This is a genomic window from Corallococcus sp. CA049B, assembly GCF_003611685.1.
GTDB lineage: Bacteria > Myxococcota > Myxococcia > Myxococcales > Myxococcaceae > Corallococcus > Corallococcus coralloides.
This window is the reverse complement of record NZ_RAWC01000006.1, coordinates 1-57,671: the sequence shown is the minus strand read 5'-3', so window position 1 is coordinate 57,671 and position 57,671 is coordinate 1. Positions and strand designations below refer to the sequence as shown.

The window sequence follows — 57,671 nt, the reverse complement described above, 5'->3', positions numbered from 1 at the left end:
CCCGCGTCCAGGACCTCACCGAAGCGCCGGTCGCCCAGGAACTCGGGCCGCGCGTAGACGTCCGCGGCGGACCGGATGAGGCTGGCCCACGCATGGCTGCCGTGGTCGCGGTTGGAGGTCAGTCCGGTCAGGGCCTCCGCAATCACGTTCGTCCGCAGCAGGTACGCGGAGAACGTCTCGTGAAACGCCTTGAACGGCTTGCCGTCCAGCTGGCTCACCACCCACGCCAGTCCCGTGAGCGTGCCGCCGGACACCGTGGACAGGCCCACGACATCGGACAGAAGTCCAACGGTGTCGAGGAAGCGCAGCGTCCCCAGGTGGAACGCCGCCGCGCGGTAACCCCCACCGGACAGGGACAGCGCGAGCGGTCCAAGCGGACCGTGTTTCTCGGAGACAGGGGGCGTGACGTCTTGGCTCATGGGGGCTTTGAAACGCGGCGGGGAGGACGGTGGAAGCTTAGGCGAACGGCGCGTCCGGCGCCTTCCCACCCTCCGCGGCGTCCAGGTGCTCCTTCAGGAGCGCGTTGACGCGGTCCGGGAAGCGCAGGGGCACGCCGTGCGAGGCATGGGGAATCTCCACGAAGCGGGCGCCAGGGATTCCCGCCGCCAGGGCCTGCCCGGCGGTGGGGGGCGCGATGGGATCGTGCGTGGCGCTCACGACCAGGGTCGGCAGGCCCGCCAGCCCCTGGAGGAGCGGGGTCGCGTCCGCGCTCCGCATGGCCCGGAACTGGCGCATCGCCACGGGCGGCTGATCCGCGAGGTCATGGTCGAACAGCTCCGCGAGCTGCTCCGCCAGCGCGTCCTTGTCGGCGTGGGCCAGCTCCTCGGGCGCCAGCACCATGCGGAGGAAGGCGTGGCGCCGCATGCGCCGCGTACCGACCTGGGTCCGCAATCCCATGAGCAGCAGGCCCGGTGTGAGGCGGGTGGGCACCGCGCCCGTCGCGAACGTGCACAGCAGCGCGAGGCTGCGCACCCGCTCGCGTGCCTGGTGCGCGAGGTACAGCGCCACCAGCCCGCCCAGCGAGTGCCCCATGACGTGCGCGCTCTCCCAGCCCTGCGCGTCCATCAAGGCAAGCACGTCGTCGGCCATCATCTCCACCGTGAGCGCGTCGCCTGGCGGCTGGCTGGCGCCGAAGCCCCGGTTGTCCAGGCAGAGACACCGGAAGTGGGAGGCCAGGCCCTCCACCTGCGGACGCCACCCCGCGGCGCCAACGCCGACCCCCTGGATCATCACCACCGGAGGACCGTCTCCCTCCACGAACCAGCTCAGCGTGCAGCCCCGGTGCAGGGTGCTCTGTCGGCGGTAGGCGAGGCGCATGCGGGCTCCTGGAGCAGGGATGCGCGAAGGCTAGCTTGTCCCCGGGGTCACTGGTGCTTCGCGTGGGGGTTGGGTCAGGCTCCCATCCATGCCAATTCCTTCCTCGCATCGTCGCAAGGTCGCCTCGACGGCACTCTTCTGCGCGGGACTCGCGCTGGGCTGGCCCCTGTTCGCGGGCGCGAAGCTCCAGGGTGGGGTGTGTGATCCGCTAAATGATGAAGCCGAAGGCATCCGGGTGCGGCTCGTGTCAGCCACCGCGAACGGTGTTTCCATCATCCCCGCGCAGGGCACGGGCCCCATTGGTGCCGTCTACAACGTGTGGGCCGTGCGGCCGGAGGCGGGAGCGACCGGTGATTTCGCGAGGGCCACGCTCTTCGAGGCCGAGCCGACGGAAGGCACGGGAGAGCTCTACCGGAACCTCAGCCTCCAGAGGCAGCCATGAGGAAGCTGGGCATCGTGCTCGCGGGCATGCTGACGAGCGCCCTGGCCTCCTCGCTGCTCACGGCCTGTTGTCCGGACCGCCCCCCGCGCGTGGTCTTCCGGCTTCCCTTCGGAAGCTACGGAGTGACGACGCCCACGGCGGACACGAACTATCGCCTCGTCCTCTCCGAGGACGGCGTCACCGTGGTGGAGACCTTCGAGCGCGGGGGCAAGGCCTACCGGCAGGAGTATCGGGTGACGGAGCGGCAGGAGACCGACATCTGAGGCCGCGCCCGTCAGGGGACGCTGTCTTCACCCGCGCCGGTCGCGCAGCCGCGTGTATGTGTATGAGACGAGCAGCAGCATGACGCCCAAGAGGATGAACGTGAGTACGCGCTGATCCGGCGGCAGCTTCGCCACGTCCACCAGCACCAGCCGCCCCAGGGCGAGCCCCAGCACCGCCAACGCGGCCAGCCGGTACCAGCGCTCGCGCACCGCGAAGCCCACGCCGAAGAGGAGGAAGGCGGCGATGACCCAACCCAGCGTGACGAGCCCGTCTGGCATCCTCGCGCCCACCAGCGCCACCAGTGACAGCCCCGCGCCCGTCGCGCAGATGGCGGTGAAGAGCGTCCGGGCCTTGGGCTCGGGCAGGCCGGCGACGCGCACCGTCCCGCCGCGCTCCACCAGCACGAACGCCACCACCAGCCCGGTGAGCAACGTCAGGCGTCCCGGCGTCTCCCATTCACACGCGCCCAGCGCCACGTAGAGGATGAGCACGCCCACGCCCCGCAGCACCGGGGACTCCACCCCGCGCGCGGCCAGGCCCGCGACCAGCCCCGTCACCGTCCAGGCCGCCACCAGCGCGACGTCGTCGTAGCGGGCGGGCATGGCCAGCGCGAGCGTCACCGCCGTCAGCGCCAGGTACGCATGCGTCAGCGCCGCGGGGGCACGCTGGAGCCTCGACACGACCGCCCCCGCGCCGTGCGCCAGCGCGACGGCGAGGAGGAAACCGAAGAGGTGCGAGTCCTGCTCCTGGGAGACCTCGTACGCGCCCAGCGACGTCAGGCCCACCCAGTTGAGCAGGGTGAACGCGAGGCTCGCGCGCACGGGCAGGTCGCGCGGGCGCACGAGCAGCGCCACGGAGAACAGCAGGAAGTAGAGCGCGAGGAAGCCCAGGCTCAACAGGAGCCGGTCATCCTCGGGCGCACCCGGCGCCATGTGGCCCGTGCGCACCGCCCAGACGACGTGCGTGCTGTACACCGCCACCAGGCTGGACAGGGGCACGATGACCCAGCGGTTTCGCACCAGGAAGAACAGCGCGCCCGCCGCGAGCATCGTCGTGGACAGCAGCGTGAACGCGGTGATGTCGCTGAGCATCCCCGTGTGCAGCCCCAGGAACAGCGCGATGCCCGCCACCGTCTCCGACTGCATCCGGTGCGCGATGGTGACGATGGCCACCACGAACCCCGCCAGCAGCACCAGCGCGAGCACCTCGCTGTCGATGACCCGCACCGCCGGGATGAAGTGCAGCGCGTAGGTGACGAAGTACGCGAGCGCCAGACCGCCGCCGAAGACGATGCGCCCGAACAACGGGTGCCGCCGCGCCAGCCACAGCCCGAACGCGCCCAGTCCCGCGCTGAGCAGGTAGCCCGCGCCCACGCGCGCCAGCACCCCCAGCTCCCCGAAGTGGTACGTGATGAGGTACGCGATGCCGATGATGAGCGCCACGATGCCCAGGCGGCTCAACCAGTAGGTGCCGACATGCGCCTCCAGGTCCCGCTGCTCGGGCGCGGCCACCGGGGGCGTGACAGGGGCGGCCGAGGGCGCGGCCACGTGGCGCGGTGCCCCCCGGGCCTCCAGGCTCGCGAGCCGCGTCTCCAGGGCCGCGACCGTCGCCTCCAACCGCTTCACCGTGTCCCGCAGGTCCTGCCCGTCACCCTCGTCGGCCATGGATCTCCTCGGCGGAGCTTCAGCAGCTCTGACGCCGCGCGGGCGTGGCACCGGCCCCCGGCGAGTGCCGCACGGGGACCGGATGCCGTGGCTTCAGGCGAGGTTGTGGAACACGTGCTGCACGTCGTCGTCCTGCTCCAGCATGTCCACCAGCTTGAGCACCTCCGTGGCCTGCTCCTCGGGCAGCTCCTTCAGGGTGCCGGGCAGGGGGATGTACTCGGATTGCGTGGACACGGTCGCGATGCCCTTGGCCTCAATCGCTGACATGAGCTTGCCGAAGTCCGCGAACTTGCAGCGCAGGAGCAGCTGCTTCTCGCCCTTCTCGCCGGTCGTCTCGCCCATCTCCTCCAGGCCGTGGTCGATGAGCTCCAGCTCCAGCTCCTCCTGGTTCACGCCCTCGGCGTCCAGGCGGATGGCGCCCATGTGCTCGAAGAGGCGGGACACGCTGCCCGCCGTGCCCATGCTCCCGCCCAGCTTGGTGAAGGGGAAGCGGACGTTGGCCACGGTGCGCGTGACGTTGTCCGTGGCCGCCTCCACCAGGATGCCCACGCCGTGCGGCGCGAAGCCTTCGTACAGGAGGATCTGGTAGTCGGCCTGGTCCTGACCACTGGCGCGCTTGATGGCGGCGTCCACGTTGGTCTTCGGCATGTTCGCCGCGCGGGCGTTCTGCACGGCCCGGCGCAGCGCGGGGTTCGATTCGATGTTCGGCCCGCCCGCCTTCACCGCGATCACGATGTCCTTCGTGATGCGCGTGAAGACCTTCGCCATCTTGTTCCAGCGGGCGAACATCGTCGCCTTGCGTGTCTCGAAAATGCGTCCCATGGTGTCCTCAATATACCGTGAGCCGCTCCGGTGGAGAGGCTTTCGGAAAGTGTGTGTGTCACCCGCGCGGGAAGCGGCTCGCCAGCGCGTCGGCCAGGGGGCCCGCGCCCGTGCGCAGGGGGTCCACGCAGGGCAGGCCATGCGCCCGGCCGGTGGACTCCAGGAGCGAGTGCGCCTCGTCCTCGCCCAGGTGCTCCGTGTTGATGGCGATGCCCGTGCACTGGATGGCCGGGTTCGTCAGCCGGCCCTCCAGCACCGTGCGGTCGATGACGTCCTGGATGGAGGGCAGCGGGTGCTGCACGCCGCGCATGCGCGTGCGCGTGGGCTCGTGGCAGACGATGAACGCGTCCGGCTGCGCGCCGTGCAGCAGGCCCAGCGTGACGCCCGCGAAGGAGGGGTGGAACAGCGACCCCTGGCCCTCCACCACGTCCCAGTGGTCCGCGTCGTTCGCGGGCGTGAGCCACTCCGCCGCGCCGGAGACGAAGTCGGACACCACGGCGTCCAGCGCCACGCCCCGCCCGGCGATGAGGATGCCCGTCTGCCCGGTGGCCCGGAAGTCCGCCTTCCACCCGCGCTGACGCAGCTCCTTCTCCAGCGCCAGCGCCGTGTACTTCTTGCCCACCGCGCAGTCGGTGCCCACGGTCAGCACGCGCAGGCCGGGCCGCTTCGTGCCCTGGCCCGTGGCGAAGTCCCGGTCCGGGAAGCGCACGTCGTGCAGCTTGCGCCCGTGCTTCGCCGCCGCGGCGGCCACGGCGGGCAACGAGGACAGCCGCTTATGCAGCCCGGTGGCCACGTCCAGCCCGGCCTCCATCGCCCGCACCAGCGTGTCCACCCACGCGTCCGCCAGCACTCCGCCCGGATTCACCACGCCCACCACCAGCGTGCGCGCGCCCTTCGCCTTCGCCTGGGCGAGGTCCATGTCCGGCAGACCACAGTCCGCCCCGCAGCCCGGGAGGCGCAGCTGACCCACGCACCAGTCGGGCCGCCAGTCCACGATGCCGTGGGCCGTCTTGGCCGCGAGCTGATCCCTCACGTCTCCCAGGAACAGCAGGTAGGGCTTGTCGATGTCCACTCGCGGTGCCTTAGCACGGCCGAAAAACGGCGTGGAAATGGCGCGGGGGAATAAGCGCGACACCGGACGTAACAGGGAGGAGCCCGCGGGTGGGCTCACCCTTCCGGAGTCACCCATGCGCTTCATCCCTTCCGCCGCGCTCCTGTTCGCCGCCTCGCTCGCCACCGCCTGTGGTGGGCCTCTCGACGAGGAGGCCCCTGGCGCCGAGGTCGTGGACGAGTCCATCGCCAGCCAGGAGCAGGGCATCGACGAGTCCTGCGTGGGCTCGGGCGTGGTGCTGGCGCAGCCGGACGGCGCTTCGGTCTCCGCCGTCTTCCCCCACTGCTCGTACGCGGACATCTCGGCGGCCTCCAACGACAGCACCTATGATCAGCCGGCGTGCCCCCACCGCTTCGTGACGGAGATCACCGGCCTGAACGGCGGCTACGCCCAGCCGTTCGTGGAGGTCATCCCGGCGTCGAGCAACGTCACGGAGAGCGCCTGCAAGGGCGTGGCGATCGCCGGCGCCGCGTTCGGCTACGCGAACGGCGTCTGGTGGGGGCTGGGCTCGGTGAGCACCACCGGCACCTGGTACCCGGCGGGTCCCTTCTTCCCGGCGTTCTGCGGGCTGCGGGTCAACATCGGCTCGGGTGGGTCCGGCTACAGCAAGATCCGCGTCACGGGCCTGGGAGCGGCGCTGGGCGTCTTCAAGGCCCGGGTGCGCACGGGCGTTCGCATCGGCAACGGCCCCTGCTAGCCCTCCGGCCTGCCATCCCGGGCCTCCCACCCGTGGGGTGGGAAGCGCTTGGGCGGGTGTCGATGGACTTCGCGGGCGGGGCGGCTCCTGCTAGGAACGCCCCCGTGGTCTTCCGCCCGCGATCGCCCCGCGCCGTCCCGCCCGGGGAGTCCTCCGCATCCGAGCCGGAGGTGCCCTCGGCCTCCCGTGAGGACGCCGCGGAGTTCCAGGCGCTCATCGCGCGGTGCGCTCCGGCGTTGGAGGAGCGGGCCCGCATCCTCTGCCGGGGCCGCAACCCGTCGGACGCGAAGGACCTGTTGCAGGAGACCTACGAGCGGGCCTTCCGCGCGTTTCATACGTATGACCGGTCCGCGCCTCCCATGGCGTGGCTGGCGTCCATCCTCGTTCGACGCTTCCTCGACTGGTGCCGGCACGACCGGCGCCACCCCCAGGAGGAATTCACCGACGCGATGGGGGACACCCTGGCGGAGGCCGAAGCCGCCCCGGAGACATGGGCGCGCTACACGTTGGAAGACGTGTGGAAGGCGGTGGAACAGCTTCCCCCGGAGCTGCGCGAGGTGGTCCGCATGAAGGACATGGAGCGACAGAGCTACGCGGAGATCGGCCGGCGGCTCGGCATCCCGTCCATGACGGTGGGCACCCGGCTGTTCCGCGCGCGCAAGAAGCTCAAGGAGCTGCTCCTCGCCCGGGAAGGCACCGCGGGGGGGCCGGCGTGACCGTCCTGTGTGAACAGCTCGCCGCCTTCGTGGACGGGGAGCTTCCGCCAGAAGAGGCCGAGGCCTTCCAGGCCCACCTCGCGACCTGCGCGGAGTGCCAGGCCGGCCTGGAGGACCAGGTGCAGGCGAGCCTGCTCGTGCAGGCCGCCGCTGACGAGCGTGCCGCGCCCGGAGCACGGACGCGGCCCGTGGCGTCCCCCAACCCAGAAGAGGGCCCCGAGGCTCCGGCGGCGGGTCCGGGACTCCGTGCCGTCCCCGGGACAGGTGGCCGGTCCGGACCCATACCCGATGCCGGGACGCGGTCCCCGTCCGCTCGCCCGCGCGGCCGTGCGGCATGGGATCGCCGCCGCGTGGCGGGCTTCGCGGCGGCGGCCGCCGCGGTGGTGCTCGCGGTGCTGTGGGTGGGACGTCCATGGCGCTCCACGGAGACAGCACGCGCGCTTCCATTCGCGCTGGCCTCCGCGCGCCCGCTGGAGGGCCGGCTCAGTCACCCGGGCCTCGCGGACTACCGCGCCACGGGCACGATGCGCGGCGGCGCGGACGGGCGGCCGGAGCTGGACCTCAAGGTCCTGTCGGAGCTGGAGGCGAAGGGCGACCTGCACGGCGTCGCGACCGCGTGGCTCGCGGCCGGGGACTTCGAGCGCGCGGAGCGCATCCTGGAGCGGCTGCCCTCATCGCCCGCCGTCATGGGTGACCTGGCGCTGGCGGCCCTGGGCCGTGCCCAGCCGGAGCGCGCCCTGACGTTCGTGGAGAGCGGCCTGGAGACCGCGCCGGACGACGCGCGGCTGCACTGGAACCGGGGCCTCGCGCTCCAGGCGCTCTCGCTGGAGCTGGCCGCAGCGGCGGAGTTCTCCCGCGTGGCGCAGGCGAAGGAGCCCGGCTGGAGCACCGAAGCCACCGAGCGCGCGGACGGCCTGCGCAAGGGCGCGCTGGCGCGGCGGGACTCGTGGAAGGCCATGAACGCGGCCGGCATGGAGCTGGCCCTGGACGGCACTCCGTACCCGGGCGCGATGGCGCGGCGCAACCCGGACCTGGCGCGGCTGTACCTCTACCACGCGTTGCGCGCGGCCCCGTCCGTGGAGCGAGTGCGGACGCTGACCCCGCTGGCGGCGCTGCTGGACGACGTCACCCGCACCAGGACCGCGAGCGCCTACGTGGCGCGCGTGGCGGCGGCGGACTTCAGCAAGCGCGGCCCGCTGGCCAACACCTATCGCGAGCTGCTGGCCGGCACGCGTTCGCTGGAGGGCCCGGACGCGGACGCGTTCCTCGCGAGGCTGCGGCGCTCCGGCGAGCGCGACCTGCTGCTGGGCGCCATCCTGCTGCTCCACCAGGAGGACCGCTTCGTCGACGAGCTGGCGGCGCTGGTCCGTCAGTCCGGTGAGCCCGCCTGGTACGACGCTCCGCTGGCCCGGGGCAGGGCGCAGGCGGCGCAGGACCGGGGGGACATGGAGACGGCGGAGACGTCCCTCAAGAACGGGCTGGCGGCGTGCCGGAGCGCGGGCTTCGGGTATCGCTGCGTGGACCTCCAGCGGCACCTGGCCTCGCTCTACAACCGCATGGATCGCCGCAAGGAGGCCGAGTCGCTGGCGCGCTCCGCGCTGGAGGAGGCGTTCCGTAGCGACAGCTGGTACCAGGAAGAGCTGCTCCTGGCCGACCTGGTGACGAGCGCGCGGCTGAGCCACGCCCCGGCGCTGGCCCGCGCCTACCTGGACGAATACCTCCAGCACTCGCCGGAGGACTGTGTACGCCGGTCGGAGTACCACCACGCACGGGCGCTCCTCTTCGTGGAGGACCTGGACGCGAAGCGGGCCCGGCGAGAGGTGCAGGACGCGCTCACCTGTCCCGCCGCGCCCACGCTCATGGAGGTCGCCGTCGCGGGAGACCTGCTGCGGCTGGAGGGCGCCACGGTGCCGGGCCGCGAGCTGGACCGCGTGCGCGAGCGCATCCGCGCGCTGCGCGAGGACCCGTCGCTGACCCCCGGCGAGCGGTTGCTCGTGGACCACATCGAAGGGCGCATCCTCATCGAGCGCGACCGTGAGGAGGGCCAGAAGCTGCTGCGCGGGGTCATCACCGGCTCGGCGCTCCACCGCTCCACCGACATCGAGGCGCGCAAGGCCTGGGCCCACAGCCACCACGTGCTGATGATGGACGCGGGCCGCGCGAAGGAGTGGGGCCCCGCGGTGGACCTGCTCGCCCAGGAGGTGGACCGCGCCGCACCCACGTCGTGCCTGCTGGCGCTGGCCGGCCAGGACGAGCGGATGCTCTTCGTCGCCCGAGGCCCCACCGGCGCGAGCAGCGGGCTGTACCTCCACGCCCTCAAGCAGCCCCTGCGCGAAAACGTGCCCGCGGTGCCAGAGCCGCTCCTGCGGGTGCTCGCGGGGTGTGACGTCGTGAGGGTGCTCGCGGAGCCCATCCTCCTGGGGCGCCCGGGGCTCCTGCCCGCGGACCGGGCGTGGAGCTACCTGGCTCCGGGCGGCCACCGCGTGGAGGCCCCGGCCGTGGCGCCCGTCCCGAAGCGGCTGGTGGTGTCGGACGTGGAGCCGCCCGCGACGCTGGGGCTGCCGCGCCTGATGCCGTGGAAGGGCCTGACGGGGCAGGGCGACGTCCACCTGCGGGGCCGCGCGGCGACGCCGGAGGCGGTGCTCGCGGAGCTGGAGGACGCCACGGAGGTGGAGCTGCACACGCACGGCCTCGCCGGCACCGTGTCCGACGCGGCCTTCCTGGCGCTGTCCCCGGACGCGGCCGGCCGCTACGCGCTCACCGCGGAGGAGCTGGAGGGACACACGCTCCGGGGCTCGCCGGTGGTGATGCTGGCCGCTTGCGACGCGAACGTGGGCGCGTGGCGCTACCACGCGGTGTCGAGCCTTCCGTCCGCGCTCATCCAGGCCGGCGCGCGGGCCGTGGTCGCGCCCTCCACGGAGGTCCCGGACGTGGAGGCCGGGGCCTTCTTCCAGGCGCTGGTGGAGTCGCTGCGGCGCGGCACCCCTCCGGCCCAGGCGCTCCGGGACACACGTGCCAGGTGGCTGAAGCAGGGCAGCGCCCCGTGGGTCCAGGACCTGGTCGCCTTCGAATAGGTAGAGTCCCGGCGAATATCCGCGCCGCCGCGCGTATGGGATCCGGGAGGAATCATGATCACGCGTTGGAAGTCCGCAGTGGGAAGGATGGCCGTGGGGTTCGCCGCGCTGTCGGCGGCGCAGGCGGGGGCCCAGCCGGCGAAGACCCAGAACACCCCGGTGAAGCTCGCTCCGGCGAAGCCCGTCGCGAGCCCGGCGACGGCGAAGTCCACCGGCTCCGTGGACGTGGCCGTGGATGAAGGCGCCAAGGGCACCCGCATGTACCGGTACGACCGGAGCAGCGGGAAGCTCACGCTGGTGAAGCAGCTCACCCAGCGAGAGGCGGCCAGCTCCACCGCCGGCTTCAAGGCGCTGTCGGCCGTGGAGGCCGGTGGCGGCACCGCCTTCGTGGATCCGGACCGCGGCGGCGCCGTCGCCCCCGAAGGCCCGCGCCCCAAGGGCGGCGGCCCCCCGGGCGGACATGATCCGGGCCAGCATCTCACCCAGGCGGACCTGGCCAACATCCACCGCGAGCTGGGCAGCCTGAAGCTGAACAAGGCCCAGGTGAAGATCGCCACCCAGGCCCAGCGGTAATCCCAGCCTCTCAGCGGAAGAAAACGGACGGCCGTGGCGCCGGGGTGGGGACATGGCGCCTCACCCCGGAGGGCCACGGCCTTCACGTTCCTGGATGAACGCCAGCCCACGCGTTCAACCCCAGACGCCCGGAGTGTCTGCCCTGACTTCGCTCCCGCGTTTCCCGCACCTCTCGCGCCTTGCCACACGTACAACGTGCTCACACTTTTCGTGCGTGAGGGGGCGCTGCTCGCCCGTTTGTCTTTGACGCCCTCCTTGTCCAAACGTTCGTGGGTCCGGCCGGAGCGCCCGCGGCAGCAGGAGGTTGCACACATGGGGAACGTGGAGAACGGGCGTCGTCGTGGCGTGGGTGGGCTCTCCCATTGGGCGTGGGGACTGGCCCTGGCCGTCATGGGCGCGGGCTGTGACCCGGGAGCCCGGGAGCCTGAGCCAGCGGATCCGCTGGCCACACAGGAGCAGGCCGCCCTCAGCTACAACAGCCTTTCGTACAACGGGCTGTCGTTCAATGGCCTGTCCTTCAACGGGCTGTCCTTCAACGGGCTGTCGTTCAATGGCTTGTCATCCAGTGACTTCGCGTCGTGGTACGGCGCGGATCCAGCGCTCGCGGAGGAGGTCATGCGCTACATCGTGCGCTGCGCCGTCCCGCAGGGGCAGACGCGCACGTATACGGATGCGCAGACGAACACGGTGCACACCTGGACGGGCCTGCTGGGCCTGGCGCCGGGCTGGGCCGGTGGGGCGCCCGCGACGGAGGCCGAGCAGCAGATCGTCTCCGCCTGCCTCGCGGCGCACAGCAATCCCTTCGGCGTGAGCGTGCCCATCTCCGTGCTGGGACGGGATGGGCTGGGGACGGAGATCCCCGCCTCCGAGGGGGAGTTGGCGACCTTCTCCCGGCCGGAGTCGTGCTTCTTCGGCAATCTCTTCCAGGGACAGGGGCTCTACGCGGGCAGCCAGAACCCGCCGCTGGACGCGACCCAGAGCACCACGCGCGCGTGCGCGGTGGTGGATGGCTCCGGGATGCCCCGCCGGACGTGCGCGCCGCTCATCTACGTGGGGAGCTGCTCGGACGTGTGCACGCAGGCGGGGACGGCGTTCGCGAGCTGCACGGTGGGGGGCGTGAGCTTCCAGCCGCTCACCACGCGCGTGCGCGCCGCGGACCTGGCCGTGTGCGGCGACGGCACCTGCCAGGTGACGGAGTCCTGCGGGGCGTCCAACACCTACGACGCGTGCGCGGCGGACTGCGGCGCCTGTCCGTGAGGTGAAGGCGGGCGGCCTTCAGCCGGAGTGGGAGCCCAGGCCGGAGGCCGCGCCCGCGCGCAGCCGCTCATGCAGCGCGTCCGTGAGCAGGTACCAGAACTGGACGTTGCCGAAGCTGAGGATGTCGCCGCCCCGGAGCGGCACCTCGCGCTGCCCGATGGTGCTGGCATTGACGAAGGTGCCGTTGGTGGAGCCCAGGTCGCGCACGGTGCAGCGGCCCGCCGCGCGGCTCCACTTGAGCTCCGCGTGCTGCTTGGACACGGACGCGTCGTCCAGCACCAGCTCGCAATCCAGCCTCCGGCCAATGCGCAGCACCTCCGAATCCCCGAGGGTGGGGAGGGTGGCGACGAGCAGGTCGTCGAACTCGAAGAGCAGGGCGAGCATGCCCTGCTCCACGTCGCCGGGGTCCGCCATGCGGGTGGGCGCGAGCGCGGCGGCGGACAGCTCCGACGGCGGACGCTGCACCAGCGCGAAGGGGCCCAGCTGATGCTGGAAGGCGCCCACGGGGAGGGCGGAGGCGAGCGCGCGCAATTCCTGGACGGACAGCACGTGGAGCAGCCTAACGGGTTGGCCGTCGGGCGCCCAGCCACTACCGGACGATGGCTGTAAGGCTTTCGTTGACCGGCCAGTCACTCGTTCCCTACATTGATCCTTTCGAGTCGCGGGCCGGGTTCCAGGAGGGAACGCCGGACCCCCGATGCGCAGCCAGGTGATGGAAGGAGCGGTGGTTCGATGAGCGGGAGCGACAACATCCCGATGACCCCCCACGGTCTGCAGAAGCTCAAGGACGAGCTGAAGCACCTCCAGTCCGTGGAGCGGGGCAAGATTTCGCGTGAAATCGAGGTCGCCCGTGCGCACGGCGACCTGCGCGAGAACGCGGAGTACCACGCGGCCAAGGAGAAGCAGTCGCACATCGAGGGGCGCATCCTGACCCTCGGCGACTGGATCGCCCGCGCGGAGGTCATCGACCCGGCGAAGCTGGGCGGCGACAAGGTCGTCTTCGGCGCCACCGTGGAGCTGGTGGACACGGAGAACGACAAGACCATCAGCTACCGCCTGGTGGGGGAGACGGAAGCCGACCTGAAGAAGCGGTGGATCGCCGTCACCTCGCCGGTGGCGCGCGCGCTCATCGGCAAGAAGGTGGGCGACATCGCCACGGTGCAGAGCCCCGGCGGCGTGCGTGAGCTGGAGGTCGTCTCCATCAGCTTCGAGGATCCGCAGGAAGAGCCAGCCAGCTAGCGCTGAAGCCCGGCTGGCCGGGTGTCCTTCGGGGGGGCGGGCCCAAGGCTCGCTCCCCCGGTTTCGTTTTCCCCGCGGCGTCAGGAGCGCTTCGTAGGATGGAGGCTGGAAATCCCGCGTGAACCACCCGCTCGCCAGCCTCGTTGGACCTCTCAAGTACGCGTGTCAGCGTGACTTCGCCCAGCTCGGGACCGTGCGGGATTTGCGCACGTTGATGGAGCGCACCCTGGCGGCGGCCGGGGGCGTGGACGCGCAGGCCCTGGAGCATTTGAGGGCGGCGCTGCCGCACGTGGATCCGCCCGCGCCGCCGGAGCACCGCAAGGCCGCGCTGCGCCAGGTGCTGGGCGCGCTGAAGCTCAGCGGCGTGGTGCTGCCGGAGGAGCTGGAGCGGGTGGTCGTCACGGGGGAGCTCAACGCCGTGGCGGCAGGCTTTCCCCGGTCGCCGGAGCGCGCGCACGTGCTGGAAGGGGAGCTGAACCCCGCGCCGCCGCGCCGCCGGTTGACGCCGCCGCCGGGGACGCTGGAGGCGCGTGGCAACACCGTGCCGCCGTGGCGTTCGCAGGACCCCGTGCCGCCGGTAGGCGGTGGTGTTCCGGCGGCAATGCCCGGGCCCGCGTCCCGGCAGCCGCAGGCCCGGGGACCCCAGGGTGGGAATGCGGGCCCCGTGAAAGGCGAGCCGGTGCCTTACGGCGCGCGCATGGCGGCATCCCGGGGCGCCGCGAAGGGCCCCGCGCAGGGTGAAGCCCCGCCCTACGGTGCGCGCATGGCCGCGGCCCGCAACGCCGCCGTTCCCGCGGGTGCGCCGGCCCGAGCTCCGGGCGCGAAGCCCGCTGCGAGCACCGACCCTCGCAAGGGCGCGCCGCCGCCCGCGGACCGCGCTCCCACGGAGAAGGCCCGGAAGAAGAAGGCCAAGGCCGTGGGCGCGGAGGCGTCCCGCTCCGAGGCGAAGCTGCTGTCCATCGCGCCGCGCACGGGCCCGCTGTCCGCGCCGCTCAAGACGCTGGGCAAGCGCCTGGGGCCGCGGCTCGTCGCGGTGCTCGACAAGAAGGGCCTGCGCCGCACCGGCGACATCCTGTTCCTGTTGCCACGCTGTTACGAGGACCGCCGCAAGCTGCGCACCATCGCGGAGCTCATCCCCGGCGAGCGCGGCGTGACGGTGGGCACGGTGAAGACGGCGGACTTCGTCCCGGGGCGCGGCGGCAAGCGCATGTTCCGCGCCGTCGTGGGGGACCGCTCCGGCAGCATCGCCGCCACCTATTTCAACGCCGGGCCGTGGCTCAAGAGCCGCTTCTCCGTGGGCAAGCAGCTGGTGCTCTCCGGCGAGGTGCGCGCCTCCATGAACGGCCGGGAGATGGCCCACCCGGAGCTGGAGCCCGCCGAGGACCTGGAGAACACCACGTCCGTCCACTTCCACCGCATCGTCCCCGTCTACCCGGGCTTCGAGCGCGGCGAGCAGCGCTCCTTCCGCGAGCTGGCCTCGCGCATCAGCGAACAGCACGCGCACCACCTGGAGGAGCCGCTGCCCGCGGACCTGCGCCGCCGCTACCACCTGATGGGCCTGCCGGACGCGCTGCGCTTCATCCACTTCCCGCCCGACGACGCGGACCTGGAGGCGCTGGACGCGCACCAGAGCCCCGCGCACCGCCGGCTCGCGTTCGATGAGCTGTTCTTCCTCCAGCTGGGCATGGCCCTCAAGCGCCAGGGCGTCAAGGCGGAGGAGGGCATCGCCTTCAACGTCTCCCCGGAGCGGCTGGACACGGCGCGCGCCGCGCTGCCCTTCCAGCTCACCGGGGCGCAGGCGCGCGTGGTGGGGGACCTGGCCCGGGACATGGCGCGCCCGGAGCCCATGAACCGGCTGGTGCAGGGCGACGTGGGCAGCGGCAAGACGGCCGTGGCGCTCGTGGCCGGCATGGTGGCGCTCCAGGACGGCTACCAGGTGGCGGTGATGGCCCCCACCGAAATCCTGGCCGAACAGCACGAGCGCACCTTCCGCCGCATCCTGGAGCCGCTGGGCTACCGCGTGGGGCTCATCAGCGCGGCGGGCACCGCGAAGCACAAGCGCGAGGTGCGCGAGTCCGTGGCGAAGGGAGACCTCCACCTCGCCGTGGGCACGCACGCGCTGCTGGAGGGCGGCGTGTCCTTCCAGAAGCTGGGGCTGGTGGTCATCGACGAGCAGCACCGCTTCGGCGTGCTCCAGCGCCACACGCTCATGAGCAAGGGGCTCACGCCGGACGTGCTGGTGATGACCGCCACGCCCATCCCGCGCACGCTCGCGATGACGCTCTACGGCGACCTGGACGTGTCCATCATCGACCAGCTGCCGCCGGGCCGTACGCCCATCACCACGCGCGTCTTCAACAACGAGCAGCGCGCGCGCGTCTACGAAGCGGTGGGCGCGGAGCTGGCCAAGGGCCACCAGGCCTACGTCGTCTATCCGCTGGTGGAGGAGTCGGAGAAGCTGGACCTGGAGGACGCCACCCAGGGCGCGACGAAGCTGCAGGCGGTGTTCCCCAACGCCAGCGTGGGCCTGCTGCACGGGCGCATGAAGCCGGAGGAGAAGGACGCCGTGATGGAGGCCTTCCGCGACAAGCGCATCCAGCTGCTCGTCTGCACCACGGTGGTGGAGGTGGGCGTGGACGTGCCCAACGCGTCCGTGATGGTGGTGGAGGCCGCGGAGCGCTTCGGCCTGTCGCAGCTGCACCAGCTGCGCGGGCGCGTGGGCCGTGGCGCCGCGGCCAGCTACTGCTTCCTCGTCGCGGGCGCCGCGCGCTCCTGGGAGTCCACCGAGCGGCTGGGCGTGATGGAGCGCAGCAGCGACGGCTTCGTCATCGCGGAGAAGGACCTGGAGATCCGCGGCCCCGGCGAGTTCCTGGGCACGCGGCAGAGCGGCCTCCCGGAGCTGGCCGTGGCGAACCTCGTGCGCGACGGCGACCTGTTGTCGCTCGCCCAGGTGGAAGCGCGGCGCATCACGGACGCCGACCCCCAGCTCCAGAAGCCGGACCACCAGGGGCTGGTGAAGGCGCTGGAGGAGCGCTGGGAGGGCCGGCTCGCGCTTGCCCGGGTGGGGTAGGGCCGAGGAGGTCCGCGCCCGAACCCCGGATTGTCCCCGACTGTCGTCGTGCTTACGTTCCCTGCCGGAGGTCCAAGGGGGGACGGACGCGATGGGAGATTGGGGCCGAGCGGAGTATCTGGCGCGGCAGGGCATCCGGGATCGGCGGGTGCTCGCGGCGATCGCCAACCTGAGCCGCGCGGACTTCGTGCCCATCGGCGAGCGGGACTCGGCCCATCAGGACGTGCCGCTGCCCATCGGCCACGGGCAGACCATCAGCCAGCCCTACGTGGTCGCCCTGATGACGGAGGCCCTGGGCCTGCGCGGCGGTGAGCGCGTGCTCGAGATCGGCACCGGCTCCGGCTACCAGACGGCGGTGCTGGCGCAGCTGGCCCGCGAGGTCTTCACGGTGGAGATCGTCCGCGAGCTGGCCCGGCCCGCCCGGCGGCTCCTCCACCGGCTGGGCTTCACCAACGTGTTCTACCGGGAGGGTGACGGCTCCCAGGGCTGGGCCCAGGCCGCGCCCTTCGACGCCATCATCGCCACCGCCGCGCCGGCGGACATCCCCCGGGAGCTGTTGCGCCAGCTGAGGCCCGGGGGGCGGATGGTCATCCCCGTGGGCTCCGTGCACGAGACGCAGGAGCTGCTGCGCATCCGCCGGGGACAGCCGGGGATGCTGCCCCGGGTGGATCACCTGCTGCCGGTGCGCTTCGTCCCCATGACGGGCCTGGGCTCCTCCGCCCCGGGCTGAGCGGGTGCGACAGGCCGCGCGCCTGCATGCCCACTCCCCGCGTCCCGGGGTCGCGTTGCCGAGCGGAGAGGGGACCGGTAACGTCCTGTCCATGATCATCTGCCCGGTCTGCGACCACGTGCAGTCGGAAGGCGAAGAGTGCGAAGGCTGTGGCAAGCGCTTCCCCGGCCTCATGGACATCCCCGCGCCTGTCGTGACCCCGATGGCGGAGCTGGAGCTGACGCACCATGCGGGGGGCCGCGTTCCGGTGGACGCGCCCGCGCTGCCGGAGCTGGACCAGACGCGGCTGCGCTCGGGGCCGGACCTGCCGGCGATGTCCGTGCCCGACCTGGAGTTGACGCGTTCGGGCGCCACGGGCGACGTGCCCGTCGCGCGGATGCTGGACCTGGACACGGGCCGCGCGCAGGACGACGGCGTGCGCACCGCCGCCCCGGTGGGCGCGGTGACGTGCCGCTACTGCCGCCACGTCCAGGCGGAGGGCCTCTTGTGTGACGGCTGCGGCATGCGGCTGCCCCGGGCCCGGGTGGTGGCCCCCGTGGCGGCGAGGCGCGGGGGCGCGGACGACGGCGAGCGCGTGCCCTGTCCGTCCTGCCACGTGCCGGCCTGGCCGGGCCGCGCGTGCGTGGCGTGCGGCACGAAGGTGGAGGCGGAGACGTGACGGCTCCGGCGCTGAAGGCGGGCTACGCGTGCAGCGAGGGGTGCGGCTTCACCGCCTCGCTGTGGGACGTCGTCTACCGCTGCCCGCGCTGTGAAGGCCTGCTGGAGGTGGCCCACGACGAGGCCGCCCTGCGCGCCATCCCCGCGGCGGAGTGGAAGCGCCGCTTCGAGTCCCGCTTCGCGACGTCGCGGCTGCCGGACGGCTCCGGCGTCTGGGGCAAGCGCGAGTGGGCGCTGCCCGAGCTGCCGGTGGAGGACATCGTCTCGCTGGGAGAGGGGCGCGTGCCGCTCAAGCCGCTGCCGCGCATGGCGGCGGAGCTGGGGCTGGGCTCGCTGATGTTGAAGGAGTGCGGCGTCTCTCCGACGGGCAGCTTCAAGGACTGGGGGATGACGGTCCTGGTGTCCGCGGTGAAGCACCTGCGCTCGCGCGGCACGCCCATCCGCGCGGTGGCGTGCGCGTCCACGGGCGACACGTCCGCGGCGCTGTCCGCGTACGCCGCGGCGGCGGGCATCCCGGCGGTGGTGTTCCTGCCGAAGAACAAGGTGTCGCTCGCGCAGCTGGTGCAGCCCATCGCCAACGGGGCGCGCGTGCTGTCGCTGGACACGGACTTCGACGGCTGCATGAAGCTGGTGCAGGCGGTGACGGCGGACACGGGGCTGTACCTGGCGAACTCGATGAACTCGCTGCGCATCGAGGGCCAGAAGATGATCGCCATCGAGCTGTGCCAGGACCTGGGCTGGGAGCCGCCGGATTGGATCGTCATCCCGGGCGGCAACCTGGGCAACGCGAGCGCCCTGGGCCGGGGCCTGGAGCTGCTCTTCAACCTGGGGCTGATCCAGCGCCGGCCGCGCATCGCGGTGGCGCAGTCGCAGCGGGCCAACCCCCTGGCGCGCGCCTTCCGGGGCGGCTTCCAGGAGCTGGTGCCCATGCAGGCGGGAGCGACGCTCGCGTCCGCCATCCAGATTGGCAACCCGGTGTCCTTCCGCCGCGCGGTGCGGATGCTGCGCGCGTTCGACGGCGTGGTGGAGGAGGCGACGGAGTCGGAGCTGGCGAACGCGGCGGCCCGGGCGGACCGCGAGGGCACCTTCGCCTGCCCGCAGACGGGCGTCGCGCTGGCGGCGGTGGAGAAGCTGGCCGCGTCGGGCGTGATGGCGAAGGGCGCGAGCGTCGCGGTGGTGGCCACCGCGCACGGGCTGAAGTTCGCGGACTTCAAGGTGGGCTACCACCGGCAGACGCTGACGGACGTGAAGGCCGCGCACGCGAACCCGCCGGTGGAGCTGCCCGCGGACCTGTCCGCCGTGCGCGAGGCCCTGAAGGACCTGGGCTGAAGCCTCGCGCGTCTGCCGGACCGCGCTACTCCACGTCGAGCGGCAGGCGCGACTCGATGGTGAGCCCGAAGCCGGAGAGGCCCCGGTAGGTCATGTCCGTGTTGGACATCACGCGCAGGGTGCTCACGCCCAGGTCGGTGAGGATCTGGCAGCCCATGCCCACGTCGCGCGACTCGTTGGCCGCGCGGCTGACGGACGCGTTGCTGCCGTCTCCCGCGCGCTTGTGGTGGATGCCGAAGTCGTTGCCGTGCATGCCGGGCAGGTAGACGATGACGCCCGTGCCCTCGCGCGCCACGGTCTCCATCGCGCGGTCCAGCAGCAGGTTGCACTTGCAGTCCGGTGACCCGAACACGTCGCCCATGGCGCAGGCGCCGTGCAGGCGCACCAGCGGGGCGGGCTGGGCCTTCGACGGGTCGCCCTTCACCAGGACGAGCGACTTCGCGCCGTCAGGCGTCCACGTGTAGGTGAGGGCGGTGAACTCACCGTGGCGGGTGCGCACGACGCTCTGGCCGGACTCACGGCGCACCAGGCGGTCCTTGCGGCTGCGGTACTCGATGAGGTCCGCGATGGTGACGAGCTTGAGGTCGTGCTCGCGCGCGAACTGCTTCAGGTCCGGCATGCGCTGCATGGTGCCGTCGTCCTTCACCAGCTCGCAGAGGATGCCGGACGGCTGCAGGCCGGCGAGCCGCGCCAGGTCCACGGCCGCCTCGGTGTGGCCCGCGCGGCGCAGCACGCCGCCTTCGCGGTAGCGCAGCGGGAAGATGTGGCCGGGGCGCAGGAAGTCGTCCGCGGTGCTGTTCGGGTCGGCGAGCGCGCGGATGGTCTTGGTGCGGTCGCTGGCGGAGACGCCGGTGGTGGTGCCGTGACGGAAGTCCACGGAGACGGTGAAGGCGGTGCGGTGGGACTCGGTGTTCTCCGCCACCATCTGCGGCAGGCGCAGCGCGTCCAGCCGCTCGGCGAGCATGGGCTGGCAGATGATGCCGCTGGTGTGGCGGACCATGAACGCCAGCATCTCCGGGGTGGCGAGCTCGGCGGCCATGATGAGGTCGCCTTCGTTCTCGCGGTCCTCGTCGTCGGCCACGATGACGCACTTGCCAGCCTGGATGTCGCGGATGGCCTCCTCGATGGTGTTCAACTCGGAGTCACGGCTCATGTCGGGGGAACTCATCCTGCTGACGACTTGGAGAGGCATGGTTCGCGGCATGTAACGCGAGGGGGGTGGGGTGGCAAGCCAAGCCCGGGGAGCGAGCGTGCGTCCGTTCAATGGCTGGGATGAGCGGAAGCTGGGACTGCGCGTCCGTGTAGGTGGGTGCTGGCCGGCGGCCGACTCGACGGGCTGGGGCACGTGATGTAGGGTGCTCGGCTCCGTGAGCGCAGACATCCAGCAGGACAAGCGGGCCCGGTTCGACCAGTTGCAGGAGAGCCTGTCGACCCGGCAGAGCACCACCCACTTCACCCACGCGGGTGTGTCCATCATCGCCTTCATGTTGATTTCAGGGGCGGCGGGGAAGCTGTTCTACGACTCGCTGCGCACGCCGCTGCTGGCCTGGGGTGCCACGCTCCTGGCGCTGGGGCTGCTGGTGTACGCCTTCCTCAGCTACCGCAAGGGCCGCGCGGTGCTGACGGAGGAGCTGCAGCGGTACGAGGCGCTGCTCGCGCTGCGCCGCGAGCTGCACCTGGACAACCCCGCCGCGCTCCTTCCCCGGTGAGCGCCGCCAGGAAGGTCGCCCTGCCGGGGCGCTTCATCGTGCTGGAGGGCCTGGACGGCGCGGGTACCACCACGCAGACGGAGCGGCTGGCGTCCGCGCTGAGGGCGGACGGGCGCTCGGTGGTGACGACGCGCGAGCCGTCCGACGGTCCGGTGGGGACGATGCTGCGCCAGGCGCTCACGGGCCGGCTGGGCCTGCCGCACGGCCGGGGGCCGCTGGCGCAGGAGACCCTGGCGCTGCTGTTCGCGGCGGACCGGACGGATCACCTGCACGCGCGCGTGCTGCCGGCGCTGGAGCAGGGCAAGGTGGTGCTGTGCGACCGCTACGTGCTGTCCTCGCTGGCGTACCAGGGCGCGAGCCTGCCCATGGCGTGGGTGGACACGGTGAACGCGCACGCGGTGTCGCCGGACCTGACGCTGTTCGTGGGCGTGGACCCCAAGGTCGCGGCGAAGCGCCGGGCCGTGCGCGGCGGCCCCGCGGAGCTGTTCGAAGCGGACGAGGCCCAGCGGCGGATCGCGAAGCAGTACCTCAAGGCCATCACGCTGCGGGCGAAGCGCGAGCGCATCGTGCACATCGACGGTGAGCTGTCCGTGGAGGCCGTGACGGAGGCGTGCCTCAAGGAAGTGCGGCGGCTGCTCGCGCGCAAGCGCTGAGGCGGCCCGGGGGCCGCGCGCCAGCGCGGGTCCTTTAGAAGTAGGACTGGAGCACGCCCCGGCGCCGCACGTCCGCGGTGGCGCAGTGGAACGAGCCGCCGAACGAGTTGAAGTTCCGGAAGTCGCAGAGCAGGGGCTTGAACCCCCACTTCTTGAAGCAGGCGATCATCGGCTCGTCGCTGCGCTCCACGATGACGCGCTCCTCGTCGAGCATGAGGACGTTCATGTTGATCCACTTGCTCGTCATGTAGAGCGTGTGGTCGGACGGGATGCTGGGGCGGGGGGCCCTGAACACGTCCCAGCCCTTGAAGAGGTCCGGCACTTTCGGGACCCGCTCCGGGTTGATGAGCAGCTTGCCCGGCGCCAGCGGGACGAGCGTCGCGTCGATGTGCATGGGGTGCGGGTCATCGAACTCGAAGACGTGGATGCGGTACTCGGGGCCCAGGTGGCGCCGCAGCCACTCGATGCCGAACGCATTCGTGACGTTGCTCTGCTGCGCGAAGATGTCCCGGCCACAGCGGATGAAGTCCGCGGCGTCGAAGGTGGGCTCGAACTCCGTGATGACGTAGCGGGTGGGGCCGCCCTCCGGACCCTCCGTCCAATCATAGTCATACAGCTCGTCGCGCAGCTCCGGCTTGGGGCCCGAGCTCCAGCGCGCGCCGCCGCGGAAGTATTCCTTCAGGAGCGGGCGGTAAGCGGACGTCTCCGCGTAGCGCGAGCGCCAGGCCATGGGGGATTCAATGATTTCGTTGCCCACCACCAGGAGCACGTCCCGGGGCATGGCGGCGTAGAGCCCGGTGCTCGTCCAACCCGGCGCCCCGAAAGGCTTGCGCTGGTCGATGGGCTCCGGACGGCGCACCTTCACGCCCTCGGCCTCCAGCAGATGGACCAGCTGCTCCAGCTCCTGCTTCGCCGCGGCGATCCGCTCAGGCGGAAAGGGCTTGCCGGCCTGCTTCTGGAAGAACTCCAGCTGGTCGCTGGGCAGCGTTGCCTTCAGCGCGATGTGGGAGGGCGGGACCTGCGCGCCGTCCACGACCCCCACGATGACTTCCTCGAGAGGATCCCATTCATTGAAGGAATTGACCGGGCAGGGGGGCACTGGCGCGGAAACAGTCATGATGGGCGGCACCTGAGGAAGAAGCGATGCCCACTTTATCCTCTGATGTCACGCTTGTCATGTCTCGCCGGGCTGCCCCTGGGATGGGCCCGGGAGGCCCAGGTCCTTTTCATAGACATCAATGAGGCGCACGGGGCGCATCCCCACGCGTTCGTAGAGCTGGAGCGCCCCGCTCCTGCCGTCCGAGTCGACGCCCAGCAGCACCTTGTGGCGCCCCCTCCGGTGGAGTTCGCCAAAGGCACGCAGGAGCAGGGATTGGGCCAGCCCCCGCCGGCGCCAGCGGGGATGTACGCCCAACACGCGCACCCACCCCTCGCTTTCAGAGAACTCCCGGGCCCGGGCGAAGCCGACGAGTTGCCCTCCGGCCTCGGCGACGAACCAGAGGGTCGGGTCGAAGCGCTCCGAGCGCAGCTCCGCCGACCACTGTTCGAAGGGCTCGGGCGTGTGGCGCCAGTGGTCGGCGAACGAAAGCTCGTGCAGCGCGTGCAGGGCCGCGGCCTCCCGGTCCGGCTGGAAGACGCGCAGCACCACGCCCGGCGGCGGTTCCCTCGTCGGCGGTGGGGTCTTCCACTCCACCCCCATCCGGAAGAACCGCCGGACGAAGGCATAGCCGCGGGACTCCAGCAGCCGGGCCTCCTGCTCGTTCCGGCCATTGAAGATGTGCGCCAGCTGCACCCGCTCGCCGGGGGGCGAGCGGGGGAGCAGCTCCCGGGCATGCTGCCCGATGCGATCCACCAGCCAGGCCTCCACGCCCTGGTGCCGGTGCGCGGGGTGGACCGTGCTCGTGCACTCGAGCCAATGCGGCTTGCGGGGGTTCAGCTTGGCGTAGCCGACGAGGGTGCCCGCGGGATCGAAGACGAGCCACGCGTCGCGCGCGGGGTCCAGCTCGCTCCACTCCTCCACCATGTCGTCGTGCGAGTAGTCCACCTCCCCGAACTGGTCGAGGTGATCCTCGGCCACGAGCGCGTGGGCGCGGTCGAGGTCGTCCGCCGTGGCCGTCCGCGCCGTCCACCCCTCCGGCAGCGGGCTGCCGCCCGGGGATGCGCGCTGGGCCAGGGGAGGGACGGGGCTCACGGGGGCTCCTTGGAATGCGGCTGGTAAGTCTAATCAAACATGGATAGCGTTGATAGCAAGCCTATTGAATCTAGTGAGGAATCCATGAGAGTCGCCCTGGTTGCCCTGCCATGGTCCGCCTACCAGCGTCCGTCCGCCGCGCTCGGTGCGCTGGCGGCGTATGTCCGGCAGCACGAGCCGGGGTTCGAGGTGGCCACCTGCTCCGCGTTCCTGGACATGGCGGTGACGCTCGGCACGTCGCTCTATGACGGCATCTCCCTGGATGCCTATGAGCTAGGGGAGCTGCTCTACACGCCCCAGCTGTATCCGGAGCGCCGGGAGGCGGTCCGCGACTACTTCGTGCAGTCCCTGACGGCTCGCGCGGGGGCGTGGCGGCTGGACAACGTGGATCGCTTCCCGGTGGCGCTCTTCGGTGAGCACCCCACCTACGAGCACATCTTCGACCGGATCCTCGCCACGTTGGATGGGCACCTGGACACGCTCGCGGCCTCACTCGCGGGCCGCTACGACGTGGTGGCGCTGACGACGTCGTTCGGGCAGCTGTTCGCGAACCTGTCCCTGGCCCGCAGGCTGAAGGCGCTCGCGCCGGAGGTGCGCGTGGTGTTGGGCGGGTCCACGGTGTCCGCGCAGGTCGGGCCCTCGCTGCTCAAGGAGTACCCCTTCCTGGACTACGTCATCCAGGGCGAAGGGGAGCAGCCCTTCCTCGCGCTGCTGCGCAAGCTGGCGTACGGCACGGGGGACCTGTTCGGCATGAAGGGCCTCCTGACGCCCAAGTCGGCCGAGCACGTCGCGTCCGGCGCGGCGCTCTGGGAGGTGGGCAACATGGACGAGCTGCCGTACCCCGACTACGACGAGTATGCGTCGAAGGCGGAGCAGCACGGGGTGATGTGGCTGCTGTCCATCGAGGGCTCTCGCGGGTGCTGGTGGGACCGCACCAAGCGCAGCGGGAACCCGAAGAACACCTGCTACTTCTGCAACCTCAACGTGCAGTGGAACGGCTACCGCGAGAAGAGCAATCCCCGGCTCGTGGAGGAAATCGACTCGCTCAGCGAGCGCTACGGCAACACCGGCATCTTCTTCCTGGACAACATCATCCGGGTGAAGGGGATGACGGAGCTGGCCGAGGGCATCCGCGCGACCAACCGCGACTACGCCCTGTTCTACGAGATGCGCGCCAACGCCCACCCGTATGAGATCATGCGGCTGTGGGAGGCCGGCGTGAAGTTCGTGCAGTTCGGCATCGAGGGCCTGTCCACGTCGTACCTGCGCCGGGTGGGCAAGGGCACCACCGTCATCCAGAACCTCCAGGCGATGAAGGTCTGCCACGAGCTGGACATCCGCAACTACGCCAACCTCATCACCCACTTTCCGGGCACGGAGGAGGCGGAGGTCGCGGAGACGGTGCAGAACCTCCTGTCCTACGCCATCTGCTACGAGCCGCTGGACCTGAGCCCCTACCGGCTGGGGCGCGGGTCCACGCTCGACGCGCTCCGGGCCCAGTTCCCCGTGGAGAACATCCGCAACGCGGATTGCTACAAGGTGGGGCTGCCCGCGGAGGTCTACGAGCGCATCGCGCTGTTCGATTTGTCGTTCGACCTGCGCACGGGGACGTCCGACTGGAGCGCCGTCGTCGAGGCGTGCGAGGTGTGGATGCGGGCCTATGAGCTGGCCCGGGGCTCGCAGTACCGCCACGTGATGACGTACCTGGACGGGGGCACGTTCCTGCGCGTCTACGACGGGCGCTCGGGCATGCCCCGGACCCTGCTGCTTCGCGGGGTGGAGCGGGACCTGTACCTGTACTGCACGGAGATCCGCCAGCGCCAGGAGATCGACGAGGCGTTCGTGGAGACAGGGCGCGCCTCCCGGGCCCAGGTGGAGCAGGTGCTGGCGCACTGGCTGGAGGAGCGCATCCTGTTCCGGGAAGGCGAGCGCTACCTCTCCGTGGCGCCGGCGTTCACGCCGCAGATGGCGGCCAAACGCATGCACACGCTGCACGCGGAGGACCAGGAGCGCCGCCAGGCGAAGCGGGCCCCGGCGGACGTCGCGGTGGCGGCGTCCTGAGCGGGGCCCCCGCTTCGGGCGCGGTCAGCCGCGCAGCTTGTTGAGCAGCGCGAAGAGCCGGGTCACGTCGTCCTCGGACGTCAGGGTCCCGGCGATCTCCGCCAGCGCCGCGTGCTGGGCGGGGGAGAGCCTGCCCAGCAGGGCGAACTCCTCCGGGGAGAACCGGCAGAAGGCCTGCCCGTCGGCGAAGCTGGGGCGGTGGTCCCAGAGGTTGGCCAGCAGGTTCACGCGGGGCCGCTCCGGGGAGACCTGCTCGGTGGCGGCGATGCAGTGGGGGAGCGTCCCCCGGAAGACGGCGCACCGGTTGGGTTTGAAGGGCACCGTCACCCACTGGTCCGACAGCTTGAACAGCGCGTCGAAGTCGTGGAAGCGCATGCAGTTGTCCAGGAGCGTCTGGGACAGGGGCTCCTCCAGGTTGAACACCGTGCCGCCGCCCACGAGCCCGCTCTGGGGGCCCAGGTAGAGGATGGTGCCCCACAAGGGCAGGTGCACCTTGCCTGTCTTCTCCGCCAACGGGACGTCGTGGTCCACGTGGAAGGCCGCGCGCTTCACCGGGGTGCCCAGGTTGTGGAACCACAGCTCGAAGCCCGCCACCTGGTCGCGCCGGACCTCCGGGATGAGGTCCATCAGGCGGACGAAGTATTGGAAGGTGAGGGTGGCGATCTCCCGGGGGAGATAGGCCGCCAGCGCCTCCACCTGACGCGCGTCACCCTGCTGGTAGGCAAGGACCCGCTCCATGTCCACCCAGAAGAACCCCGAGGGCAGCGGAGGAAGCGGACGCAGCGCTTCGTAGGCCGCGTGGATCAACGCCTCATCAAAGACGTTGTTGAAGACCTGGAGGGCCTGCGGGTGGGTGCGCCGCGGCTGCTGGGTCAGGGCTGAATAGTCATACTGGCGTTCGGTGCTCATGCTGTGGCCGCTCCGTGCATGGCTTGGTGCGAGCGCACGGTACACGATTCGCCTTGCCCTACACAGCCCGCGCGCGACCTCTGATAGCGTGGCGGTGTCGCTCTTCCAGGGGCCGTTGCAAGGAGACATGAATGGGAAGCGGTCCGGTCGCTGTGCGCTTGAACAGGACCTACGACGTGGAGCGGCTGCGCCGGGATCTGGCGGCGAGCGAGCGCTTCCAATGGGTGCCGGAGACGGATGGCGGCGTGGCGGAGCACCAGGACTGGGATGTGCTTCCGCTGGTGTCCCGGGGCGGACGTCTGGATGACGGCAGCGCGGGCACCAACAGCCTGGTGCCCTTCCGCTCCACGGAGCTGCTGGACCACGTGCCGTACTTCCGGGAGGTGCTGGAGGGCTTCAAGGCCTCGCTGCGCTCGGTCCGCATCTCCGCGATCCGTCCGGGAGGCATCATCCGGGAGCACTCGGACACGGATGTCTTTGACGTCCGCGGCGGCGATCTCATCCGTCTGCACATCCCCATCGTCACCAACGACGACGTGGTGTTTCGCATTGGCGGGGAGCGGTGTGTCTGGAAGCCGGGCGAGCTCTGGTATGGGGACTTCAGCCAGCTGCATTCGGTGGAGAACCGCGGCGACACCACGCGGGTGCACCTGCTGGTGGGCGCCGAGGTGAACGACGAGATCCTCTCGCTGTTCCCGCCGGAGTTCCTGGCCGCCCATGACATCCAGGTCCGGCGCCGCACGGCGGCGAGCGAAGCGCTCCGGTCCCGGCTGGAGTTCGACGGCCGGCTGGAGGCGGGGCCCGCGCAGCTGGCAGCGCTGCTGGAGGGCCTGCCGGACTCCATCCAGGCCGACCTGCGGAAGACGTTCACCGGCCTGCTGTGCTTCCGGTTCGTCGACGAGCGGCTGGCGGTGCTCATCGACGGCGAGCCGATGTTCTTCCTGGAGCCGGAGAGCGACAGCCGCTGGCGGGTCATGGACATGATGGCCCACGTGGACTTCGCGCCCGCCGCGAGCCCCTCCGCGGTCGCCCGGCTGGAGTTCGCGAAGGGCGAACAGCCGTTCTCCTTCGTCATCTCCCGCGCGTGAGTGCGATTCGCCCGGCGCGCGCGCTGGCCTTCTTGGGCTTCGCCCTGCTGGCGGCGACCGCGCCCTTCCTCTTCTTCGCCGTCGCGCGCCTGGCGTTCCACGTCCCCATCGAGCCGAACGAGGGCTGGAACGCGCTGCACACCGTCCGGCTGGTGGGCGGTGGCCCGCTGTATCTGCCCTTCGAGTCCCTGCCGCTGGCGCCGGTCAACTATCCGCCGTTGTCGTTCCTGGTGATGAAGGCGCTGAGCCCCCTGTCCCCGGACCTGCTCGTGCTCGGGCGCGTCGTGGCGGCGCTGGCGTTCCTGGGCGTGGGGGGACTCATCGCCGCGACGGTGGCCGCGCTCGCGCCGGGGCGCCGCTGGCCGGCCCTGCTGGGGGCCCTGGTCTGGGTGTCCGTGGGAGGCCACGCGGCCTACCGCTACCTGGGGATGTACGAGCCCCAGATGCTGGGACATGTCTTCTCGATGGGGGCGCTGTACCTGTTCGTGCGGTGGAGGGAGCGGCTGAGGCCCGGGCACATCGCCGTGCTCGCGCTGCTGTGTTGCCTGGGCCTGCTCGTCAAGCACCTGCTGGTGGCGACACCCCTCGCGCTCGCGCTGGTGCTGCTGCGCCTGGACCGGCGGCTGTTCCTGCACCTCGCCGCCTGGGGCGTGGCGTGGATGGGCGCGCTGGGGGCGGTGGGCGGCGCGCTGGCGGGCGGGGACATGCTGTCGAACATCCTCGCGGTGGAGCACGCGCGCGGGAAGTCGCTCGCGGATGGGGCGGCCTTCACGTGGGAGGTGCTCCTGGCGCCGGGAGCCGGGCTGCTCCTGCTGCCGGTGGTGGCCCTCTGGCGTGAGCGGCGGCGCGAGTGGGACGTCGTGTTCGCCTATGTCCTCGCGTCCCTGCTGGAGGGCGGGCTCGCCGTCGTGGGGGATGGCGTGGACGTCAACGCCTGGTTCGACTTCTTCATCAGCGCCAGCCTGGCCGCGGGCCTGCTGGGGGCGGTGCTCCTCCAGGGGCAGCCCGTGCCCTGGCGCCGCCGCGCCGCCTGGGCGTGTCTGGTGGCCACCCTCGTTCCGGTGGGCATGGACTACCGCGCCCGCTTCGGAGAGGCGGCCGCCGCCGTCCGGGCGCTCCCCGTGACGGAAGCGACGTTCGCGCGCTACGCGGCCCTGCTGCGGGAGGCGCGCGGGCCGGTGCTCTACGAGGACCGGCTGATGGGCTTCCTGTCGGGCAAGCCGTACCTGTTCGACCGCTTCACGGGCGCGGCGCTGGTGCGCTCGGGCGCGGTGCCGGAGCGGGTCCTCGCGGATCCGCTCCGCGCCGGGACCTTCGACTGGCTCGTGTTCGAGCGCGACATCCGGCCCCGGCTCGCGGAGCTGCGCGGCCGGGGCTACGACTGGTCCCGCGTCACGGGCGCGCCCGGACTGGCGTGGACGGACAACGTGCTGCTGAGCATCGACGAGGCCTACGAGTACGTGCCCACGGAGGGCCCGTACCATGCCTACCGCCCGCGCCGCTCCGCCGCGGTGAGGTGAGGGGCCGCGGCTCCCTCGGTTCCCAGCGCTTCGTCGAGCACCCGGGCGACGGACTCCACGTTCGGGGACGTCAGGACGGTGTCGTGACTGCCCGGCACCACCGTGGTGTGGAGGGCGCCCTGGATGAGGGGCCTCCACACGTCCGCGAAGGGCGCCAGGCCCGCGGGCCGCTCGCGGGCTTCAATCAGCACCAGCGAGCCGGCCAGGGGCTGGGGGCGGTACTGGTTGTGGGCCCGCGCGTTGCGCAGGAACAGCTGGAGCATGTGCTGGACGCGCTCGCGTGAGCGCTCCTCCGGGAGGTCCGCGGACTGCTGCACTTGCATGAGGAGTCCGGAGACGCCCTGCGTGACGAGCCGCTCCCGGGCTTGCGCCTCGGACATCCCGGAGTCCAGGGCGAGTTGGAGCGCGGCCTCGGCGGCCTGCTCCTCCTCGGTGACGTCGCGATCCGCGTCGCTCGCCGGCAGCGCGTCGATGGCGACGAGCGTGCCCACCTCCTGCCCCGCGCGCGTGAGCTGCCGCGCCATCTCGAAGGCGATGACACCTCCCACGGACCAGCCGGCGAGCTGGTAGGGCCCGGTGGGCTGGACCTCGCGGACTTGCTCGATGTAGCGCTCCGCCAGCGCCTCCAGGGTGGCGGGCTCCACGGGACCGCCCTCCGCGCCAGGGGCCTGGAGTCCATAGACGGTGCGGGGGCTCCGCAGGCGGCGGACGAGCTCGTGGTAGCTGAGCAGGTGTCCGCCCACGGGATGGATGAGGAAGAGCGGGGGCCCGTCATCGCCCTGGCGCAGGAGCACGCGGGGAGAGGACGCGCGTCCCGGTGTCCGTTCGCGCACCTGCCGCGCTAGGGCTTCCAGCGTGGGGGCGTGGAAGAGGGTGTCCAGCGGAAGCGCGACCCCGAGTCGCCGCTCGATGCGGCCCATCAGGCGCAGCGCGAGCAGGGAGTGTCCGCCGACCGCGAAGAAGTCATCGCGCAGGTCCGGTTCGCCCGTGGAGAGCACCTCCCTCCAGAGGTCCGCGAGCACCTGTTCGGTGGCGTCGCGGGGCGCCTGGCGCTCCAGGGCCGCGTCCTGGGCGCCTGCTTCGGGGAGCGGCAGCGCGGCGCGGTCGACCTTGCCGTTGGCGGTCAGCGGGAGCCGCTCCAGCACCTGGATCCGGAAGGGCAGCATGTACGCGGGGAGCCGCTCCGCCAGGTGCGCTCGCAGCGAGGCCTCCACGGACGCCTCCGTGACGGCGGGGCCGTCTTCCCGGAGCGTGACCCAGGCCACCAGCCGGGTGTCGTGGGGTGAGTAGGCTCGTGGCGCCACCACGCTGTCCCGGACGTGCGGGTGCGCGAGGAGCTGGGCTTCGATCTCCCCCAGTTCGATGCGGAAGCCGCGCAGCTTCACCTGGTGATCGTTGCGGCCCACGTAGGTGAGCCCTGTCTCGGACCGCCAGCGGACGAGATCCCCCGTGCGGTAGAGGCGCGCTCCGGGCTCGCTGGAGAAGGGATCCGGGAGGAAGCGCTCGGCGGTGAGGTCCGGGCGGCCCAGGTAGCCACGGGCCACGCCCTCGCCGCCAATGAACAGCTCGCCCGTGACGCCCACCGGCACCGGGTGCAGACGCGTGTCCAGCACGTGGACGCGCACGTTTCGCACTGGCCGGCCGATGGGGAGCTCCGCGCCGTCCGGCACGGAGGCCTCCGCTAGCTCGGCGAGCGTCGCGACGACGGTGGCTTCCGTGGGGCCGTAGGTGTTCACCAGCCTCGGGTGGGAGCCTACCTGCCGCCGCCACCGGGCCAGGTGCTCGGGGGACGCCTTCTCCCCGCCGATGATGATCAGGCGCACGCTGTCCGGCAGGACGGTGGCGCCATTGCCCAGGTCCGCGGTCAGTTCGTGCCAGAAGGCGGTGGGCAGGTTGAGCACGCTGATGGCGTGCTCGCGGCAGGCATCGAGGAAGGCCCGCGTGGATTCGAGCATCGCTTCGGTTCGCGGCACGAGCGTCGCGCCACGGCAGAGCGTGGGGAAGATCTCCTCGGCGCTCGCGTCGAAGCTGACGGACGCGAACTGGAGCGCGCGGTCTTCGGGGCGCAGTCCGTACTGCTCGATGGCCGCCAGGGTGTAGTTCACCAGCGCGCGGTGCGGGACCACCACGCCCTTGGGGTGGGACGTCGAACCCGAGGTGTAGATGACGTAGGCCGCATCCAGTGCCGTCACGCCGGACTCCGGAGGTGTCTCCGCGTCCTGGCCGGTGCCGGTGGTCTCCTCCACGCCAAGCCATGCGAGCCGCGTGTCTGAGAAGCCGTCCCGGAGGTGCTCCTGGCTCACGATGACCTGGACCGCCGCGTCCTGGAGCATGAAGGCGCGGCGCTGCGCGGGAAGGGTCGGATCCAGCGGGAGGTAGGCGGCACCCGCCTTGAGGATGGCGAGCATGCCGGCGAAGAGGAGGGGAGAGCGCTCGACGCAGAGGGCGACGACGTGGCCAGGCCGGACGCCGAGGAGGCGCAGGCGGTGGGCGAGCTGATTGGAGAGGGCGTCGAGGCGAGCGTAGGAGAGGGATTGGGCGCCGAAGCGCAGCGCGGTGGCGTCAGGGGAGAGGGAGGCCTGGCGCTGGAAGAGGTGGTGGACGCAGGCGTCGTGGGGGAAGGGGGCGGCGGTGGCATTCCAGGCGCGCAGCTGGAGCGACTCGGGCGGGGTGAGCAGGGGCAGGTCGGCCAGGGGCGCGTCGGGTTGGGCGCAGGCGGCCTGGAGGAGGGAGGCGAAGTGGCCGACGAGGCGCGAGGCGGAAGCGGCGTCGAAGAGGTCCGAGTTGAATTCGAGCGCGCCCGCGAGGCCCGAGGGCGAGTCGGCCAGGGAGAGGGTGAGGTCGAAAGCGGCCGAGGCGGTGTCGACGTCGAGGGGGTGCAGGGTGAGGCCCGGCAGGAGCAGCTCGGAGGCGGGGGCATTCTGCAAGGCGAGCAGGGCCTGGACGAGGGGAGCGCGGCTGGCGTCGCGCGCGGGGCGCAGGGCTTCCACCACCTTCTCGAAGGGGAGGTCCTGGTGGGCGTAGGCGCCCAGGGTGGCGTCGCGCACGCGGGCGAGGAGGGCGCGGAGGGAAGGGGCGCCGTGGAGGGGGACGCGCAGGGCGAGGGTGTTGACGAAGAAGCCGACGAGGCCTTCCAACTCGGAGCGCTGGCGGCCGGCGATGGGGGTGCCGACGAGGACGTCGTCCTGGTGGCAGTAGCGGCCAAGCAGCGCGCCCCAGCCGGCGAGCAGGGCCATGAAGAGGGTGGCGCCTTCACGGCGGGCCAGGGCGCCCAGGGCCTGCGTCACTTCGAGGGAGAGGGCGACGGGGACGGTGGCGCCGCGGAAGGAGCGCACGGCGGGGCGGGGCCTGTCGGTGGGCAGGGCCAGGGAGGTGGGGGCGCCGGCCAGCTGGCGCTTCCAGTAGTCCAGCTGGGCGTCGAGGACGGGGCCCTGCAACCACTGGCGCTGCCATTGGGCGTAGTCGGCGTACTGCACGGGCAGCAGGGGCAGGGCCGGAGGCTGGCCGGAGACATGCGCGGCGTAGAGGGCGCCCAGCTCGCGCACGAGCACGCCCATGGACCAGCCGTCGGTGACGATGTGGTGGAGCACCAGCAGGAGCACCGCGTCGTCCGGCCCCAGGCGCACCAGCAGCGCGCGCACCAGGGGGCCCTGGCGTAGGTCGAAGGGGCGCTGGGCTTCCTGGCGCGCCAGACGCAGCGCCTCGGCTTCGCGAGCCTCCTGGGGCAAGGCCTCCACGCTGAGGGTGGCCAGGGGCAGCGGGCCCGCGGGGAGCACTTGCTGCAAGGGGCCGTCCTCGCCCGGCGCGAAGACGGTGCGCAGGGCTTCGTGCCGGTTCACCAGTCCTTCCAACGCCAGACGCAGCGCTTCCTCCTTCAGCGCTCCACCCAGTCGCAGGGCCAGGGGGACGTGATAGGCGCTCGACTCCGCGTCGAGCTGTGCCAGCAGCCACAGCCGCTCCTGGGCGAAGGACTGCGGCATCCAATCGGTCCGGGGTGCCGGGTGAAGGGGCGGCGGCGCATGTCCTGGATCCGCGGCCAGCGCTGCTTCGAGCTTCCGGACCACCGCGCCCAGCGTCGGGGCTTCGAAGAAGTCGCGGATGGACAGCTCGGTGCGCAGGGCCTCGCGCAGCCGCGCCACCACCTGGGTGGCCAGCAACGAATGGCCTCCGAGGTCGAAGAAGTTCTCCTCCAGTCCGACTCCCGGCAGTCCCAGGACGTCCGCCCAGACGCCCGCCACCAGCTCCTCGACCGGTGTGCGGCTGACGGATGGGGCGATGGCGTGGGGGAGCTCGAAGGCCGGCGCGGGCAGCGCGCGACGATCCACCTTGCCGTTGGCGTTCAGCGGCAACGACTCCAACAGGACGATGGCCGAGGGCACCATGTACGCCGGCAGTTGGTCGGCCAGGAAGCCGCGGAGGCTGGCGGCGGACGGTGACGCTCCGGCGCGCGCGACCGCGTAGGCGACCAGTCGCTTGTCTCCGGGGGCGTCCTCGCGCACCAGCAGCACCGCTTCCCCCACCTCCGGGTGGCGGACCAGGGCGGATTCAATCTCCCCCAGCTCGATGCGGAAGCCGCGCAGCTTCACCTGGTGATCTCGCCGGCCCTGGAACTCGATGGCGCCATCCGCGAGCCGGCGGACCAGGTCGCCCGTCCGGTACATGCGGGCACCCGGCTCGCCCGCGAAGGGATCCGGGATGAACCGTTCGGCCGTGAGCGCCGGACGGCCCAGGTAGCCCCGGGCCACGCCAGGGCCGCCGATGAACAGCTCCCCGGGCACTCCTACCGGAACGGCTCGCAGGCGTTCGTCGAGCACGTGCAGCGTGGTGTTCGCGAGCGGCTGCCCGATGGGCACCGTGGTCGCGTCCAGGGACACGTGGCGCGTCAGGTGCCAGGAGGCGAACGTGGTGGTTTCGGTGGGGCCGTAGACGTGCAGCAGCCGCCCGGGGGCGCCCTTGTCCAGCACCGCCCGGACCCACTTGGGATCCACGGCCTCGCCGCCAAAGAGCAGGTGGCGCAAGGGCTGGAACGCGGCCGGGGTTTCGCGGGCGAGCTGGTTGAACAGCGCCGTGGTCACGAACAGCGTGGTGATGCCGTGCTCCCGGATGGCTTGCTCCAGCTCGCGCGGCGAGAGGGCCACCTCCTTCGAGATGCCCACCACGGTCGCGCCATGGAGGAGCGGTCCCCAGATCTCGAACGTGGCGGCGTCGAACGAGCTGTTCGCGGCCTGGGCCACGCGGTCGGACGGCTCCAGTCGCACGTAGTCGGTGTTGCACACGAGCCGCAGCACGGCGCGGTGCGGAACGCCGATGCCCTTGGGCGTGCCCGTCGAGCCCGACGTGTAGATGACGTAGGCCAGCTGCTCCGGGTCGCCGGTGTCGTGAAGGGGCGCCGCGCTCTCGTTGGCGAGCGCGTCCTCCCAGTCCGTGTCCAGGCAGAGCTTCTGGACCTCCGGCTCCGCGAGCGAGTCGGCCAGGTGCGACCGGGTCAGCAACACCGGCACGCGGGCGTCCCGCAGCATGAAGCCGAGCCGCTCCGCGGGGTGCTCCGGATCCAGCGGGAGGTAGGCGGCACCCGCCTTGAGGATGGCGAGCATGCCGGCGAAGAGGAGGGGAGAGCGCTCGACGCAGAGGGCGACGACGTGGCCAGGCCGGACGCCGAGGTGACGCAGGCGGTGGGCGAGCTGATTGGAGATGGCGTCGAGGCGAGCGTAGGAGAGGACTTCGGCGCCGAAGCGCAGCGCGGTGGCGTCGGGGGAGAGGGAGGCCTGGCGCTGGAAGAGGTGGTGGACGCAGGCGTCGCGGGGGAAGGGGGCTGCGGTGGCGTTCCAGGCGCGCAGCTGGAGCGACTCGGGCGGGGTGAGCAGGGGCAGGTCGGCCAGGGGCGCGTCGGGTTGGGCGCAGGCGGCCTGGAGGAGGGAGGCGAAGTGGCCGACGAGGCGCGAGGCGGAAGCGGCGTCGAAGAGGTCCGAGTTGAATTCGAGCGCGCCCGCGAGGCCCGAGGGCGAGTCGGCCAGGGAGAGGGTGAGGTCGAAAGCGGCCGAGGCGGTGTCGACGTCGAGGGGGTGCAGGGTGAGGCCCGGCAGGAGCAGCTCGGAGGCGGGGGCATTCTGCAAGGCGAGCAGGGCCTGGACGAGGGGAGCGCGGCTGGCGTCGCGCGCGGGGCGCAGGGCTTCCACCACCTTCTCGAAGGGGAGGTCCTGGTGGGCGTAGGCGCCCAGGGTGGCGTCGCGCACGCGGGCGAGGAGGGCGCGGAGGGAAGGGGCGCCGTGGAGGGGGACGCGCAGGGCGAGGGTGTTGACGAAGAAGCCGACGAGGCCTTCCAACTCGGAGCGCTGGCGGCCGGCGATGGGGGTGCCGACGAGGACGTCGTCCTGGTGGCAGTAGCGGCCAAGCAGCGCGCCCCAGCCGGCGAGCAGGGCCATGAAGAGGGTGGCGCCTTCACGGCGGGCCAGGGCGCCCAGGGCCTGCGTCACTTCGAGGGAGAGGGCGACGGGGACGGTGGCGCCGCGGAAGGAGCGCACGGCGGGGCGGGGCCTGTCGGTGGGCAGGGCCAGGGAGGTGGGGGCGCCGGCCAGCTGGTGCTTCCAGTAGTCCAGCTGGGCGTCGAGGACGGGGCCCTGCAACCACTGGCGCTGCCATTGGGCGTAGTCGGCGTACTGCACGGGCAGCGGGGGCAGGGCCGGGGGCTGGCCGGAGACGTGCGCGGCGTAGAGGGCGCCCAGCTCGCGCACGAGCACGCCCATGGACCAGCCGTCGGTGACGATGTGGTGGAGCACCAGCAGGAGCACCGCGTCGTCCGGCCCCAGGCGCACCAGCAGCGCGCGCACCAGGGGCCCCTGGCGTAGGTCGAAGGGGCGCTGGGCCTCCTGGCGCGCGAGGCGCAGCGCCTCGGCTTCGCGGGCTTCTTGGGGCAGGGCCTCCACGCTGAGGGTGGCCAGGGGCAGTGGGCCCGCGGGGAGCACCTGCTGCAAGGGGCCGTCCTCGCCCGGTGCGAACACCGTGCGCAGGGCTTCGTGCCGGTGCACCAGTCCCTCCAATGCCAGACGCAGCGCTTCCTCCTTCAGCGCTCCACCCAGTCGCACCAGGGTCGGCAGGTGGTAGCGGGCCGCCTCCGGATTCATCTGGTGTTCGAGCCAGAGTCGCGCCTGCGCGAAGGACGCGGGCAGGGGGACTTCACGAGACACGGCCAGGATGGACGGCGGCTCCCGGTGCTCTCCCCTCGCGGCCTGCACGAGGAGCGCCAGCCCCGCGACGGTGGGGGCTTCGAAGAACGCGCGCAGGGGCAGTTCGACGCCGAGCGCCGAGCGCAGCTCGGAGACCACCTGGGTGGCCAGCAGCGAGTGGCCTCCGAGCGTGAAGAAGTCCTCGTGCACGCCCACGCGCTTGCGCCCCAACAGCCGAGCGAAGCTGCTGGCGATGACCTCCTCCACCTGCCCGCGAGGGCCGGAGTCCTCCACCGCCGCTTCTTCCGTGTCCCAGACCGGCGCGGGCAACGCGCGCGGGTCGAGCTTCCCGCTCGACAGGCGGGGGAGCTGCTCCCTGGCGACGAAGGCCGCGGGGATCATGTAGCCCGGCAGCCGTCCCCGGAGGAACGTGCGCAGCGCCGCGGCGTCGGGCGGTGCCTCGTGGCTGGCGAGGTAGGCCACCAGCCGCTTCTCGCCGGGCGTCAGCGTGTGCAGCACCACCGCCGCGTCGACGACGCCGGGCACCTGGCGCAGCGCCGCTTCGATTTCTCCCAGCTCGATGCGGAAGCCGCGCAGCTTCACCTGGTGATCCATCCGGCCCAGGAACTCGATGGCGCCGTCCGACCGGTAGCGCGCGAGATCTCCCGTCCGGTACAGCCGGGCTCCCGGCTCCAGCGCGAACGGATCCGGAACGAAGCGCTCCGCCGTGAGGTCCGGCCGTCCCAGATAGCCTCGCGCGAGCCCGGGGCCTCCGACGTACAGCTCCCCCGCGACCCCCACCGGGACCGGCTCCCTCCGGGCATCCAGCAGGAACACGCGCAGGTTCGCCACCGGGTGCCCGATGGGAACGACCCGACGCTCGTCTCCGGGCCCGCAGGTCCAGGAGGTGGTGTCGATGGTCGCTTCGGTGGGGCCGTAGAAGTTGTGCAGCTGCGTGTCGCCGAGCTTCTCGAAGAACCGCTCCCGCAGGTCGCTGCTCAGGGCCTCGCCCCCACACTGGAGGTGGCGCAGCGTGGGACGGCACGCTTCGATGCCGGGCGTTTCCAGCAGCACCCGCAGCATGGACGGCACGAAGCCCGCGGTGGTGATGCGCTGCCCCGTGAGCAGCTTCACCAGGTAGGCCGGATCGCGGTGCTCCCCGGGACGGGCCAGCACCAGCCGGGCCCCGCTCACCAGCGGCGCGAAGACCTCCCAGACCGAGGCATCGAAGGTCAGCGCCGCGGACTGCAACACGGCATCTCCCGGCGCGAGCGGGTGGCGCTGGCGCTCCCAGTGCAGCCGGTTGGCGATGGCCCCATGGGAGATCATCACGCCCTTGGGGACGCCCGTGGAGCCGGACGTGTAGAGCAGGTACGCGAGGTGCCGTGACTCCACGGCGCTCGCGGGCGGCACACCGGGCTCCGAAGCGAGCTCCGCTCCGTCTGGCCCCAGGTGCAGCACCCGGGCCCCCACGTCACGCGCCGTCGCGGCCGTGGCCGGATGGGTGAGGACGAGCGGGATGGAGGCATTGGCGATCAACGTCGCCAGGCGCTCCCTCGGGTGGGTCGGGTCGAGCGGAACGAAGGCACCCCCGGCCTTGAGCGTCCCGAGGATCGCGACGACGACCTCCAGGGAGCGCTCCATGCAGAGGCCGACCGGCACGTCCGGGCCGATGCCCAGCGCCACCAGCCGGTGCGCGAGCTGGTTGGCGCGCCACTCCAGCGCCGCGTAACTCAGCGTCGTGTCCTCGAAGACGAGCGCGGTGGCGTCGGGCGTCCGCGCGGCCTGCTCCTCGAACAGCGTGTGCAGGCAGACGCCTTCTCGCAGCGAGGCGCGCGGCTGGTTCCACTCGACCAGCATCCTGTGGCGCTCCTCCGCCGCGAGGAGCGGGAGCGCGGAGACGGGCACGTCCGGCGTCGCCACGACCGCTTCGAGCAGCACTCCCAGATGGCCCGCCATCCGGGCCACCGTCTCCGCCTCGAAGAGGTCACTGTCGTACTCGAGCTCTCCCGTCAGTCCGTCCGCGCCCTGGGCGAGCGACAGCGTCAGGTCGAAGGCCGAGCCGCGGGCCTCCACTTCGAACGCGCGCAGCTCCAGCCCCGGCAGCATCAGCGGACGCGAGCGCGTGTCCTGGTAGGCGAACATCACCTGGAACAAGGGGGTCCGGCTTGGATCCCTCGCGGGTTGGAGCGCCTCCACGACCTTCTCGAAGGGGACCTCCTGGTGCGCGTATGCCTCCAGCGCCGTCTTCCGGACGCGGCCCAGCAGCTCCCGGAAGGAAGGGTCACCCGTCAGGTCGGCCCGGAGGACGAGCGTGTTGACGAACATGCCGATGAGCGGCTCCAGCTCCTCCCTCGAGCGGCCCGCCACCGGGGTTCCCACGAGCAGCGTCTCCTGGCCGGAGTAGCGGGCCAGCAGCGTCTCGAACGCCGCGAGCAGCACCATGAACAGGGTGCTGTCCTCGCGCAGGGCGAGCGCGTTCAGTGCGTCCGTCAGGGACGCCGGGAAGGCGACGGAGTGCACCGTGCCGTGACCGTTGCGCACCTGGGGCCGGGGATGGTCGGTGGGCAGCTCCAGGACGGTGGGGGCGCCTTCCAACTGGCGCACCCACCAGGACAGCGGGACCTCCAGCACCGGACCGCGCTCCTGCTCACGCTGCCACTCCGCGTAGTCTGCGTACTGGAGGGGAAGCGCGGGCAGCGGCGAGGGCGCGCCGGAGCGGAAGGCCTCGTAGAGCCTGCCCACCTCGTGGAGCAACACGCCCAGGGACGCGCCATCCGACACGCTGTGATGCATGGGCAGCAACAGGACGTGGTCGTCCGCCGTCAGGCGCAGCAACGTCGCGCGCACCAGCGGGCCCTGCTCCAGATCGAACGGGCGCAGGTGCTCGGTGAACGCGCGCTCGCGTGCCCCGGCTTCGCGCGCTGTCGGCGCGAGGTGGCCCAGGTCGACGACGGGCAGCGACAGCCGGCTGGGGGGCGAGATGACCTGGACGGGCCCCGCGTCGGTCCGCACGAACGTCGTGCGCAGCGCTTCGTGCCGCCGCAGGACCTCATCGAGGCTCCGCTCCAGCGCGGCCACATCGAGCGTCCCCGTCAGCCGGACCGCCGCGCGGAGGGTGTACGTGGAGGAGGTGGGCTCCAGTTGGTGCAGGAACCACAGCCGCTCCTGGGCGAAGGACAGCGGGGGCGGCGCGGCGCCGTTCCGGCGCGGGATGGGGGTTGAATCGCGCCCATGCTCGGACGACGGCGTGTCGGCCAGCCGCCGGGCCAGGGCCGCCACCGTGGAGGACTCGAAGAGGGCCGCCAGCGGCACGTCGCGCTGGAAGACCTGGCGCACGCGCGCGATCAGCCGGAGCGCGAGCAGCGAGTGGCCACCCAGCTCGAAGAAGCTGTCCTCGACGCCCACCCGCTCCAGGCCCAGCACGTCCGCCCAGAGCGCCGCCAGCGAGGCTTCCAGTGGGTCACGGGGCGCGACCTGGGGCGCGCTCCGCTCCAGGCCTCCCCCTTCCAGGCGCGGAAGGGCCCGGCGGTCCACCTTGCCGTTGGGCGTGAGCGGCAGCTCCGCGAGCACTCCGAAGGCCGTGGGGCACATGAACTCAGGGAGGCGTGCCCGCAGGAAGTCGTGGAGCGCCCTGGGCTCCGGCGGCCGGTCTCCCCGCCACGACACATAGCCGGTGAGGCGCTTGTCTCCCGGACGGTCCTCGCGCACCACGACGGCGGCTTCGCGCACGTCCGGGTGCTGGCGCAGGAGGGCTTCAATCTCTCCGGGCTCGATGCGGTAGCCCCGCACCTTGACCTGGTGGTCGACGCGGCCCAGGAACTCCAGCCGTCCCCCCTCGGTCCAGCGCACGAGGTCGCCGGTGCGATACAGCCGCGCGCCCGGCTCCGGGGAGAACGGATCCGGAACGAAGCGCTCCGCCGTCAGCTCCGGCCGGCCCTGGTAGCCGCGCGCGAGCCCCGCTCCGCCGAGGAACAGCTCTCCCGCGATGCCCACGGGAACGGGGGCGCCGTCCGGGGCGAGGACCCGCACCCGCGTCCCCGCGATGGGCCTCCCGATGGGCACCGGGGCCCGCGCGTCCTCCGTGTGGGAGATCGCGTGCGTGGTGGCGAAGGTCGTCACCTCCGTGGGGCCATAGCCGTTGATGAGCTGGCAGCCCGGATGCAACGCCTGCACGCGCTGGACATGGGACGCCGACAGCACGTCGCCGCCCGCGAGGAGCTGGCGTACCCCGCGCAGCACCTCCGGGGCGTGCTCCACCACCTGATGGAACAGGCCCGCGGTGAGCCACAGAGTGGTGACGCCCTCCCCGGTGATGACCCGGCCCAGCGCCTCCAGGGAGAGGGCTCCGGGGGGAGCCAGCACCAGCCGTCCTCCCGTCAGCAGCGGTCCCCACAGCTCGAACGTCGACGCGTCGAAGGCCAGGGGCGCGAAGTGGAGCACCCGCTCCCGTGGCCCCAATTGGACGTAGTCCACCTGGTGCACCAGCCGCACGATGGCCGCGTGGGTCACCTGCACGCCCTTGGGCCGGCCGGTGCTGCCCGACGTGTACAGCACGTAGGCCAGGTGCTCATCGGAGAGGCGCACCTCCGGAGGGGTGACGGGGTGCCGGATCCACGCGGCTTCCTCCTCGTCCAGCAACACGCGTTGCCCGGGGGACGGGGGAAGCGCGCCGGCCAGCCGCGCCCGCGTCACCACGACCCGTGGCTGACAGTCCTCCAGCATGAAGGCGAGGCGCTCGCGGGGGTACTCCGGATCCAGCGGCACGTAGGCGCCCCCGGCCTTCAGGATGCCCAGCAGCGCCACCACCAGCTCGAACGAGCGCTCGATGCACACGCCCACCTTGACGTCGGGGCCGACCCCGAGCCCGCGCAGGTGGTGCGCCAGCCGGTTCGCGCGGGCCTCCAGGGCGCCATACGTCAGGGGCTCCCCATCGCGCACGACGGCCACCGCGTCCGGCGTGGCCGCGACCCGCGCCGCGAACAGGGAAGGAACGTTGGCGCCGCCGTGGAAGGTGGCCGGGCCCTCGCTCCAATCGACGAGCAGGCGATGACGCTCCTGCTCGGACAGGAGCGTCACGTCGCCCACGCGTCCTTCCGGGTGGGCGAGCAGGGTGGAGAGGACCGTCCCCAGGTGCTCCGCGAGCCGCGCCACCGTGGCGTCGTCCAGGTGGCGGGCGTCGTACAGGAAGCGGAAGGCGAGGTCCGGGCCGGGCACCGCCACCACCGTCAGCGGGTAGCCGGTGCGCTCGAGGGTGTGGACGTCGCTGATCCGCAGGCCGATCGCCGGATCCTCCAGCGCGTGCTCCAGCGGATAGTTCTCGTACACGAGCAGCGTGTCGAACAGCGCCTGGCCGCGCGGCAGCGCGCTCCATCCCTGGATGCGCGCCAGCGGGGCGTGCTCGTGCTGGCGGGCCTCGGACTGCTGCTGCTGGAGGGCCCTGAGCCACGCGTCCACCGGCGCATGTTCGTCCACCGTCACGGGCACGGGCAGCGTGTTGATGAACAGGCCGACCATCGTGTCGGCGCCGGGGAGCTCCGCGGGACGGGCCGCGGTGGTGGCTCCGAAGAGGACCCGCCGCTCACCACTGTAGCGGGCCAGCAGCAGGGCCCAGGCCCCCTGGACCAGCGTGTTGAGTGTGAGGTGGTGACGCCGGGCCCGGGCCTGGAGCTGCCGGGTCACCCCGGCCGGAAGCCGGGTCTGGTGCTCCCGGTGGGGGGAGGCAATACCGGAGGCTTCCGGGCCAAAGCGGGGCAGGGCGGTGGGCGCGGTGAAGGGCGCCAGGGTCCGGCGCCAGAAGGCCTCCGGCGCCGCGAGGTCCTGGCGTCGCAACCAGTCCAGATAGGCGCGGTAGGGCCGGGACGGCGGGCGCGGCGGGGGCTCACCCTGGAGGAGCGCCGCCTGCGCCATCGCCACCTCGTGGACCACGCGCGCGGCGGACCAGCCATCGAGCAGCAGGTGGTGGTAGCTCCAGACCAGCGTCCACCTCCGCGCCCCGGTCTGGAGCAAGGCGACCCGCATCAGGGGCGCGCTGTCGAGCGTGAACCCCCGGGCCTGATCCTCTTCGAGGTACGACGCGAGCCGCGAGGCCTGCTCGGGGGCGGGCAGGGTGCTCCAGTCGAGGTGTTCGACGGGGACGGTGGCCTCGCGGTGGACCACCTGGACGGGGTGCTCCACGGCCTCCCAGTGGAAGGACGTGCGCAGCACGGCGTGGCGTTGGACCACGTGCTGCCAGGCCCGCGCGAACGCGTCCGCTTCCAGCGCCCCCTCCACCGTGCAGTGGAGTTGCTGGAAGTACGCCCCTTGCGCCGGAGCGTTCAGCGCATGGAAGAGCATGCCCTCCTGGAGCGGCGTGAGCGCGAAGGCGTCCTCCGCCGTGGGCATGCGGGCCCGCAGCCACTCTTGAATCTCCGGAGCGAGGCTGGAGAACGCGGCCGGTTCCTCCGGCGCGGTGGGGGACTCCGGCGCGGGCGCGCCGTCGATGACCTGGGCCAGGGCGGCCACGGTCTGGTGTTCGAAGAGTTGGCGGACGGTGAGCGGCAGCCCGGCCTGGTTCGCCCGGGCGATGACCAGCACCCCCTGGATGGAGTCGCCTCCCAGCTCGAAGAAGTTCGCGGTGACGTCCAGGTGCTCCAGGTGGAGGACCTCGGCCCAGAGCCGGGCGAGCCGTTGCTCGGTGGGCGTGCGGGGCGCGACGAAGCCCGCGGCGGGCTGGAGCGGTCCCGGGGCTGGCAGCGCCTTGCGGTCGACCTTGCCGTTGGGGGTCAGCGGCAGCGCGTCCAGGACCATGAAGGCCGACGGCACCATGTACTCCGGCAGCAGGGCGCGGAGGTGCTCCCGGAAGCCGGCGGGCGTGGGCGGCTCACCGCTGGGGATGACGTAGGCCACCAGCCGCTTCTCTCCGGCGACGTCCTCGCGCACGACGACGACCGCCGCGCGCACGCCTTCGTGGCGCGTGAGCGCGGCCTCGATGTCACCCGGTTCGATCCGGTGCCCGCGCACCTTCACCTGCTGATCCCTCCGGCCCAGGTAATCGACGGTGCCGTCCGCCCTCCACCGGGCCAGGTCGCCGGTGCGGTAGAGCCGCGCGCCCAGTGCGTCGCTGAAGGGATCCGGCGCGAAGACACCGGCCGTCAGGTCGGCCCGGTCCAGGTAGCCCCGCGCGAGCCCGGCGCCGCCGATGTACAGCTCCCCCGGGACGCCCACCGGGACGGGCTGGAGCGCCGCGTCCAGCAGGTAGAACGTGGTGTTGGCGATGGGCCTCCCGATGGGGATGTCCGCCCCCGTGTCCTCCACCCGGTGGACGGAGGACCAGATGGTCGTCTCGGTGGGACCGTAGAGGTTCCAGACGCCGGCCGTCGCCGCGCGCAGCGTGGCCGCGAGGTCGCGCGGCAGGGCCTCGCCCCCGCACAGCACGCGCAGGTCGGGCTTCCCGCTCCAGCCGCTCGCGAGCAGCAGCCGCCACGTCGCGGGGGTGGCCTGCATGACGGTGGCGCCGTGGCGCAGCAGCGCGTCCGCGAGCCGCGTGCCGTCCACCGCCACCTCGCGAGACACCAGCACCAGCCGCGCGCCAGCCAGCAGCGGCAGGTAGAGCTCCAGGCCCGCGATGTCGAAGGAGAGCGTGGTGACCGCGAGCAGCACGTCCCCGGCGCCCATGCCGGGCTCGTGCAGCATGGCGTCCAGGAAGTTGCTCAAGCCCCCGTGCGTCACCTGCACGCCCTTGGGGCGTCCCGTGGAGCCGGAGGTGTACAGCACGTACGCGGGGTGCTCGGGCGAAAGCTCCACCCGGGGCGGTGTGGCGGGCAGCGTCCGCAGCAGGTCCGTGGCGGCATCCAGGCAGACCACGGCCGCGTCACTGGCATCCACGGCGTCGCGCAGGGCCGTGCGCGTGAGGAGGACCGTCGGCCGTGCGTCCTCCACCATCTGCGCCAGGCGCGAGGCCGGGAAGGCCGCGTCCAGGGGGACGTAGGCCCCTCCTGCCTTGAGCACGCCCAGCAGCGCCACGACGAGCTCCACGGAGCGGTCCAGGCAGAGGCCCACGCGGACCTCGGGCCCGACGCCCAGCGACCGCAGGTGGTGCGCGAGCTGGTTGGAGCCGCGCTCCAGCGCCGCATACGTGAGCGTGGCCTCCGGGGTGATGACCGCCAGGGCGTCCGGGGTCCGCGCGGCCTGGGCGGAGATGCGCTCGTGCACGCACCGCCCGGAGGACTCCCTGCGCGTGGCGTTCCACTCGCGCAGCACCTGGTGGCGCTCCGCCTCGGGGAGCAGCGGCAGCAGGCCGATGCGCGCGTCCGGGGTGCGCGTGGCCCCTTCGAGCAGCCGCTCCAGGTGGCGCACCATGCGCGCGGCGGTCGGCGCGTCGAACAGGTCCGTGTCGTACTCCAGGCTGCCGTGCAGCCCCTGGGGGCCCTCCTCGAGCGTCAGCGCCAGGTCGTATCGCGCGGTGCCGGCCTCCACCTCCACCGGCGTCAGGCGCAGGCCCGGCAGCGCCTGCTCCGGCAGCGGCGTGTTCTGCAACGCGAAGAGGACCTGGAAGAGGGGCGCGTGGCTCAAGCCGCGGGGAACGCGCAGCTCCTCCACCAGCTTCTCGAAAGGGACGGCCTGATGCGCGTAGGCGCCCAGCGTCACCTCGCGCACGCGCGCGAGCAGCTCCCGGAAGGAAGGCTCGCCGGACAGGTCCGTGCGCAGCGCGAGGACATTGGCGAAGAAGCCGATCAGCTCCTCCACCTCCACGGGGTCGCGGTTCGCGACGGGGGAGCCGACCACCACGTCGGTGGCGCCCGAGTAGCGGTGCAGCAGGGTCTGGAACCCCGCGAGCAGCGTCATGAAGAGGGTGGTCCCCGTGTCGCGGCCCAGCTCCACCAGGGCCCGCGTCGTCGCGGGTGACAGGTGGACCGGCTGGCGCGCGCCCCGGTAGCGCTGCACGGCGGGACGGGCGCGGGCCATGGGGAGGTCCAGCACCCGGGGCGCCCCCGTGAGCCGCTCACGCCACCAGCCCAGCACCGCCGCGAGCGCGTCCCCGTCCAGCCACCGCCGCTGCCAGGCGGCGAAGTCCGAGAACTGGAGGCGGAGCTCGGGGAGGGGGGACGGGCTGCCGGCGCTGAACGCGGGGTAGAGCGCCATGAGCTCGCGCACCAGCACGGTCATGGACCCTCCGTCCGCGACGATATGGTGCATCACCAAGAGGAGCAGGTGCCGCGTGTCCTCCACTTGCAGCAGGTGGGCCCGCAGCAGGGGGCCCTCGGCCAGGTCGAAGGGCCGCCGCGACTCCGTGCTGGCGAAGCGCAGGGCCTCCGCTTCGCGCGCTTCGGGCGCGAGCGCGCGCAGGTCCACCCGCTCCACGGTGAGCGGCGACTCCAGGACGTGCAGGGCCGGGTGTCCCTCCCGCTGGGGGAACGTGGTGCGCAGCACCTGGTGCCGGCGGACCACTTCGCGCAGGCTCCGCACCAGCGCTTCGGCGTCCAGCGCGCCCTCCAGCCGGACGAGGGCGGGCAGGTTGTAGAACGGGTTGTCCGGCTCCAGCTGGGCCAGGAACCACATCCGCTGCTGGGAGAAGGACAGGCGTCCGGCGTCCGCGCCGGCCGCGGGAACGAGCGCCGGGGCCTGGGGGACCACCGGGGTACTGGCGAGCGCGGCCGAGACACGGGCGGCCAGCCGCTCCACGGTCGTCGCCTCGAACAGGTCGCGCACCGCGAGTTCCACGGAGAAGGCCGCGCGCAGACGGGAGATGACCCGGGTGGCGAGCAGCGAATGGCCGCCGAGCGCGAAGAAGTCGTCCGAAGGGCCCACGCGTTCGTGGCCCAGCACGTCCGCCCACGTCCCGGCGATCCGCGCTTCCACCGCCGTGAGCGGGCGCTGGGGCGCCGCGCCCGACGAAGGGATGCCTCGGGCCGGAGCCGGCAGCGCCTTGCGGTCCAGCTTCCCGTTGGGGGTGAGCGGCAGGGCCGGGAGGATGACGAAGGCCGACGGCACCATGTACTCCGGCAGCAGCGCCCGCAGCGCTCCCCGGGCCGCCCCTTCGTCCCACGCGGGGGACGGATGCGGCACCACGTACGCGACGAGCCGCATGTCACCCGGGACGTCCTCGCGGGCCAGCACCGCGCACTCCTGGACCGCGGGCTGCCGCGCGAGCAGCGCCTGCACCTCACCCGGTTCGATGCGCAAGCCGCGGATCTTCACCTGATGATCCAACCGGCCCAGGAACTCGATGGCGCCGTCCGGATGGAAGCGGGCCAGGTCCCCCGTGCGGTACATGCGGGCGCCGGGCGTGGCCGCATGGAGGTCGGGGATGAAGCGCTCCGCCGTCAGGTCCGGCCGCCGCAGGTAGCCGCGCCCCACCGGCGTGCCGGCGATGAACAGCTCGCCAGCGACGCCCACGGGGACCGGCTGCAGCTCACCGTCGAGCAGGTAGATGCCGGCATTGGAGATGGGCCTCCCGATGGGCACCGCGAGCCGGGAGTCGCCCCGCTGGCATTCCCATGCCGTGACGTCCACGGCCGCCTCCGTGGGGCCGTACAGGTTGTGCAGGGCGCAGGTGGCCCACCGCGCGAAGAAGCGGGCCTGGAGCTCGGCGGGCAGGGCTTCGCCGCTGCACAGGACGCGGGTGAGCGCCGTGCATGCCTCCAGACCCGGTGCCTCCAGGAAGGCGCCCAGCATCGAGGGCACGAAGTGCATCGTGGTGACGCGCTCGCGCGCCACCAGCGAGGCCAGATAGCCAGCGTCGCGGTGTCCCCCGGGCCGCGCCACCACCAGCCGCGCGCCCGTCATGAGCGGCCAGAAGAACTCCCAGACCGACACGTCGAACCCGAAGGGCGTCTTCTGGACGACGACGTCCGAGGGGCCCAGCCCGTAGGCCCGCTGCATCCACACCAGCCGGTTGACGATGGCGCCATGGGTGTTCATCGCGCCCTTGGGGCGCCCCGTGGAGCCAGACGTGAAGATGACGTAGGCCAGATGGCCGGGGGCCACCCCGGTCTCCGGGGCGTGGGCGGGTTCCCGCGCGAGCGCCGCTGCTTCCGTGTCCAGGCACAGCACCGCCGCCGCGCCCACGGGCAGCGTCTTCGCATGATGCGACTGCGTGAGGACCACCGGGGCCCGGGCATCCTCCAGCATCCACCCGAGTCGCTCGGCGGGGTACTCGGGGTCCAGCGGCACGTAGGCGCCGCCCGCCTTCAGCACGCCCAGCAGCGCCACCACCAGCTCCAGCGAGCGCTCCAGGCACACCCCGACCCGGACCTCGGGGCCCACGCCCATCCGGCGCAGCCGGTGCGCGAGCTGGTGCGCCCGCGCCTCCAACTGCGCGTAGGTGAGCGTCGCCTCCTCGAACGCGACGGCCACGGCGTTCGGCGAGCGCGCCGCCTGCCGCGAGATCAGCTCATGCAGGCAGGTGTCCTGGGGGAGCTCCACGCGCGTGTCGTTCCACTCGCGCAACAGCTGGTGGCGCTCGGGGGCCGTGAGGAGGGGTGCGCGCGCCAGGGTGACGCCGGGCTCGGCGCACAGCCCCTCCAGCAGCGTGCGGTAGTGGCCCATCCACCGGCTCACGGTGTCGGGCCTGAAGAGGTCGGGGTCGTACTCGCACTCGAACCGCAGACCCTCCGGCAGCTCGGTCACCACGAAGCGCAGGTCGAGCGCGGAGGACCGGTTGTGGACCAGCTCGAACCGCGTGCGCAGCCCGGTGCCGGCGAAGCACTCGTCGCCGGGGAGGTCGAAGGCATGGAAGAGCAGCGCCACGTTGTAGAGGGGCGACGGGCCGCCGGTGCGCTGGGGCCGGGCCGCTTCGACGATGGCGGCGAAGGGACAGTCCTGGTGCGTGGAGGCCTCCAGCACGGACGCCTTCACCCGCTCCAGCAGCGAGCGCGCCGTGTCGTCCCCGGACAGCCGCGTGCGCAGGGGCAGGAAGTTGATGAAGTTGCCCACCAGCGGTTCCAGCTCCGACCGGCCCCGGTTCGCCACGACGGTCCCGACGACCAGGTCCGTCTGGCCCGTCCAGCGGTACAGCAGCACGTCCAGCGCCGCCTTGAGGACCATGAAGGGCGTGGCGCCCTCCTGCCAGGCCCGCTCGCGCACCCCGGCGGCGAGCGCCGCGGGCAGCGTCTCCGAGTGCAGGGCCCCGCGGAAGCCGCGCCGTGAGGGCCGGGGCAGGTCCGTGGGCAGGTCCACGGACGGGGGCGCGCCCGCGAGCGTCTCGCGCCAGTACGCCAGGGAGTCCGAGAGCGCCTCGCGCGTGAGGAGCGCCCGCTCCCAGACGGCGAAGTCCGCGTAGCGCACCGGGAGCGCGTCCAGGGCCGCGGCCTTGCTGTCGCCCCCCGCGCGATACAGCGCTCCCAGCTCGCGCATGAGCAGGGCGCCCGACCAGCCGTCCACCACCAGGTGGTGCAGCACGAGCAGCAGCACGTGCCGGTCCTCCGCCAGGGGAAGGAGGCAGGCGCGCAGGACGGAGCGGTCCAGGTCGAAGCGCCGCCCCACCTCCCGGGACAGCACCTGCTCCGCTTCCGTGGCGCGCGCCTCGGGGGTGGAGCCGGAGAGCGCCACGACGGGCAGGCGGAAGCCGGTGGCCGGTGGGATGACCTGATACGCGTGGCCCTCCCGCGCGTGGAAGGTCGTGCGAAGGACCTCATGCCGGCGCAGCAGGGCGGCGAGGCTCGCCTCCAGCCGGGGGACGTCCAGCGGCCCGTCGAAGTGCACCGCGTAGGGCACGTTGTAGAAGGCCTGCTCGGGCTCCAGCTGGGTGTTGATCCAGATGAGCTCCTGGGCGTGCGACAGCGGCGCCTCTCCCAGCGTCTCGCTCCCGCGCGGAATCCCCGCGGCGACGGCGGAGGAGGACTCCTGTACGGCGTGGTCGGCGTTCCAGCGCGCGAGCACCCGGCCCGCGAGGTCCGTGACGCCCTCCGCGAGGAAGATCTCCGCGAGGGGCAGCTTCAGGGACCAGGTCCGCTCGATGCGGTTCTTCAGCTCGAGCCCCATCAGGGAGTCGAGCCCCAGCCGGTTGAGCGGCTTGCCCAGCTCCACGCGCGCCGGAGGCAGGCGCAGCACGGCCGCGACCTGTCCCGTGACGCCCTGGGCGAGCAGCTCCGCGCGCTCGCCGGGGGTGGCCGCGTTCTGGAGCGCCACGAGCGGGGGAACGCCCACGGGCAGCACGGCCTCCCGCGCCGCCGTCCAGGCCTCGGGCTCCACCTCCGGCACGTTCGCGGGCGTTCGCCGGGCGGGGCCGTCCGGGAGCGCCGCGACGACGACGTGTTGCTCCAGCACCTCCGCGGGCGAGCCCGGGGGCGGGAAGGCCTGGACGTCCACGAAGCCCTGGGTGCGCAGCAGCTCCGTCCAGCGCGTGGCGGGCAGCAGCGGTTGGTCCTCGCGCCAGGCGTCCTCGTGCCGGGACCACCCTTCGATGAGGCCGAAGGAGATGTCGAACCACGGCTGCGGGTGCGTCACCTCCCAGAGGATGAGCACGCCCCCTGGCGCGAGCAGCGACCGGACGTGCTCCAGGGTCTCCCGCAGGTCGCGCGTGGCGTGCAGCACGTTGGAGGCCACGATGAGCTGGAAGCCGCCGGGGGCGAAGCCCTGCGTGCGGGGTTCCCGCTCGATGTCGAGCACGCCGTAGCGCACGAAGGGATGCGCGGCGAAGCGCTCGGCGGCCCGGGCGAAGAAGAACTCCGACACGTCCGTGAACCAGTACGTCACGCCCAGGTCCGACAGGGCGGGCAGCAGCGTGGCGGACGTGCCGCCCGTGCCCGCGCCAATCTCCAGAACCTGCACGGGGCCCGGTAGGACGCGCGGCACGGACTCGACGACGGACCGGACGATGGCGTTGTAGTACCGGGCGATGGCGGACGTCTGGTACAGCCCCTCGGCCGTGGCCAGGGAGCCGCCCGGGAACATCAGCTCCAGCGGATCCACCGCTCCGCGCAGGACGCCGGGCAGCTGCTCGCCGCAGCGCTGGAGATAGTCCACGAGGAAGCCGAGGCCCACGCAGTGCGTGCGCGCCTCCGCCACGAGCGTGACGACGGGGGGCTCGGGCAGCGCCAGGCGGGCGACGAACGCGTCACCGTGCGCCTCCAGCAGCCCCGCGTCCACCAGGCGGCGCAGCCACCGCGACATGAGCTTGCGATAGCGCGGCGCCACGCCGTGCGCGCTCTCCAGCCCTTCGAGCGTGAGGTGCTCGCCGGGCTGACGGAAGGCCCCCAGTTCTCGCAGGGCCGCCACGATGAAGCCTTGCGTGAGGGCGTCCAGTCGCCGGCGGGTGTCTGGCTGTGCATGGAGCGCCAGATCCAGCGGGGCCTGGGCCGCCTGACGCTGGCCTGCCTCCAGCGCGACCTCCGCTGGCGAGCGCCGCGCGGTCCGCGTGCGGGAGGGCGCCTGCGCCGGCAACCAGTATCGCTCCCGCCGCCAGGGGTGGTGCGGCAGCGGGATGGGCGGCGTCTGGGGATGCACCTGCTCCCACCGGGGGGCGCCTCCGCGCACGTAGAACGCGCCCAGGGCGCCGAGCAGCACCGCGCGCGCGTCCTCGTCGCGGCGCAGGGAGGGCAGCACCGCGATGTCGCCGCCCCGCTGCGCGATGCTCTCCGCCAGTGGCATCGCGAGGATGGGGTGGGGGCTCACCTCGATGAAGGTGTCGTAGCCCTGGGCCAGCAGGTCGGCCACGGCCTCCGCGAAGCGCACCGGCTGCCGCAGGTTCCACCACCAGTAGTGCGCATCCAGGTACGGCTCGCCCTCGCGCTCCACCGTGGAGAAGAACTTCAGCGTGGGCGTGCGGGGCTCCACCGCGTCGAGCGCCTCCAGCAGCTCCGCGCGCAGCGGCTCCACCTGGGGGCTGTGCGAGGCGACGTCGACCTTCACCTCGCGGCAGAAGACGTGCTCGCGCTCCAGCTTCGTGCGCAGCTCCCGGAGCGTGTCCGGCGCTCCGGAGAGGACGGTGGACCGGGGGCCATTGCTCACCCCCACGGAGACGCGATCCTCGCTTCCGGCAATGAGCGCGGTGGCCTGCTCCGCGGACAGCTCCACCGCGAGCATGGCGCCCTGGCCCTTGAGGCGCAGGAGCAGCTGGCTGCGCACGCAGATGATCCGCGCCGCGTCCTCCAGCGACAGGCCCCCGGCCACGTACGTCGCGGCCACCTCACCCATGCTGTGGCCCACGACGGCGTCCGGCTCCACGCCCCAGGAGCGCCACAGCGCGGCGAGCGCGACCTCCACCGCGAACAGCACTGGCTGGAGGACGTCGATCTCCTGGAGCCGGGTGGCCGCCGGGCCCCCCGTCAGCACCTCCACGAGCGACCAGTCGACGTGGGCCTGGAGCGCGGCCTCGCACCGCTCCACGGCCTCGCGGAACACGGGCTCGGACGCGAGCAGCTCCCGGCCCATGCCGGCCCACTGCGAACCCTGACCCGGGAAGACGAACACCACCCGGGGACGGCTCGCGCGACGGGGGCCGGAGAAGAGACCCGTCCGGGGCTCGCCCCGGGTGAAGGACTCCAAGAGCCCCGCGGCCTCGGCGTTCCCGCGGGCGACGAGCGCCAGCCGGTGGTCATGCGGGCCGCGGCGCCGTGCGGCGGTGGCGGCGACGTCCGAGAGCGCGGGCGCCTCCGGGGTTCGCGTCAGCAGCTCGCGGTAGTCCCGAGCCAGCAACTCCAGCGCGGCGGCGTCCCGGGCGGACACGGTGAGCAGCCGCGCTCCGTCCGTGGCGTCCCGGTGCTCCGGCGACGTCCCCTCGGAGGCCGGCGCGGACGGTGGCGCGTCCAGCACGACGTGCGCGTTGGTGCCGCCAAAGCCAAACGAGCTGACGCCCGCGAGGAGGGCCGCGTCCGCGCGCGGCCACGGGGTGGCCTCCGTCTGCACCGCCAGGGCCAGCTGCTCGAAGGGGATGAGGGGGTTGGGCTTCTGGAAGTGCAGGCTGGGCGGCAGCCGCCGGTGCTTGAGCGACAGGACGACCTTGATGAGCCCGGCGATGCCGGCGGCGGCCTCCAGGTGCCCGATGTTCGTCTTGACGCTGCCGACGCGGCAGGGCCGTCCAGAGTCGCGTCCCACGGAGGTCACGCCCCCGAGCGCCTCCAATTCGATGGTGTCTCCCAGGGACGTGCCGGTGCCATGCGCTTCGACGTATTGGACCGCGCCGGGCGTGGTGCCCGCGCTCCGGTGGGCCTCGCGCAGCACGGCTTCCTGGGCCTGGCGGTTGGGCGCGGTCAGGCCGTTGCTCCGGCCGTCCTGGGTGACGGCGCTGCCCCGGATGACGGCGTGGATGGCGTCGCCCTCCGCGAGCGCCTGGGACAGCCGCTTGAGCACGACGACGCCCGCGCCCTCGCCGCGCACGTAGCCGTTCGCCCCGGCGTCGAACGCCTTGCAGCGCCCGTCCGGGGCCATGAAGCCGGCCTTGGTGAAGTTCACCGTCACGGCGGGAGACAGCAGCAGGTTCACGCCGCCGACGACCGCCAGCGTGGACTCGCCGCGCAGCAGGCTCTGGCAGGCCAGGTGGACGGCCACCAGCGACGAGGAGCAGGCGGTGTCCACCGCGAGGCTCGGGCCGCGCAGGTCGAACTGATAGGAGATGCGATTGGCCGCGATGCTCAGCGCGCTGCCCGTGCCCACGTACGCATCGCCCAGCAGCGGGTCATCCAACTGCATGCGCCCGTAGTCGCTGTTCGAGATGCCGATGAAGACCCCCGTGCGCGTGCCCGCGAGCCGCTCCACCGGCAGCCCGGCGTCCTCCAAGGCCTCCCACACCACCTCGAGCAGCAGCCGCTGCTGCGGATCCAACCGGATGGCCTCGCGTGGCGAGATGCCGAAGAACCCGGAGTCGAACCGGTCGACGTCGCGGAGGAAGCCACCCCAGCGCGTGCTCATCCGGCCCGGGCGGGTGGGGTCCGGATCATAGAACTCGCCCAGGTCCCAGCGCTCGGCGGGCACCTCGGTGATGGCGTCCGTCCCGTTCACCAGCAGCTTCCAGAAGGCCTCCGGGGAGTCTGCGCCGGGAAACCGGCAGCCCAGGCCAATCACCGCGATGGGCTCAGAATCACTCACGGCCTGGGGCGCGGCTTCGGGCGGGGCCACGGCGGCGCCGGCCAGGAACGCGGCCAGCGCCAGGGGGGTGGGGTGCTCCCAGAGCACCGTGGGGGACAGTGGACGGCCGAGCCAGCGGGCCAGGTCGCCCGACAGGATGACCGCCTCCGCCGAGCCCAGGCCGTAGCCGGCGAAGGCTTCCCGCAGGTCGATCTGTTCCGGGGGGAGCCCCAGTCTTTCGGCGAGCCGCGCCGTCAACCAGGCCTGGATGTCCTGCGCCGTGAATACCGGTGTCATGGGATGGGGCTCAGTCGTGGCCAGGGGACTTGAGTTCGGGGCCGGCCTGGAGCGTGCTCAGGCTTCCGGAGAGGAAGCCCTGGCGGCACGCCCGCCGTTGCAGCTTGCCGCTGGAGGTCTTGGGCAGGGTCCCCGGGCGCAGCAGCAGCACCTGGTGGACCTGGACTTCATGAGCGTCGGCGACGGCCTTGCGCACCGCCCGCACGACGTCGTCCAGCCGCTCCTCCGCGTCCGGGGTCGTGGAGGCCCGGACGCCCGGCGCGTGCCGGTCCAGCTCCGCCGCGACGAACAGCCGCTCCTCGCCGTCCACGTCCACCGGGAACGCCGCGCACGCCCCCTGGCGCACGGAGGGGTGGCTGCGCTCGACGGTCTCCTCGATGTCCTGGGGATAGTGATTGCGCCCGTGGAGGATGATGAGGTCCTTGAGCCGCCCGGTGACGAACACGGTCTGATCCCGCAGGAAGCCCAGGTCGCCGGTGCGCAGGAAGGGGTCCGCCTCCGGCTCCCCGGCGAGCCGCGCCTGGAACGCATGGGCGGTCTCTTCGGGCTCGTTCCAGTAGCCCTGCGCGACGCTGGGGCCGCGCACCCAGAGCTCTCCCACCCGCTCCGGGCCACAGGGGCGCCGGGTCTCCGGATCCACGGCGACGACGGTGAGGTCGGCCGCGGGCGTGCCGCATCCCACGAGCCAGCGTGAGTCGTCCCCCGCCTCCGTGGCGTCAACGATCTCGTGGCGCTCCAGCGCCGCGGCCCGCACGCGGGCGTACACCGGCCCGGTGGAGGACGGTCCGCCGCTGACCTTGAGCGTCGCCTCGGCCAGCCCGTAGCAGGGGTAGAGGGCGCCGCGGCGGAACCCGGCCACCGCGAACGCGTCGGCGAAGCGCTCCAGGGTGTCCCGCCGCACGGGCTCCGCGCCGTTGTAGGCGACGCGCCAGCTCGACAGGTCCAGCGCCGCGCGCTGCTCGGGCGGGATGCGGCTGACGCAGAGGTCGTAGGCGAAGTTGGGGCCGCCGCTGTGGGTGGCGCGGTAGCGCGACAGGGCCTGGAGCCACCGCAGCGGGTGTTGCAGGAAGGCCAGCGGGGCCATGCCGTGGCTCACGAAGCCGCCGTAGAGCGGCTGCAGGATGCCGTCGATGAGCCCCATGTCGTGGAAGGCGGGCAGCCACGTCACCGCGACGCTGTCCTCGGTGTGCCCGAAGCCCGCGTGGATGGCCTCCAGGTTGTGCAGCAGGTTGCGGTGGCTCACCCTCACGCCCTTGGGCGCGGAGGTGGAGCCGGAGGTGTACTGGAGGAAGGCGAGCGACTCGCCGGAGACCGCGGGCGGCACCCAGGCCGACTCCGCCCCGGCGGGCAGCACGTCCGTGGCGCACCAGCGCGACACCGGGAGCTCGGGCGCGCGCGGGCGCAGGAACTGTTCAATCTCCCGCGAGGTCAGCACCACCGACGGCCGGGCGCTCGCCGCGATGGACAGCAGGCGCGGCAGCGTCCGCTTCAGGTTGCCACGGCCGGGCGTGTACGCCGGCACGGCGATGAGGCCCGCGTACAGACACCCCATGAAGGCGGCGATGAAGTCCAACCCCGGTGGTTGGAGCAGGAGCGCGCGCTCCCCCACGGCGCTTCCCTGTTGCAGCACCGCGGCGATGGCCCGTGCCCGCTGGTCCAACTGCCCGAACGTCAGCGAGGCGTCTTCACGCTCTCCGTCCCGGAGGAAGGTGTGGACGACGCGGTCCGGCTGGCTCGCGGCCCGCAGGCGCCCGAGCTCAATCAGCGTCGCGGGCTGCTCGTCGGTGAAGTGCGGAGGACGGACGCGAGTGGTTTCCATGGACGGACGTTCGAGACGTTCTGGGAGGAGTTCAGTCCGGGGCGTGGGAGGCATTTGGAGTCGCCGCCTGGAATCCGGCCAATATGTCATATCGCGTTGTGTCCAGGTAAGGGGGCTTTCCCAGGAGAGGAATGGTGATAGTTTCCACCCGCGAATCCGCCCTCGCGAGGACGACTGTCCGTGCAGTTTCCACAGATTGAACGCCGAGCAGGCCTGAGCGACCACGCCTTCATCCGGGACCATCTCCGCCAGCGCAGGCCGGTGGTCGTCACGGACGCGATGCGCGACTGGGCGGCCCTGGGGAAGTGGACGCCCGACTACCTGAAGGGGTTGCTGGGGGACATGACCGTGTGCCTCCAGGGGGGCGGCTTCCAGGAGACGCGCCGGATGCGTTTCGCGGACTACGTCGACCTGCTGCCACGCTTTGAGTCCGGCGACGTGCCCGCGGGCCAGGAGGTGCCCTACCTGCGCTGGTCGGACGAGGACGGCGGGTTCACGGACGCGCTGTTCCGGTGCGTCCGGGACGACTGGGCGCGGCCCTCCTTCCTGCCCGAGCGCTTCTACCTGCACCCGCACGTGCTGCGCTCGGATCCCACGACGCTGCGCCACCCGGCGTCCGGCATCTACGTCTCCCCGAAGGGGGCGGTGACGAAGCTGCACGCGGACTCCGGGCTGACGAACGCCGTGCTGTGCCAGGTGCATGGCCGCAAGCGGTGCTTCCTCATCTCCCCGGACCAGGCGCCCCTCTTCCCGGACCTGAAGTCCCGCACGCCGGAGCCGTGGGACTCGCCGCGCCTGCGGGAGGCCTACGCGGGCGCCCGCGTGCTGGAGACCGTCCTCGAACCGGGCGACATCCTGTTCATCCCGGGCTGCTGGCTGCATGAGGTGTACACGCTGAGTGCCAGCGTCTCGCTCACCTACAACTTCGCCCACGTCACGGAGGCGGCCCGGTACATGCCCTTCGCGGTGCATTACGTCGCGTCGGAAGCGGCGCGGCAGCTCTCCCCGCCCGTGCTGCGGCGGCCCGTGCTGCGGCTGTTGGAGGGGTACGCGCGGCTCGGGCGGAGGCTGAACCTCGAGGGCTTCTGACGCGAGGGAGGGAGCGGTGCTCCCGACCTCCGCGCGGCCCGCCAACGCCATGCAGGGACCGATGACGCCATCCGGAGCCGCCGACCGCCTGGAGGACGGCGTACGCGTCTGGTCGCGGCCCTTCCTGCTGTTCTGGCTGGGCCAGACGGTGACGCAGGCGGGGTCCGCCTTGACGCGCTTCTCCCTGGGTGTCTGGGTCTTCCAGCGGACCGGGTCGGCCTCCCAGTTCGGCCTCATCGTGCTGTTCGGTTCGCTGCCGGCGGTGCTCGTCATGCCCTTCACGGGCGCGCTGGTGGACCGGATGGACCGCCGCCGGGCGCTCATCCTCAGCGACGTGGGCGCCACGCTCTGCACCCTGGCGCTCGCGGCGCTGCTGTTCGTGGGGCGGCTGGACACCTGGCACATCTGGCTCATCGTCGCGGCCAACTCGCTGTGCGGTTCGCTGGGACAGCCGGCGCACTTCGCGCTCGTCACGCAGCTCGTCGCCCGGCGGGAGGCGGCGCGCGCGGATGGGATGTTGCAGATCAGCGACGCCATCTCCGGGCTGGCGGCCCCCATCGTGGCCGGGGTGCTGGTGTCGACGGTGGGGTTGACGGGCGTGGTGGTCATCGACGTGGTGACCGCGCTGTTCGGGCTGTCCACGCTGGCCCGGCTGCGCGTCCCCCCGCGCCTCTTCGCGGGCGCGGAGGCGCCGCGACAGGGCCTGCTGCGCGAGGCGGCGGAGGGCTGGGTGTACCTGCGTCAGCGGACCGGCCTGTTCGGCGTGCTGCTCGTCTGGGCCGCCATCAGCTTCATCGTGGAGCTGGTGACGCTGGCCGTCTCTCCGCTGGTGCTGTCGTTCGCGAGCCCCGTGGCGCTCGGCTCGACGCTCGCGGCCGGGGGCGCGGGCATCCTGACGGGCGCGCTGCTGATGAGCGCCTGGGGGGGACCGCGGCGGCTGGTGGACGGCCTGCTGGGCGCTGCCTTCGCCGGGGGCCTCGCCATCAGCGCCATCGGTCTGTGGCGCTCGGTGCCGTGGATTGCGGGCGGCCTGTTCGTCAGCGGCCTGTGCCTGTCGTGGCTCTCCACCTGCGTGCAGGCCCTGTGGGCCCGCTGTGTCGCGCCCGGGGTGCGGGGCCGCGTGTACTCCGTGCGGGCCGTCATCCAGGGGCTCTGCGTGCCGGTGTGCGCGCTGCTCGCGGGCCCCCTGTCGGAGGGCGTCCTGGAGGGGCTGTGGCTGGGGGG

General features: G+C 72.4%; 31 protein-coding genes (1 of these 31 running past the window's edge). 19 read left to right on the top strand and 12 right to left on the bottom strand.

Annotated elements, in window-relative coordinates; all coding sequences use genetic code 11:
* Both D7W82_RS02325 and D7W82_RS02320 read right to left on the bottom strand, forming a co-directional pair.
* Positions 1-419: the start of a patatin-like phospholipase family protein gene (locus D7W82_RS02325; RefSeq protein ID WP_233587246.1), read on the bottom strand. It extends 1,189 nt beyond the left edge of the window; only the first 419 of its 1,608 coding nucleotides appear in the window; the start codon lies at positions 417-419; its stop codon lies beyond the left edge, outside the window.
* Between the two features lie 37 nt (positions 420-456).
* Positions 457-1,317 (bottom strand): alpha/beta fold hydrolase, encoded by an 861-nt coding sequence (locus D7W82_RS02320; RefSeq protein WP_120616754.1) that lies wholly within the window; start codon positions 1,315-1,317, stop codon positions 457-459.
* Between the two features lie 88 nt (positions 1,318-1,405).
* Here D7W82_RS02320 and D7W82_RS39925 point away from each other — a divergent pair, with 88 nt between their 5' ends.
* Positions 1,406-1,759, top strand: coding sequence for a hypothetical protein (locus tag D7W82_RS39925; RefSeq protein WP_147439184.1), 354 nt, complete (start codon positions 1,406-1,408; stop codon positions 1,757-1,759).
* A complete protein-coding gene (locus D7W82_RS02310; RefSeq protein WP_120616752.1) occupies positions 1,756-2,022 on the top strand; it encodes a hypothetical protein in 267 nt (88 codons plus the stop codon). The genes D7W82_RS39925 and D7W82_RS02310 overlap by 4 nt, the downstream gene beginning before the upstream one ends.
* Before the next feature lie 27 nt (positions 2,023-2,049).
* On the opposite strand, the gene D7W82_RS02305 is transcribed toward D7W82_RS02310, so the two are convergent.
* The 3 genes from D7W82_RS02305 to dgcN all read right to left on the bottom strand — a co-directional run bounded on the left by D7W82_RS02305 (position 2,050) and on the right by dgcN (position 5,581).
* Complete coding sequence (locus tag D7W82_RS02305; RefSeq protein WP_120616751.1) at positions 2,050-3,687, bottom strand: DUF2339 domain-containing protein; 1,638 nt, start codon at positions 3,685-3,687, stop codon at positions 2,050-2,052.
* A 93-nt stretch (positions 3,688-3,780) separates the two neighbouring features.
* On the bottom strand, positions 3,781-4,509 hold the full coding sequence (locus tag D7W82_RS02300) for a YebC/PmpR family DNA-binding transcriptional regulator (protein ID WP_120616750.1): 729 nt from the start codon (positions 4,507-4,509) through the stop codon (positions 3,781-3,783).
* 58 nt (positions 4,510-4,567) lie between these two features.
* The gene (dgcN, locus tag D7W82_RS02295) at positions 4,568-5,581 is read right to left on the bottom strand and encodes an N-acetyltransferase DgcN (RefSeq protein WP_120616749.1); all 1,014 of its coding nucleotides are present in this window, start codon (positions 5,579-5,581) and stop codon (positions 4,568-4,570) included.
* A 115-nt stretch (positions 5,582-5,696) separates the two neighbouring features.
* Between dgcN and D7W82_RS02290 the strand changes: the two genes are divergently transcribed.
* From D7W82_RS02290 to D7W82_RS02270, 5 genes are all read left to right on the top strand, one after another.
* On the top strand, positions 5,697-6,317 hold the full coding sequence (locus tag D7W82_RS02290) for a hypothetical protein (protein ID WP_120616748.1): 621 nt from the start codon (positions 5,697-5,699) through the stop codon (positions 6,315-6,317).
* A gap of 170 nt (positions 6,318-6,487) precedes the next feature.
* Positions 6,488-7,033 (top strand): RNA polymerase sigma factor, encoded by a 546-nt coding sequence (locus D7W82_RS02285; protein ID WP_233587245.1) that lies wholly within the window; start codon positions 6,488-6,490, stop codon positions 7,031-7,033.
* Positions 7,030-10,107: a CHAT domain-containing protein gene (locus D7W82_RS02280; protein WP_120616746.1), complete on the top strand. Its 3,078-nt coding sequence runs from the start codon at positions 7,030-7,032 to the stop codon at positions 10,105-10,107. Before D7W82_RS02285 ends, D7W82_RS02280 begins: the two co-directional genes overlap by 4 nt.
* 54 nt (positions 10,108-10,161) lie before the next feature.
* The gene (locus tag D7W82_RS02275; RefSeq protein WP_147439183.1) at positions 10,162-10,680 is read left to right on the top strand and encodes a hypothetical protein; all 519 of its coding nucleotides are present in this window, start codon (positions 10,162-10,164) and stop codon (positions 10,678-10,680) included.
* A gap of 312 nt (positions 10,681-10,992) precedes the next feature.
* Positions 10,993-11,937, top strand: coding sequence for a hypothetical protein (locus D7W82_RS02270; protein WP_120616744.1), 945 nt, complete (start codon positions 10,993-10,995; stop codon positions 11,935-11,937).
* A gap of 18 nt (positions 11,938-11,955) precedes the next feature.
* Here D7W82_RS02270 and D7W82_RS02265 read toward each other — a convergent pair whose 3' ends face one another.
* Complete coding sequence (locus D7W82_RS02265) at positions 11,956-12,486, bottom strand: FHA domain-containing protein (protein ID WP_120616743.1); 531 nt, start codon at positions 12,484-12,486, stop codon at positions 11,956-11,958.
* Between the two features lie 183 nt (positions 12,487-12,669).
* Here D7W82_RS02265 and greA point away from each other — a divergent pair, with 183 nt between their 5' ends.
* The 5 genes from greA to thrC all read left to right on the top strand — a co-directional run bounded on the left by greA (position 12,670) and on the right by thrC (position 18,962).
* Entirely contained in the window at positions 12,670-13,176 is a 507-nt protein-coding gene (gene greA / locus D7W82_RS02260) for a transcription elongation factor GreA (protein ID WP_014397497.1), read from the top strand.
* Positions 13,177-13,294: 118 nt separating this feature from the next.
* Positions 13,295-16,246, top strand: coding sequence for an ATP-dependent DNA helicase RecG (recG, locus tag D7W82_RS02255; protein WP_120616742.1), 2,952 nt, complete (start codon positions 13,295-13,297; stop codon positions 16,244-16,246).
* Positions 16,247-16,337: 91 nt separating this feature from the next.
* A complete protein-coding gene (locus tag D7W82_RS02250; RefSeq protein WP_120616741.1) occupies positions 16,338-16,976 on the top strand; it encodes a protein-L-isoaspartate(D-aspartate) O-methyltransferase in 639 nt (212 codons plus the stop codon).
* Positions 16,977-17,067: 91 nt separating this feature from the next.
* Entirely contained in the window at positions 17,068-17,634 is a 567-nt protein-coding gene (locus D7W82_RS02245) for a hypothetical protein (protein ID WP_120616740.1), read from the top strand.
* Positions 17,631-18,962, top strand: a complete 1,332-nt coding sequence (thrC, locus tag D7W82_RS02240) for a threonine synthase (RefSeq protein ID WP_120616739.1) — start codon at positions 17,631-17,633, stop codon at positions 18,960-18,962. Before D7W82_RS02245 ends, thrC begins: the two co-directional genes overlap by 4 nt.
* Positions 18,963-18,987: 25 nt before the next feature.
* On the opposite strand, the gene ribB is transcribed toward thrC, so the two are convergent.
* A complete protein-coding gene (gene ribB, locus D7W82_RS02235) occupies positions 18,988-20,115 on the bottom strand; it encodes a 3,4-dihydroxy-2-butanone-4-phosphate synthase (RefSeq protein ID WP_120616738.1) in 1,128 nt (375 codons plus the stop codon).
* A gap of 214 nt (positions 20,116-20,329) precedes the next feature.
* Between ribB and D7W82_RS02230 the strand changes: the two genes are divergently transcribed.
* On the top strand, positions 20,330-20,671 hold the full coding sequence (locus D7W82_RS02230; RefSeq protein ID WP_128797685.1) for a hypothetical protein: 342 nt from the start codon (positions 20,330-20,332) through the stop codon (positions 20,669-20,671).
* A complete protein-coding gene (gene tmk / locus D7W82_RS02225) occupies positions 20,668-21,324 on the top strand; it encodes a dTMP kinase (RefSeq protein WP_120616736.1) in 657 nt (218 codons plus the stop codon). The genes D7W82_RS02230 and tmk overlap by 4 nt, the downstream gene beginning before the upstream one ends.
* A gap of 34 nt (positions 21,325-21,358) precedes the next feature.
* Here tmk and D7W82_RS02220 read toward each other — a convergent pair whose 3' ends face one another.
* Both D7W82_RS02220 and D7W82_RS02215 read right to left on the bottom strand, forming a co-directional pair.
* The gene (locus D7W82_RS02220) at positions 21,359-22,366 is read right to left on the bottom strand and encodes a hypothetical protein (protein ID WP_199727664.1); all 1,008 of its coding nucleotides are present in this window, start codon (positions 22,364-22,366) and stop codon (positions 21,359-21,361) included.
* A gap of 132 nt (positions 22,367-22,498) precedes the next feature.
* Positions 22,499-23,515, bottom strand: a complete 1,017-nt coding sequence (locus tag D7W82_RS02215) for a GNAT family N-acetyltransferase (protein ID WP_120616735.1) — start codon at positions 23,513-23,515, stop codon at positions 22,499-22,501.
* Between the two features lie 84 nt (positions 23,516-23,599).
* Between D7W82_RS02215 and D7W82_RS02210 the strand changes: the two genes are divergently transcribed.
* Positions 23,600-25,576 (top strand): RiPP maturation radical SAM C-methyltransferase, encoded by a 1,977-nt coding sequence (locus tag D7W82_RS02210; RefSeq protein WP_158617564.1) that lies wholly within the window; start codon positions 23,600-23,602, stop codon positions 25,574-25,576.
* Between the two features lie 24 nt (positions 25,577-25,600).
* On the opposite strand, the gene D7W82_RS02205 is transcribed toward D7W82_RS02210, so the two are convergent.
* Positions 25,601-26,485 carry a hypothetical protein gene (locus D7W82_RS02205; protein ID WP_120616733.1) on the bottom strand — a complete coding sequence of 295 codons (885 nt, stop codon included), beginning with the start codon at positions 26,483-26,485 and terminating at the stop codon, positions 25,601-25,603.
* Between the two features lie 131 nt (positions 26,486-26,616).
* Here D7W82_RS02205 and D7W82_RS02200 point away from each other — a divergent pair, with 131 nt between their 5' ends.
* Positions 26,617-27,573, top strand: a complete 957-nt coding sequence (locus D7W82_RS02200) for an aspartyl/asparaginyl beta-hydroxylase domain-containing protein (RefSeq protein WP_120616732.1) — start codon at positions 26,617-26,619, stop codon at positions 27,571-27,573.
* Positions 27,570-29,093: a hypothetical protein gene (locus tag D7W82_RS02195; protein ID WP_120616731.1), complete on the top strand. Its 1,524-nt coding sequence runs from the start codon at positions 27,570-27,572 to the stop codon at positions 29,091-29,093. Before D7W82_RS02200 ends, D7W82_RS02195 begins: the two co-directional genes overlap by 4 nt.
* On the opposite strand, the gene D7W82_RS02190 is transcribed toward D7W82_RS02195, so the two are convergent.
* Positions 29,060-53,539: a non-ribosomal peptide synthase/polyketide synthase gene (locus D7W82_RS02190; RefSeq protein WP_120616730.1), complete on the bottom strand. Its 24,480-nt coding sequence runs from the start codon at positions 53,537-53,539 to the stop codon at positions 29,060-29,062. The genes D7W82_RS02195 and D7W82_RS02190 overlap by 34 nt on opposite strands.
* 10 nt (positions 53,540-53,549) lie before the next feature.
* Positions 53,550-55,358 (bottom strand): fatty acyl-AMP ligase, encoded by a 1,809-nt coding sequence (locus tag D7W82_RS02185; protein WP_120616729.1) that lies wholly within the window; start codon positions 55,356-55,358, stop codon positions 53,550-53,552.
* Between the two features lie 180 nt (positions 55,359-55,538).
* Between D7W82_RS02185 and D7W82_RS02180 the strand changes: the two genes are divergently transcribed.
* Together D7W82_RS02180 and D7W82_RS02175 are read left to right on the top strand one after the other, a co-directional pair.
* The gene (locus D7W82_RS02180) at positions 55,539-56,447 is read left to right on the top strand and encodes a cupin-like domain-containing protein (RefSeq protein ID WP_158617563.1); all 909 of its coding nucleotides are present in this window, start codon (positions 55,539-55,541) and stop codon (positions 56,445-56,447) included.
* Positions 56,448-56,463: 16 nt separating this feature from the next.
* Positions 56,464-57,671, top strand: a 1,208-nt coding sequence (locus D7W82_RS02175; RefSeq protein WP_147439182.1) for an MFS transporter, incomplete at its 3' end; no start/stop codon positions are given.

Bases quoted from the DNA above. Each gene is read 5' to 3' on its own strand.
- D7W82_RS02185 (WP_120616729.1), bottom strand. From the start codon at position 55,358: ATGGAAACCACTCGCGTCCGTCCTCCGCACTTCACCGACGAGCAGCCC.
- D7W82_RS02210 (WP_158617564.1), top strand. From the start codon at position 23,600: ATGAGAGTCGCCCTGGTTGCCCTGCCATGGTCCGCCTACCAGCGTCCG.
- D7W82_RS02300 (WP_120616750.1), bottom strand. From the start codon at position 4,509: ATGGGACGCATTTTCGAGACACGCAAGGCGACGATGTTCGCCCGCTGG.
- D7W82_RS02310 (WP_120616752.1), top strand. From the start codon at position 1,756: ATGAGGAAGCTGGGCATCGTGCTCGCGGGCATGCTGACGAGCGCCCTG.
- D7W82_RS02245 (WP_120616740.1), top strand. From the start codon at position 17,068: ATGATCATCTGCCCGGTCTGCGACCACGTGCAGTCGGAAGGCGAAGAG.
- D7W82_RS02305 (WP_120616751.1), bottom strand. From the start codon at position 3,687: ATGGCCGACGAGGGTGACGGGCAGGACCTGCGGGACACGGTGAAGCGG.
- D7W82_RS02320 (WP_120616754.1), bottom strand. From the start codon at position 1,317: ATGCGCCTCGCCTACCGCCGACAGAGCACCCTGCACCGGGGCTGCACG.
- D7W82_RS02270 (WP_120616744.1), top strand. From the start codon at position 10,993: ATGGGGAACGTGGAGAACGGGCGTCGTCGTGGCGTGGGTGGGCTCTCC.
- D7W82_RS39925 (WP_147439184.1), top strand. From the start codon at position 1,406: ATGCCAATTCCTTCCTCGCATCGTCGCAAGGTCGCCTCGACGGCACTC.
- D7W82_RS02190 (WP_120616730.1), bottom strand. From the start codon at position 53,539: ATGACACCGGTATTCACGGCGCAGGACATCCAGGCCTGGTTGACGGCG.
- D7W82_RS02200 (WP_120616732.1), top strand. From the start codon at position 26,617: ATGGGAAGCGGTCCGGTCGCTGTGCGCTTGAACAGGACCTACGACGTG.
- D7W82_RS02275 (WP_147439183.1), top strand. From the start codon at position 10,162: ATGATCACGCGTTGGAAGTCCGCAGTGGGAAGGATGGCCGTGGGGTTC.
- ribB (WP_120616738.1), bottom strand. From the start codon at position 20,115: ATGAGCCGTGACTCCGAGTTGAACACCATCGAGGAGGCCATCCGCGAC.
- D7W82_RS02290 (WP_120616748.1), top strand. From the start codon at position 5,697: ATGCGCTTCATCCCTTCCGCCGCGCTCCTGTTCGCCGCCTCGCTCGCC.
- D7W82_RS02205 (WP_120616733.1), bottom strand. From the start codon at position 26,485: ATGAGCACCGAACGCCAGTATGACTATTCAGCCCTGACCCAGCAGCCG.
- greA (WP_014397497.1), top strand. From the start codon at position 12,670: ATGAGCGGGAGCGACAACATCCCGATGACCCCCCACGGTCTGCAGAAG.
- D7W82_RS02250 (WP_120616741.1), top strand. From the start codon at position 16,338: ATGGGAGATTGGGGCCGAGCGGAGTATCTGGCGCGGCAGGGCATCCGG.